Source organism: Prolixibacter denitrificans (assembly GCF_003014495.1).
GTDB classification, from domain to species: Bacteria; Bacteroidota; Bacteroidia; order Bacteroidales; family Prolixibacteraceae; genus Prolixibacter; species Prolixibacter denitrificans.
The window spans coordinates 1-57,671 of record NZ_PYGC01000005.1; the positions used below are offsets into that span (position 1 = coordinate 1).

Annotated in this window: 49 protein-coding genes and 1 other RNA gene; 31 read left to right on the top strand and 19 right to left on the bottom strand. The window is 46.2% G+C overall.

Annotation, left to right across the window (positions count from 1 at the left end):
* The first annotated feature begins 67 nt into the window (after nt 1–67).
* Together CLV93_RS10805 and wecB are read left to right on the top strand one after the other, a co-directional pair.
* Nucleotides 68–277 carry a hypothetical protein gene (locus tag CLV93_RS10805; RefSeq protein ID WP_106542222.1) on the top strand — a complete coding sequence of 70 codons (210 nt, stop codon included), beginning with the start codon at nt 68–70 and terminating at the stop codon, nt 275–277.
* Nucleotides 278–1,465: 1,188 nt separating this feature from the next.
* On the top strand, nt 1,466–2,662 hold the full coding sequence (wecB, locus tag CLV93_RS10815) for a non-hydrolyzing UDP-N-acetylglucosamine 2-epimerase (RefSeq protein ID WP_106542224.1): 1,197 nt from the start codon (nt 1,466–1,468) through the stop codon (nt 2,660–2,662).
* 1,265 nt (nt 2,663–3,927) lie between these two features.
* Here wecB and CLV93_RS10820 read toward each other — a convergent pair.
* Nucleotides 3,928–4,494 (bottom strand): hypothetical protein, encoded by a 567-nt coding sequence (locus CLV93_RS10820; protein WP_146142009.1) that lies wholly within the window; start codon nt 4,492–4,494, stop codon nt 3,928–3,930.
* Between the two features lie 2,069 nt (nt 4,495–6,563).
* Between CLV93_RS10820 and CLV93_RS10830 the strand changes: the two genes are divergently transcribed.
* The 8 genes from CLV93_RS10830 to CLV93_RS10865 all read left to right on the top strand — a co-directional run bounded on the left by CLV93_RS10830 (nt 6,564) and on the right by CLV93_RS10865 (nt 16,218).
* The gene (locus CLV93_RS10830) at nt 6,564–7,775 is read left to right on the top strand and encodes a glycosyltransferase family 4 protein (protein WP_106542227.1); all 1,212 of its coding nucleotides are present in this window, start codon (nt 6,564–6,566) and stop codon (nt 7,773–7,775) included.
* Nucleotides 7,776–9,270: 1,495 nt separating this feature from the next.
* Complete coding sequence (locus CLV93_RS10835) at nt 9,271–10,365, top strand: glycosyltransferase family 4 protein (RefSeq protein WP_106542228.1); 1,095 nt, start codon at nt 9,271–9,273, stop codon at nt 10,363–10,365.
* Between the two features lie 428 nt (nt 10,366–10,793).
* Entirely contained in the window at nt 10,794–11,879 is a 1,086-nt protein-coding gene (locus tag CLV93_RS10840) for a Smr/MutS family protein (RefSeq protein WP_106542229.1), read from the top strand.
* Nucleotides 11,880–12,022: 143 nt separating this feature from the next.
* Nucleotides 12,023–12,400 (top strand): four helix bundle protein, encoded by a 378-nt coding sequence (locus CLV93_RS10845; RefSeq protein WP_106542230.1) that lies wholly within the window; start codon nt 12,023–12,025, stop codon nt 12,398–12,400.
* A gap of 204 nt (nt 12,401–12,604) precedes the next feature.
* An RNA gene (rnpB, locus tag CLV93_RS10850) (RNase P RNA component class A) lies at nt 12,605–13,000 on the top strand.
* Between the two features lie 111 nt (nt 13,001–13,111).
* Complete coding sequence (locus tag CLV93_RS10855; protein ID WP_106542231.1) at nt 13,112–13,477, top strand: four helix bundle protein; 366 nt, start codon at nt 13,112–13,114, stop codon at nt 13,475–13,477.
* 59 nt (nt 13,478–13,536) lie between these two features.
* Complete coding sequence (locus tag CLV93_RS10860; RefSeq protein ID WP_106542232.1) at nt 13,537–14,949, top strand: capsule assembly Wzi family protein; 1,413 nt, start codon at nt 13,537–13,539, stop codon at nt 14,947–14,949.
* 39 nt (nt 14,950–14,988) lie between these two features.
* On the top strand, nt 14,989–16,218 hold the full coding sequence (locus CLV93_RS10865; RefSeq protein WP_106542233.1) for an S-adenosylmethionine:tRNA ribosyltransferase-isomerase: 1,230 nt from the start codon (nt 14,989–14,991) through the stop codon (nt 16,216–16,218).
* Between the two features lie 173 nt (nt 16,219–16,391).
* Here CLV93_RS10865 and CLV93_RS10870 read toward each other — a convergent pair whose 3' ends face one another.
* Entirely contained in the window at nt 16,392–18,083 is a 1,692-nt protein-coding gene (locus CLV93_RS10870) for an alanine/glycine:cation symporter family protein (RefSeq protein WP_106542234.1), read from the bottom strand.
* A gap of 295 nt (nt 18,084–18,378) precedes the next feature.
* Here CLV93_RS10870 and CLV93_RS10875 point away from each other — a divergent pair, with 295 nt between their 5' ends.
* The 3 genes from CLV93_RS10875 (at nt 18,379) to CLV93_RS10885 (ending at nt 20,399) form a co-directional block, all read left to right on the top strand.
* On the top strand, nt 18,379–18,639 hold the full coding sequence (locus tag CLV93_RS10875; protein WP_106542235.1) for a hypothetical protein: 261 nt from the start codon (nt 18,379–18,381) through the stop codon (nt 18,637–18,639).
* A gap of 12 nt (nt 18,640–18,651) precedes the next feature.
* Nucleotides 18,652–18,852 (top strand): PspC domain-containing protein, encoded by a 201-nt coding sequence (locus CLV93_RS10880; RefSeq protein WP_106542236.1) that lies wholly within the window; start codon nt 18,652–18,654, stop codon nt 18,850–18,852.
* A 380-nt stretch (nt 18,853–19,232) separates the two neighbouring features.
* Nucleotides 19,233–20,399 carry a hypothetical protein gene (locus tag CLV93_RS10885; RefSeq protein ID WP_106542237.1) on the top strand — a complete coding sequence of 389 codons (1,167 nt, stop codon included), beginning with the start codon at nt 19,233–19,235 and terminating at the stop codon, nt 20,397–20,399.
* Between the two features lie 120 nt (nt 20,400–20,519).
* Here CLV93_RS10885 and CLV93_RS10890 read toward each other — a convergent pair whose 3' ends face one another.
* Nucleotides 20,520–22,652 carry a Tex family protein gene (locus tag CLV93_RS10890; RefSeq protein WP_106542238.1) on the bottom strand — a complete coding sequence of 711 codons (2,133 nt, stop codon included), beginning with the start codon at nt 22,650–22,652 and terminating at the stop codon, nt 20,520–20,522.
* A 211-nt stretch (nt 22,653–22,863) separates the two neighbouring features.
* Here CLV93_RS10890 and CLV93_RS10895 point away from each other — a divergent pair, with 211 nt between their 5' ends.
* The 4 genes from CLV93_RS10895 to CLV93_RS10910 all read left to right on the top strand — a co-directional run bounded on the left by CLV93_RS10895 (nt 22,864) and on the right by CLV93_RS10910 (nt 25,997).
* The gene (locus CLV93_RS10895) at nt 22,864–23,829 is read left to right on the top strand and encodes a hypothetical protein (protein WP_106542239.1); all 966 of its coding nucleotides are present in this window, start codon (nt 22,864–22,866) and stop codon (nt 23,827–23,829) included.
* Between the two features lie 70 nt (nt 23,830–23,899).
* Entirely contained in the window at nt 23,900–24,946 is a 1,047-nt protein-coding gene (locus CLV93_RS10900) for a sensor histidine kinase (RefSeq protein WP_170108921.1), read from the top strand.
* Nucleotides 24,943–25,698 carry a LytR/AlgR family response regulator transcription factor gene (locus tag CLV93_RS10905; protein ID WP_106542241.1) on the top strand — a complete coding sequence of 252 codons (756 nt, stop codon included), beginning with the start codon at nt 24,943–24,945 and terminating at the stop codon, nt 25,696–25,698. Before CLV93_RS10900 ends, CLV93_RS10905 begins: the two co-directional genes overlap by 4 nt.
* A gap of 53 nt (nt 25,699–25,751) precedes the next feature.
* Entirely contained in the window at nt 25,752–25,997 is a 246-nt protein-coding gene (locus CLV93_RS10910) for a hypothetical protein (protein WP_106542242.1), read from the top strand.
* Between the two features lie 31 nt (nt 25,998–26,028).
* Here the strand turns inward: CLV93_RS10910 and CLV93_RS10915 are convergent, their stop codons facing one another.
* Nucleotides 26,029–26,805 (bottom strand): NUDIX hydrolase, encoded by a 777-nt coding sequence (locus CLV93_RS10915; protein WP_246187224.1) that lies wholly within the window; start codon nt 26,803–26,805, stop codon nt 26,029–26,031.
* Nucleotides 26,806–27,074: 269 nt separating this feature from the next.
* On the opposite strand from CLV93_RS10915, the gene CLV93_RS10920 reads away from it, so the two are divergent.
* A complete protein-coding gene (locus CLV93_RS10920) occupies nt 27,075–29,534 on the top strand; it encodes a glycoside hydrolase family 3 C-terminal domain-containing protein (protein ID WP_246187223.1) in 2,460 nt (819 codons plus the stop codon).
* 241 nt (nt 29,535–29,775) lie between these two features.
* Here the strand turns inward: CLV93_RS10920 and CLV93_RS10925 are convergent, their stop codons facing one another.
* The gene (locus CLV93_RS10925) at nt 29,776–30,717 is read right to left on the bottom strand and encodes an aldo/keto reductase (RefSeq protein WP_106542243.1); all 942 of its coding nucleotides are present in this window, start codon (nt 30,715–30,717) and stop codon (nt 29,776–29,778) included.
* A gap of 42 nt (nt 30,718–30,759) precedes the next feature.
* On the opposite strand from CLV93_RS10925, the gene CLV93_RS10930 reads away from it, so the two are divergent.
* The 6 genes from CLV93_RS10930 (at nt 30,760) to CLV93_RS10955 (ending at nt 35,060) form a co-directional block, all read left to right on the top strand.
* Complete coding sequence (locus CLV93_RS10930; RefSeq protein WP_106542244.1) at nt 30,760–31,035, top strand: hypothetical protein; 276 nt, start codon at nt 30,760–30,762, stop codon at nt 31,033–31,035.
* Between the two features lie 55 nt (nt 31,036–31,090).
* Nucleotides 31,091–32,056 carry a TolB family protein gene (locus CLV93_RS10935; RefSeq protein ID WP_106542245.1) on the top strand — a complete coding sequence of 322 codons (966 nt, stop codon included), beginning with the start codon at nt 31,091–31,093 and terminating at the stop codon, nt 32,054–32,056.
* Nucleotides 32,057–32,119: 63 nt separating this feature from the next.
* Nucleotides 32,120–32,818: an HAD family hydrolase gene (locus CLV93_RS10940; protein ID WP_106542246.1), complete on the top strand. Its 699-nt coding sequence runs from the start codon at nt 32,120–32,122 to the stop codon at nt 32,816–32,818.
* Nucleotides 32,811–33,437: a chloramphenicol acetyltransferase gene (locus tag CLV93_RS10945; protein ID WP_106542247.1), complete on the top strand. Its 627-nt coding sequence runs from the start codon at nt 32,811–32,813 to the stop codon at nt 33,435–33,437. The genes CLV93_RS10940 and CLV93_RS10945 overlap by 8 nt, the downstream gene beginning before the upstream one ends.
* Nucleotides 33,438–33,556: 119 nt before the next feature.
* On the top strand, nt 33,557–34,486 hold the full coding sequence (locus tag CLV93_RS10950) for an NAD-dependent epimerase/dehydratase family protein (RefSeq protein ID WP_106542473.1): 930 nt from the start codon (nt 33,557–33,559) through the stop codon (nt 34,484–34,486).
* Nucleotides 34,487–34,604: 118 nt separating this feature from the next.
* On the top strand, nt 34,605–35,060 hold the full coding sequence (locus tag CLV93_RS10955) for an RpiB/LacA/LacB family sugar-phosphate isomerase (RefSeq protein WP_106542248.1): 456 nt from the start codon (nt 34,605–34,607) through the stop codon (nt 35,058–35,060).
* 296 nt (nt 35,061–35,356) lie between these two features.
* Here the strand turns inward: CLV93_RS10955 and CLV93_RS10960 are convergent, their stop codons facing one another.
* From CLV93_RS10960 to CLV93_RS10975, 4 genes are all read right to left on the bottom strand, one after another.
* Nucleotides 35,357–35,842, bottom strand: a complete 486-nt coding sequence (locus CLV93_RS10960) for a hypothetical protein (protein WP_146142010.1) — start codon at nt 35,840–35,842, stop codon at nt 35,357–35,359.
* A gap of 180 nt (nt 35,843–36,022) precedes the next feature.
* Entirely contained in the window at nt 36,023–36,430 is a 408-nt protein-coding gene (locus CLV93_RS10965; protein ID WP_106542250.1) for a hypothetical protein, read from the bottom strand.
* A 6-nt stretch (nt 36,431–36,436) separates the two neighbouring features.
* Nucleotides 36,437–36,715, bottom strand: coding sequence for a hypothetical protein (locus CLV93_RS10970; RefSeq protein ID WP_106542251.1), 279 nt, complete (start codon nt 36,713–36,715; stop codon nt 36,437–36,439).
* 163 nt (nt 36,716–36,878) lie between these two features.
* A complete protein-coding gene (locus CLV93_RS10975; protein WP_146142011.1) occupies nt 36,879–37,490 on the bottom strand; it encodes a hypothetical protein in 612 nt (203 codons plus the stop codon).
* A gap of 928 nt (nt 37,491–38,418) precedes the next feature.
* On the opposite strand from CLV93_RS10975, the gene CLV93_RS10985 reads away from it, so the two are divergent.
* Both CLV93_RS10985 and CLV93_RS10990 read left to right on the top strand, forming a co-directional pair.
* Entirely contained in the window at nt 38,419–39,138 is a 720-nt protein-coding gene (locus CLV93_RS10985) for a DUF6261 family protein (protein ID WP_106542254.1), read from the top strand.
* A 1,020-nt stretch (nt 39,139–40,158) separates the two neighbouring features.
* Nucleotides 40,159–40,392 (top strand): 4a-hydroxytetrahydrobiopterin dehydratase, encoded by a 234-nt coding sequence (locus tag CLV93_RS10990; protein WP_106542255.1) that lies wholly within the window; start codon nt 40,159–40,161, stop codon nt 40,390–40,392.
* Here CLV93_RS10990 and CLV93_RS10995 read toward each other — a convergent pair.
* The 4 genes from CLV93_RS10995 to CLV93_RS11010 all read right to left on the bottom strand — a co-directional run bounded on the left by CLV93_RS10995 (nt 40,389) and on the right by CLV93_RS11010 (nt 46,249).
* Nucleotides 40,389–43,013, bottom strand: coding sequence for a phosphatidylglycerol lysyltransferase domain-containing protein (locus tag CLV93_RS10995; protein WP_106542256.1), 2,625 nt, complete (start codon nt 43,011–43,013; stop codon nt 40,389–40,391). The genes CLV93_RS10990 and CLV93_RS10995 overlap by 4 nt on opposite strands.
* 103 nt (nt 43,014–43,116) lie before the next feature.
* The gene (locus CLV93_RS11000) at nt 43,117–45,219 is read right to left on the bottom strand and encodes a copper-translocating P-type ATPase (RefSeq protein ID WP_106542257.1); all 2,103 of its coding nucleotides are present in this window, start codon (nt 45,217–45,219) and stop codon (nt 43,117–43,119) included.
* 157 nt (nt 45,220–45,376) lie between these two features.
* Nucleotides 45,377–45,982 (bottom strand): hypothetical protein, encoded by a 606-nt coding sequence (locus tag CLV93_RS11005; protein ID WP_106542258.1) that lies wholly within the window; start codon nt 45,980–45,982, stop codon nt 45,377–45,379.
* Nucleotides 45,983–46,036: 54 nt separating this feature from the next.
* Nucleotides 46,037–46,249 (bottom strand): hypothetical protein, encoded by a 213-nt coding sequence (locus tag CLV93_RS11010; RefSeq protein WP_106542259.1) that lies wholly within the window; start codon nt 46,247–46,249, stop codon nt 46,037–46,039.
* 318 nt (nt 46,250–46,567) lie between these two features.
* Between CLV93_RS11010 and CLV93_RS11015 the strand changes: the two genes are divergently transcribed.
* The 4 genes from CLV93_RS11015 to CLV93_RS11030 all read left to right on the top strand — a co-directional run bounded on the left by CLV93_RS11015 (nt 46,568) and on the right by CLV93_RS11030 (nt 48,992).
* Entirely contained in the window at nt 46,568–46,810 is a 243-nt protein-coding gene (locus CLV93_RS11015; protein WP_170108922.1) for a DUF2007-related protein, read from the top strand.
* Nucleotides 46,811–46,816: 6 nt separating this feature from the next.
* A complete protein-coding gene (locus CLV93_RS11020; RefSeq protein ID WP_106542261.1) occupies nt 46,817–47,203 on the top strand; it encodes a diacylglycerol kinase in 387 nt (128 codons plus the stop codon).
* 13 nt (nt 47,204–47,216) lie between these two features.
* Complete coding sequence (locus CLV93_RS11025; RefSeq protein ID WP_106542262.1) at nt 47,217–47,600, top strand: VOC family protein; 384 nt, start codon at nt 47,217–47,219, stop codon at nt 47,598–47,600.
* A gap of 138 nt (nt 47,601–47,738) precedes the next feature.
* Nucleotides 47,739–48,992, top strand: coding sequence for a DUF4153 domain-containing protein (locus CLV93_RS11030; RefSeq protein WP_106542263.1), 1,254 nt, complete (start codon nt 47,739–47,741; stop codon nt 48,990–48,992).
* On the opposite strand, the gene dinB is transcribed toward CLV93_RS11030, so the two are convergent.
* From dinB to CLV93_RS11060, 6 genes are all read right to left on the bottom strand, one after another.
* On the bottom strand, nt 48,989–50,062 hold the full coding sequence (gene dinB, locus CLV93_RS11035; RefSeq protein WP_106542264.1) for a DNA polymerase IV: 1,074 nt from the start codon (nt 50,060–50,062) through the stop codon (nt 48,989–48,991). The genes CLV93_RS11030 and dinB overlap by 4 nt on opposite strands.
* Nucleotides 50,063–50,141: 79 nt before the next feature.
* A complete protein-coding gene (locus CLV93_RS11040; protein ID WP_106542265.1) occupies nt 50,142–51,410 on the bottom strand; it encodes a DEAD/DEAH box helicase in 1,269 nt (422 codons plus the stop codon).
* A 100-nt stretch (nt 51,411–51,510) separates the two neighbouring features.
* Nucleotides 51,511–52,698, bottom strand: a complete 1,188-nt coding sequence (locus tag CLV93_RS11045) for a class I SAM-dependent rRNA methyltransferase (protein WP_106542266.1) — start codon at nt 52,696–52,698, stop codon at nt 51,511–51,513.
* Nucleotides 52,699–52,758: 60 nt separating this feature from the next.
* The gene (locus CLV93_RS11050; RefSeq protein WP_106542267.1) at nt 52,759–53,367 is read right to left on the bottom strand and encodes a 3'-5' exonuclease; all 609 of its coding nucleotides are present in this window, start codon (nt 53,365–53,367) and stop codon (nt 52,759–52,761) included.
* Nucleotides 53,368–53,381: 14 nt separating this feature from the next.
* Nucleotides 53,382–54,014 (bottom strand): DUF5063 domain-containing protein, encoded by a 633-nt coding sequence (locus CLV93_RS11055; RefSeq protein ID WP_106542268.1) that lies wholly within the window; start codon nt 54,012–54,014, stop codon nt 53,382–53,384.
* A gap of 86 nt (nt 54,015–54,100) precedes the next feature.
* The gene (locus CLV93_RS11060) at nt 54,101–56,008 is read right to left on the bottom strand and encodes a RecQ family ATP-dependent DNA helicase (protein ID WP_106542269.1); all 1,908 of its coding nucleotides are present in this window, start codon (nt 56,006–56,008) and stop codon (nt 54,101–54,103) included.
* Nucleotides 56,009–56,169: 161 nt separating this feature from the next.
* Between CLV93_RS11060 and guaB the strand changes: the two genes are divergently transcribed.
* Nucleotides 56,170–57,648: an IMP dehydrogenase gene (gene guaB / locus CLV93_RS11065; protein WP_106542270.1), complete on the top strand. Its 1,479-nt coding sequence runs from the start codon at nt 56,170–56,172 to the stop codon at nt 57,646–57,648.
* Nucleotides 57,649–57,671 lie beyond the last annotated feature (23 nt).

Consider the following 57,671-nt stretch of genomic DNA (forward strand, 5'->3'; position numbering starts at 1 on the left):
ACTTCGTTAACGACTTGTTTTATAAACCTCTCGCTATACATACTAAATCCTGCCATAAGTTTACTTTTTGTGTAAACCTATTTCAGGACAAGACAATGTTCTCCGCGCCAACCGCGAAAAAGAAGGCGGGGATGCCCAATACGCCACCAAAGAACGGAATACCAAAATGGACGAACTCTACGAAGCAGCCAACGAGATTACCCGGTTGGCCAAGCTCATCTTCGAAGACGACGAAGCACAGTACCTCGAGAAACTCGGTATCATCGCCCGTTCATAATTTGTCATAGGTACAAAAGTAAGGCCCAAAGCCTTCAACCTGCAAAGGGACTCCATCGCCAATCAATGACGGAGTCCCTTTTTTTTTGAACACTACTTCACCCCAACCCTGTCAGTGGTCTTGTACCCTGACAGTGGTTATTTCACCACAACCATCAAAAAAAACGCCCGAACCCCCATTCCAATCACCGGCCAAAGCCCATCTCTATGTTAGAGAGGGGTTGGGGTGAGTAGAAATCAACCGCCCACCCCATAAAAGTATCAATCGACAGCCGGTATTTCACCTTTTCCAAAGTTCAAAACTTTGGAAAAGGTTTATGCTCGATAAGCAACACAATACCAACGCCAACTGCGGAAATCACCCTGTCAGTGGTCCTGCACCCTGACAGTGGTTCTTTCAACGCAACCATCAAAAACGCCACGAACCCCCATTCCAATCACCGGCCCAAAGTCCCCCATTTTTCATTGCACATTGTTCATTACCCTTATCCCATAGCCCCTATACCATACACTATTTCAATTCGGCTTTTCAATTTTCATTCCTAATTGCACATTGTTCATTACCCTTTCTCCCACTCTCCGTTTCTCGCCTTCTCCCCATCACAGCGCCCATTCGTGGAAAAACCTCTGCGCTCTCAGCGAAAATCTCTGCGCCCTCTGCGTGGAATACGATTCTCACATTCACCTGTTCAAAGTCGGCATTGCGGCGCAGGAACGTTATCATTTCAAGTCTGGTCTGAATATGCGCCTCTTTTAAATACGTGGCATTCATTACCCAAGGCGTTGCCATTGGGCTGAAGTAATCCGGCCCTTCAGGCCTTCTTGTAAGCAACATCAAAGCGTCAATCCGTGGCATCCGTGAATCAAATCCGTGTCAATCCTCTTACAACAGCAACATCGAAGCGCCAATTCGCGTAATTGACTTCGTCGAACTTTGTTTCGCTCTAATTCGCGTAATCCGTGCTATCGTAATTGACTTCGTCGAACTTCGTTCCGCTCTAATTCGTGAAATTTTGCTACAGTGCAAATCCGTGTCAATCCGCTCGCAACAACAACCTCTACGCCCCAATTAGCGTCATTCACAATAATTCCTGCAATCAGTTTACTGATATTCGTTTTATTCCTTTTAAATTCGCGAAATCTCGAACCGGGTTAATCACTGAAATCAAAGAACGAAGCACATTTAGATATGAAAATTATATCGGTAGTGGGTGCCCGCCCCAATTTCATGAAAATAGCCCCTTTTATCAGGGCCATTGAGCAGCATAATCAAACTTGCGCCAACGAGGAAAAGTCTTACATCGAGCATCTGCTTGTACACACCGGGCAACACTACGATGTTCGCATGTCGGAATCATTTTTCCAGGCCCTGGGGATTCCCGCTCCGGATATTAACCTGGAAATAGGCTCCGGCTCACATGCCGAACAGGTGGGTAACACCATGATTACTTTTGAAAAGGTACTTACACAGGAAAAACCTGACTGGATCGTGGTGGTCGGTGATGTAAATGCCACCCTGGCCTGTTCCGTGACGGCAAAAAAACTGAGCATCAAAGTGTGTCACATCGAGGCTGGCCTTCGCAGCGGTGATGAGACCATGCCGGAAGAGATCAACCGGCTCGTGACCGACCGGCTCAGCGATCTGCTCCTGACACCCGATAAATTGTCCATGGAAAACCTTCGCAAAGAGGGTGTCCCGGAAGAAAAGATCCGGTTCGTCGGCAACATCATGATTGATACCCTCGAGCGTAACCGGAGTCAGTCAGCAGCACTGGATATCAACAGGATTATTCAATCCAACCGGCTAACTGATGCGCTGCCTCATAATGACAAGGAGGAAACCCCTGCAACATCACTGCTGGAATCCGGTTCCAATCCATATGCCATCCTCACCATGCACCGTCCTTCCAATGTCGATAAAAAGGAGATTCTTGCTCCCATCCTCAACTTCCTCACTGAAGAAGTAGCTGCCGACATGCCGGTCATCTGGCCTATCCATCCGCGTACACAGAAGATGTTGCAGCAGTTTGATTTATGGGATAAGGCAACCGCCTGTAAAAATCTCATCCTCCTCCACCCCATCGGTTACCACGAGATGCTGCGACTGAACATGTCGGCAACCATCATGCTCACCGACAGTGGCGGCCTGCAGGAAGAATGCTGTGTATTGGGAACCCCTTGCCTTACGCTCCGCTGGAACACGGAACGTCCGGTTACATTAAAAGAACATGGCGGCGCCAGCGTGCTGGTGGGAAATAACATCAATCGCATCCGCGAGGAATACCAAACGGCGTTAAGAGCAGGTCGTATTCCCCAACGTCCGGAGCTGTGGGATGGAAACACGGCAAATCGCTGTGTAGAGGCTATTGTGAACTATCCCGGCTAATACGACTGAAAAAACGCCGGCTGTGGAACTAGCCTGTCAGTGGTTATTTCACCAGAACCATCCAAAAAACGCCCGAACCCCCATTCCAATCACCGGCCAAAGCCCATCTCTATGTTAGAGAGAGGTTGGGGTCAGTAGAAATCAACCACCCAGCCCATAAAAGTATCAATCGACAGCCGGTATTTCACCTTTTCCAAAGTTCAAAACTTTGGAAAAGATTTGCGCTCAATAAGCAACACAATACCAACGCCAACTGCGGAAACCACCCTGTCATTGGTCGTGCGCCCTGACAATGGTCATTCCGGCCACCCATAAACCCTATACCATACACTATTTCAGTTCGGCTTTTCATTTTTCATTCCTAATTGCACATTGTTCATCACCCTTTCTCCCAATCTCCTTTTCTCGCCTTCTTTCCATCACAGCGCCCATCCATAGAAAAAACTCTGCATTCTCCGTGAAAATCTCTGCGCCCTTTGCCTGGCCCCCTCGCAATTCAAAATTTAAAATTCAGCATTTCTAATTCTCCCATCTCCCTTTTTCCCTTCTTACTTTTTACTTTAACCTTCGCCTGTGCCTGAGCCTTCTCCCTTTCACCTATTCAAAGTCGGCATTGCGGCGCAGGAACGTTATCACTTCAAGCCTGCCTGAATATGCGCCTCTTTTAAATGCTTCGCATTCGCCCCCGGGGTGGCGTCGTCCCTCCTTACCCCGGGCTTTGGACTTACGGCCCTTCAGGCCTTCTTGTAAGCAACATCAAAGCGTCAATCCGTGGCATCCGTGAGTCAAATCCGTGTCAATCCTCTTACAACAGCAACATCGAAGCACCAATTCGCGTAATCCGTGCTATCGTAATTAACTTCGTCGAACTTTGTTTCGCTATAATTCGCATAATCCGTACGACCCTTCCAATTCAAAATTCAGCATTTCTAATTCCCCCTTCACAGCGCCCATCCGTGGACAATCCTCTGCGCTCTTTGCGGAAATCTCTGCGCTCTCTGCGTGGAACCTTCCCAATTCAAAATTTAAAATTCAGCATTATTAATTCCCCCATTCTCCTCTTCTCCCAATCGCCCTCTTCCCCAGCCTCAGCGCCTCATCCGCCATACATTTATCACTTTTCTAACACAATCGTTGTATGGTGAAAAATTTTTCACGAACTTCAAACATTGGCAGACGGTCTTTCCAAATCTTGAAACGTACGGACAAAAAAAGGGAAGCAGCGGCAACTGCTCCCCTCGTAGTACACCTCAAAGAATAGTGATCTACAATGTAAATTCCTCTGAGGTTTCATTGCCCGGCAGGTCGGTAGCCCTCACGACAACGCGGCTACCGGTCAACTCACTCACCGAACCGGTGGTGGTATAGACCCAGTACCTGCCCGTTTCCAGGAAGACTGCATCACCATGTTCTGCTTCGGTGCCGTCGGGGTTGTAAATTTCCACATGAACCGTATTGACGCGAAAATCATCGGTTACATACATTGGGATTTCTTCCCCCGGCTGCCCCGAAAATCCATCCAACACCACCGAGTCAATCTTCGGTGCATGAAAGAAATCCGAAACAGCCACACTGCGCCCGCTCGACGTCCCCCTCGATTTAGCCACAGCTTCATAAGCTGCTTTCAATTCCGGGTTCGCCATCGCTCGACTGGCATAAAACGAAGCCAGCTTAAAACGCTCGCGATGTGCTGTTTGCTTCTCGGTGGCTACCCGGGGGGTGTCATCCGGTGCCGCCGATACAACGGTCTTTCCGTTTACAGTGCGGTAGACCAGCGTATCGCCAATCATACCGCGTAGCCCCTTGACGGCTACATTTTTAATTCGTGCCATGTTTAAATAATTTAAAATTAATACAATAACGTATCGATAATAAAATTAAGGATAAATGATCGTACGAAAATGGACAAATTAGCACCACAACTTAAAAGTTATCAACCATGACATGTTTACTGATTGATTAGCTGCACTTTGCATTTTTGATAACTGTTTAAAAGTTAGCATCTATTTTCTATGAATTAAAAAAATAAAAACAGTATTATCTATCACGAACACAGACAAAACAACACGCAACCATCTCATTTTCAGACATATTAATCAAACCCCACAGTATTCTCTTTCTAACCCGATCAGACCACGACAAAACCACACGAAATAAACATAACTATCAGACAAACACAATTAAAAACGCCTAAAAAGTGAACCACAATGAATTTTAAATCAAAATTTTACCAACAAATAACTGAGCAAGCAAAACAGATCGACTTTGTTAACTAATATAGCATTCTAAGAGTGTATTAACAGACAGAATCGCCTCAATAATTATCTTGCACCCTGGTTTTCTATTCCTTTTCTATATACCCTCTACAAATTCTTGTGCATTGTCACTTTGCTCTTCTCCATTTATCCATACCTTGCTTGCCATCACCTCCACAAATCTGTTTTTCACTTTCACCTTTCCCCTTCCTTCCCGGTCCGGCACTTTGAATCATCACTATTCTGATTTACATAATAGGTAGTTTTCTATAGGGCCTGTATATAAAAGTTCTATGAAACCTATATGGCGGCTGTAAGGTTTCTATACGGTCCCTGTATAGTGCCTCTATGGTGCCTGTATGAAATGCCGGACAAACAGGTTGTACTTCGCTGTTACGGTCGTTTCTGTTGTTAAGATTGTGCGGCTTCGATGAAGTTTCTCTCTTCGCATTTTTGTGAAAATCTTTGCGATCGCTGCGTGGAACCACGAAAGTTTCATGTATTAATTATTTTAAGAAGAAAGACGCCACGCCAGACTACTCACATCAACAGATTGTTCATTTTTCATTTCTCACTGTTCATTATTTCTTCTTCTCCTTCTCAGCCTGTGCCTGAGCCTATTTTAACCTTTCTCTGGTAATGCAAACAATCAACGCCGCAAGGCTCCTGTTAATCACCAGCCCAAAGTCCCCCATTTTTCATTGCACATTGTTCATTACCTTTATGCCCTATCCCATACACCATAAACCCTATACCATACACTATTTCGTTTCGGCTTTTCATTTTTCATTCCTAATTGCACATTGTTCATTACCCTTTCTCCCACTCTCCGTTTCTCGCCTTCTCCCCATCACAGCGCCCATCCGTGGAAAAACCTCTGCGCTCTCAGCGAAAATCTCTGCGCCCTCTGCGTGGAATAAGATTCTCACATTCACTTGTTCAAAGTCGGCATTGCGGCGCAGGAACGTTATCATTTCAAGTCTGGTCCGAATATGCGCCTCTTTTAAATGCGTGGCATTCATTACCCAAGCCTGTCCCGACGAACGTCGTGGGGCGTTGCCATTGGGCTGAAGTAATCCGGCCCTTCAGGCCTTCGTCCCGAAAACCTCGAAGCTCATCCGTGGCATCCGTGAATCAAATCCGTGTCAATCCTCTTACAACAGCAACATCGAAGCGCCAATTCGCGTAATCCGTACTATCGTAATTGACTTCGTCGAACTTCGTTTCGCTTGAATTCGAGAAATTTTACTACACCGTGGCATCATGAAAACAATCCGTGTTAATCCATCAACGAAAACAGCCCCGAAGCACCAATCATTTTCAATTCTCAACTATCGCCCGATATTTCGGGACTCAATTAGGCTCTGTGCACATCCGTGGATCAAATCCAGATGAATCATTTTTTCACTGTAGCCTCGAAGTAATTAGCGTAATTCGTGAGGGTTGACTGGGCTGGGGCAAAAAATTCGTGTAATTCGTATTTTCAGGCAACCTTTTCCAAACAAAGAGCATCATTTATGGAGATGCACACAATGAAAACCCAACTACTACGTTAAAGTTAAGTATGATTTAAAGTAGAAGTAATACGGGTTATAGCGCAGATTGCCTACATTTGTGCGTCTCTTAACCTCAAACTTATAAAAGACATGCCAGAAATTATTTATGTGATACTGAGTTTTGGACTTTCGCTACTGATTGCGGTCAGAAGCATCCCGACTATCATCAGTGTCGCCCACCAGAAACACCTGTTCGACGAACCGAACGGACGTTCAGCCGCCACACAGGTGGTACCTACCCTCGGAGGAATCGCCATCTTTTTAGGTTTTGCACTCAGCGTAACCATTGCCGGCAACGGCTTCGTGATGCCCGGTTTGAAATACATCCTGGCTGCGGTCACCATCATGTTCTTTGTGGGGCTGAAAGACGATATTCTGACTGTTTCTCCCTGGAAAAAACTGATAGCACAACTAGGCTCAGCCTTCATGCTAATTGTTTTGGCAGATATTCGTTTCACGAACCTCCACGGATTCATGGGAGTTCACGAAATAAGCTACCCGGTGAGTATGCTGCTTTCCGGTTTTGTGATGATTGTTTTCATCAACGCCTTTAACCTGATCGACGGCATCGATGGCCTCGCTTCCGGTATCAGCATTATCGCAGCCGGCGTGTTTGGCGTGTGGTTTTACCTGGCAGGACACATCGAGTATACCATTCTGGCCTTTTCACTCATTGGTGCGCTGAGCGGATTTTTCTACTTCAATGTCTACGGAAAAAAGAACAAAATATTCATGGGCGATACCGGCTCCCTTATTCTGGGAACCATCATGTCGGTACTCGTCATTCAGTTCAACGAGCTGAACATCATACAAACCCGTCCGTTTGCAATCGCATCGGCGCCGGCAGTATCGTTTGGCATTCTCATCTACCCGCTGTTCGATACCATCCGGGTATTTGCCATCCGGATGTACCAGGGACGGTCGCCATTTTCACCCGACAAGAACCACATCCACCACCGCCTGCTGGCTTTGGGGATGTCGCATAAGCAAGCCACCTTTACTTTATTGGCCGTTTCGGCACTTTATGTTGTTCCGGTGTTTTTGCTGCAGGGACTGGGCATCTGGGGACTGATGGCTGTCAACCTTGCATTTGCCATGGGCTCGGTAATGCTGCTGGGAAGGCACATCCAAATCAAACAACTGATTCGGAAAGACGATCCGTTCCAGCAGATTTTAATTCCCCGGCGCAACGAACGCCTAATCGACATGCCAGGATTGGAAAGGCAGGATAAAAAACCGGCGGCTGTACGTCGTGGCCTGGTGAGAGCACTCAGTCAGCTCGATAAAATCAGTTTCTGGTAAAAAAGGCTTCAGAGATATATACAGAGAAGCTCTCCCAATTCAAATGGAGAGCTTTTTTTATTAGCACGAATCAAAGCGGAACGAAGTTCAACGAAGGCAATTGGGTTTCGATATTATTCGAGTTCACGGCCTGAAAGGCTGGCTTAATTCAGCCCAATGGCAACGCCTTGGGGTAGTAAACACCAAGAGCATCCAAAGTGGCGCACCTTTCTACTCCTATTGAAAAACTGAATAACTTGCGCCGCAGATGCTGACATCGAATTGAAATAGTCATTAGGGGCGTACATCCGGCAACGGCGTATCGTGGTCTTGGCAGGCCGGAAGCGAAATCATCGGTCAACCATATTCAGGATCCACAATCTACGTCTCTCTTCTAATATCTGATGTCTTTTATCTTAACCACAGAAACTGCGCAGCCCAACCTAACCGGTAAAAGCTGATATAGGCACGACCAATCGCGTGCTCTTACTCCTCCCCGGGTGGGGAGGCTGGGTGGGGCAAAAAAAACAAGCCTGAAATTCTTATATGTTAACCATCACCGCTTCCCCCGATAGCTGTCGTGAGGTACGGTGCAACAACGCATCCGCTTTTCATGAGGCCGTAATGTGCGCCTTGGATTGTTGCCTACCATCCAACCCGGGCTTTCCCGGAACGCCACCCAGGATCAAATACCTGCATCGAAACGTCTTTTCTTAAAACTTAACACCTAACAATCAAAACTTTTTTCAACTTGAAACGATTATCTATCAATATTCCCGCGTGCGGCGCAACAACTTCTCTTCTCTAATTAACGTCGAATATGCGCCTCTGGCTCTCGATACAACCATTCCCGGAATTTCCCGGAACGCCACCCCAAGACCACATGCCTGCATCGAAACGCCTTCTCTTAAAACTTAACACCTAACACTTAAAACTTTTTTTAACCATAGGAAGGGGATAATACAAAGCCACGATATATCGTGGCCCTACCAGGCCGGTGCTGAATGGAACCAGGTGCTCATCCCTGTTCAACGATGCCTTTGTGAACATAGCGGTTTCTTTGTGTTCCTGGTGGTTACTCTCTTTTACCACGGAGCACACTAAGTTTTACACACAACGGACACAAAAATCCCCTTCATCAAAGTCAAACGACAAACCAAGGTTAAAGTTGACAGGGGTAAAGGTTGAGCGATGCCAAATCCCGGCCGTAGCGTCGGAGTCAAAGGTCTAATGTCTAAAATCTCTTATCTGGAGTCTTTTACTTAAAACTTAACACCTAAAACTTAACACGCTACTCTAACCACAGGAGCCACAAAGCCCAACCTGAAACCAGACTATCTAACATCAGAATCCAATTTGGAATAATTCCACCGACAATCATCTAAATATCAACACATGAAGCCCCAAAATATGCTGTAGAATTATTTTGTTTACAAAAATATTCATTTAACTTTGCACAGATTATATTAAGACAGACACCAACAGTTCTTATTGTAATAAACTTTAACCTCAAAAAATGAACACTCTGAAGGAAGTCATCTATTTGTTTGTCACCTTCATCATGGCCGCCGGATTAACCTATTTTTCCATCCCGACCTTAATCAAGGTAGCCAGATTGAAGCACCTCTACGACGAACCCAATCACCGTTCAGCCGCAACCACGATTGTTCCCACACTGGGGGGTGTAGCCATTTATGTCGGTTTTATCATTAGCATGATTATCGGCAGCAATGGTTTCATGTTTTCCGAAGTCAAGTACATCATCGCAGCGTTGACCATCATGCTGTTTGTTGGTTTGAAGGATGACATTGTTGAAATGGCGCCAAAGAAAAAACTATTAGGGCAGATTCTCGCCTCACTTATCGTCATCATCCTGGGGAACATCCGCTTCACCAGCCTTCACGGATTTCTCGGTATTTACGAAATCCCGTTCCTGGTTAGTGTACCGTTAACGTTGTTTGTGATGATCGTGCTGATTAACGCCCTCAACCTGATTGACGGCATCGATGGACTGGCATCGGGAATCACGATCCTGACCGCGGCGACCTTTGGCGGTTGGTTTTTTGCTACCGGACATTACGCTTACGCGATAACAGCGTTTGCACTGGCCGGTTCACTAACCTCGTTCTTCTGGTTCAACGTGTTCGGCAAAGAAAATAAGATATTTATGGGTGACACTGGCTCCCTCATTTTGGGAACCATCATGTCGGTACTGGTCATTCAATTCAACGAATTCAATATCGGCCTGAGTGGTATCCACGCCTTCAGAGGTGCACCGGCCATTTCCATCGGCATCATGATTATCCCGTTGATTGATACGCTGCGGGTATTCGTACTGCGCATTCTTCGTGGTACTTCGCCTTTCACGGCCGACCGGAACCACATCCACCACAAACTGCTCGACTTGGGAATGAGCCATCTGCAGGCAACCCTCACTATTCTGACGATTAACCTCGGCTTCATTGCCCTGAGCATATCACTGCAAAACGTCCCGGTAGGAAAAGCATTTATGATCATTGCACCGCTGGCCGTTTTAATGTCAAGTGTTCCATCATACCTGCTGCGCCGCAAAAAAATCCGCGAAACAGCATTACAGACTTATCCGGATTAAAAAAAATCAGACATTAGACGATAGAATAAAGATATTAGACAAAGAGCCGGGTGCGAAAAGCCCGGCTCATTTGTCGATATATAAATCTCACATTCAAGCCTTGAACATTACAACTACAGAAACTACAGGCAGTAACTTGAAACCTCTCCTACCTTCAAACCTCAAATCTGAAAACTTCCCCTTAAACTTAAAACTTCTTTCGCCTACTTGTCTTTCATCTAACGTCTAAAGTCTGGCGTCAGTCTCCTTTAAACTCTTCGAACGATATAAGCTACAGAAACGGCTAGGCCCAAACATGAAACCTGAAACCATCTTAAAACTCTTCTTACAACAGTAACAACAGAAACTCTCCTAACAACAGGAACCGTATAATATCTGCCATCTGCCGTCTTTTTCTTACCTTCGCAGGAATAAAAAAAGACAGCAACATGCAAATCAAAATAGGAGACCGCGTACGGTTTTTAAATGATGTAGGCGGCGGGAAAGTAACATCCATCATCAACCCGAATATGGTGAATGTGGAAACGGAAGACGGGTTTGAATTGCCTACCCTCGTGACCGAACTGGTTGTAGTGAGTGGCGGCGAAACCTACGGTATGCCCGATGAAGCTTCCGAAAAGAATACGGTAGCGAATGCCCCTACAACAACGAAAGCAGCTTCAGAAGACGAAGAGGAAGAAGCCGAGCCGGAATTTTATGGCTTTGCCGAAATCAACCAGGTGGAAGGAAACGACCAGCCACGATTCATTTTTGCCGTGGTTCCTGAAGATGCCAACAATGCGGTAGGTGCAGGAATTACCCTCTACCTAATCAACGATTGCAACTACTCCATTTTATACCAGTTTGCCTATCGTCGTGACAAGAACTACGAAACACGCGACAGCGGCACACTGGAACCCAATACCCGCATTCAGTTGGAGCAACTGACGCAGGCTGATTTAGGTGATCTCCCTGCTTTCTGTTTCCAGTTACTATATTTCCGGAAGCATTCCACTTCGATGGAAGCCCCGGTACAAAAGGAAATCACGCTCAACCCGGTCAAATTCTATAAACAAAACTCGTTTTCGAAAAACGACTACTTCCGGAAACCGGCCATGACCTTTTCCCTGGTGACCGATCCGCTGACAGCAGAATTGGAAAAACTGTCTGATAAAGAATTCAATAAAATGGTCAGGGAAAAAGAGAAGCCGTCCAAAAAGAAGATGAAACCGGTCACACTTCCCAACCAGGATTTAGTGGAAATCGATTTGCACATCCAGGAGTTGATGGACGACACCCGTGGCCTGTCCAATACCGACATGCTGAAGATTCAGATGGACACCTTCCGGGAAGAACTGGCCAAAGCCATCGAAATCGGAGTGAAAAAGATTGTCTTCATACATGGTGTAGGCAATGGTGTGCTGAAAAATGAGCTCCGTCGCGAATTACAACGCAAATACCGTAAATATTCCTTTCAGGATGCCTCTTTCCAGGAATACGGATTCGGTGCTACGATGGTGAATCTAAAACGATGATCTTGAGAGCGGAACTGAGAATGGGAGAAACGGTGAATTGGTGAAAAGGAGAGTGGGAGATTAGCGATAAGAAGACCAGGTGACTTGAAAACGGATTAATGGGCTATTTTTCTTAATTTCATTATGTCTTAAAAGTCGACCTCATGAAGAAAATGATTCGGACGCATAATGAGTTGGAAGTATATCAGATAGCATTTAAAACAGCCCAAAAGATTCACCAACTGACCATTCATTTTCCGATTGAGGAACGCTATTCGTTGACAGACCAGATCAGGAGAAGTTCAAGATCGGTTGCCGCAAATTTGGCCGAGGCTTACCGAAAAAGGCGTTATCCAAAGGCTTTTGTTTCAAAACTATCGGATGCAGAAGGAGAGGCTGCAGAAACGCAGGTCTGGCTTCAGTTTGCTCGTTCATTTGGCTATCTCTCACAAGATGAAGAACAGCACCTAAGTTCGTTATATGACCAAATCATTGGAAAAATTGTCACCATGATAAATGCTCCGGAGAAATGGTCGCTTTAATACCGATGAGAAATTCTCCCGGTTCCCCTCTCGCCACTTCCTTCAATCACCTCTTCTCTCCGTTTCTCCCACTCTCTTTTTCACCAATTCGCCTCACCGTTTCTCCCCTTCTCATCTTCTCCCCATCTCCGTTTCTCCCACTCACCCACTCTCCATTTCTCCCTCTCCCATACAGTTCTCGAAATAATTCAGTATTTTCGCCCCGTCGCAGACCGTTCTATCGCGTTCCTTACGGGGAATGAGGAAAGTCCGGGCAACACAGGGCACCATGCTTCCTAACGGGAAGGCGGGTGTAAGCCTGCAGCAGTGTAACAGAAAACAACCGCTGCTCCGGACCTCGGTCCGAAACAGTAAGGGTGAAAAGGCGGGGTAAGAGCCCACCGGTATCTGTGGCAACACAGGTAGCCGTACGCCTCATGGGTTGTAAGGCCAAATATATTGCGAGTCCGCAAGGACACAGTGCGGCCCGCGCTGGTTCCGGTTAGCCGGAAGTCGCAAGGGGTAGGCTGCTCGAGGCTGCCGGTGACGGTAGTCCCAGATAAATGATAGAAGCCTTGCTTCGGCAAGGTACAGAACCCGGCTTACAGGTCTGCGATTTTTTAGATAAACAGTTTTAAGATTTAAGTATTAAGTTTTAAGACAATTGAATGAGTTTTAATTTGCGCTGAAGACCAGTAGAATCTTCTGACAACTTTCTGAAAAACGAGAGAAATGTACCATTCATTTGAGAATCTGGAAGTATGGAAAAAAGCATATCGATTGATCATCCAAATCTATTCTGCCTTTTCCAGCACCAAAGAATACTTTATCAGAGACCAGATATTACGTTCATCCTTGTCTATCCCGAGCAACATTGCAGAAGGAGCTGAACGAAATTCGAAACAAGAGTTCATTCGGTTTTTACATATTGCGAAAGGTTCTTGTGGAGAATTGCGGACGCAGTTGATGATTGCCCGTGATTTAAAATTGATGGATAACGCAGAAGAGTTCATCAATCAAACAATTGAAATCTCATCTATGCTTCATGGCCTGATCAAAAAAATCGAAGCATCTCAAAACAAAACCTCAAAGCAATAATCGAGGCGCATTGCCCCTTCTCTTAAAACTTAAAACATAACACTTAACACTATTTTTTAATGAAATATTTCGCCACCATCATCCTCCTGAGCATCAGCTCGGTGTTATTTGCCCAGAAATCCGGATTCACTCCGGAGTTTAGCACTTCTTTCAGCAGTTATGCCTCTTCGGGTGATGACCTGCCCTTTTGGATGACGGCCAACCAAAACGGTATGTTCACCATGCAGAACAATACATACCAGTTGCTGCAGGCCGGACTGACAAGAAGTCTGGAGCGTGATTCAGCCAAAACCTGGGGATACATGTACGGAGCCAATTTCGTGTATGGTTATGCGGGCGCTTCCGATTTTCAGGTCAACCAATACTGGGCTGGATTACGTTACAAGTGGCTGGTGCTGCGTGCCGGAGCGAAACCGGAGCCGATTCAATATGCCGGCCTCTCCTCCACCAATGGCAACATGTACTGGTCCAATAATTCACGCCCGCTGCCGGGAGTTACCCTCTCGACCGATGGTTTCATTCCGTTTCTCTTTTGGAAGAACTGGTTCTCGTTTAAGGCCGAATACCAGGAAAATTTCCTTCGCGACAACCGCTATGTAATGGACAGCCATCTGCATCATAAGAGTCTTTATTTAAGGGCGCAGCTACCGAAAAACTGGAGCATTACAGCTGGATTGGATCACAACGTATTCTGGGGGGGGACTTCGCCTGACTATGGTAAACTACCCGGGATAAAAGATTATTTCCGTTACATATTGGGGATGGCAGGGAGTAAAACTGCGCTTCAAACCGATATTCTTAATGCCGAAGGCAACACGCTCGGAATGTACCTGTTGAAAGTAGGGAAAGCATACAATAACTTCTCGTTGACATTCTACTACAACCATCCGTTTGAAGATCGATCCGGCCTGGAAATGGCCAACCTGCGGGACGGTTTGTGGGGGCTGCATTATGCCAACGTAAACCGAAAAGCGTTCCTCACCGATGCAGTGGTCGAATACATGAATACCCGCAACCAGAGCGGCTCTTTCCATTTGGTTCCCGATCCCACTCCAACCGAGCCGACACGAAGGCATGGTAGGGGTAGAGACAATTATTTCAATAACAGTGTTTATCGCTCTGGTTATGTATATCAGAACCGCATGATGGGAACGCCGTTCTTCATTCCCAACATTAATAGCGAGGGAATCTCTACTGGTTTTCACAGCACGAGAATGTGGATGCAACATTTCGGCTTAAAAGGTAATCTGTGCACTCATTTGACGTGGAAAACCATGTTGTCCTGGTCACGCAACTTCGGCCAATATGGTGACCCGTATCCGTCGCCGTTGAATGAATTCTCATTTCTGGCGGAAAGCCGGTACCACAGCAGCAAATTACCATTCGATGTGAAGTTCGGTGTAGCCGGAGACTATGGCGACCGCTTTCAGAAACGTATCGGCGCTTATGCCGGGATTCACTACGCATTTTAATCACTGAGATATTCATCTAAATCAGGATTTTTCGTTTTCATGGTTCAGACAAAGAATCTTCAAAATATTTCCGTTCAGGAGTTCACATACGAGTTGCCCGATGAACGCATTGCCAAATATCCATTGGCAGAACGAGACCAGTCGCAACTTCTCATTTGGAACCGGGGAGCAATCTCCGATGATGCATTCAAAAATCTTTCCACGCATTTACCGGAAAGCTCGTTACTTGTATTCAACAACACAAGGGTCATTCGGGCACGGTTGCATTTTCGGAAACAAACCGGCGCCCGAATCGAGATATTTTGCTTAGAACCGACCACACCTGCTGATTATGCTCTTTCTTTCACACAAACGGAAAAATGCCGGTGGAAATGCATCGTGGGTAACCTGAAAAAGTGGAAAGGTGAAATCCTGGAACAAACACTGGAGCTTGACAATCAGCCAATAAAATTTCGTGCGGAAAGAATTGGCGAAGCAGGCAATGCGCAGGAGATTGAGTTTTCCTGGGATAACCCGGCTTTTACCTTCTCCGAACTGCTGGAAGCGACCGGAAACATTCCTATTCCTCCGTATCTACACCGCGAGTCGGAAGAAAGCGACCTGACACGCTATCAGACCGTTTATTCCCGTATTAAAGGCTCTGTTGCAGCGCCAACCGCCGGTTTGCATTTCACCGAAAGGGTATTTGACTCTTTACCTGAAAAAGGTATTGAACGGGCAGAGCTAACCCTGCATGTCGGTGCCGGTACCTTTCAGCCGGTGAAGTCCGACACAATTGGTGGCCATGAGATGCATACCGAACATATCCTGGTGGAGAAAACATTCATCGAGCAACTTCGTGATAAGCTGGATTCGGTGGTAGCCGTGGGAACGACTTCCATCCGCACACTGGAAAGTCTGTACTGGATTGGCAAAAAGCTGATGGAAAATCAGAACCTGAGTGAAAAGGAATTGCTGGTAGCCCAGTGGGAACCTTACCAGGAAGAGAATCATCTTCCCTCTCCAAAAGAAGCTTTGACAGCGGTGATTGATTACCTTTCCCGCAAAAACATGGACAAGCTGAATACAGCCACACAGATTATCATCCTGCCGGGATACGAGTTTCGCATCGTCAGGGGAATGATTACCAATTTCCACCAGCCGCAAAGTACCTTGCTGCTACTCATTTCAGCTTTTCTGGGCGACGACTGGAAGCGCGTCTACCAGCATGCCCTGGAAAACAATTACCGGTTCCTCAGTTACGGCGATTCGAATTTGTATATCAAATGAGTTTTAAGTCATAAGTTTTAAGTGTTAAGAACTTCTGCGCCGGAATAGAAGCAGAGCCTTTATTTCTCCTTTATTTCGAGGATTATGAGCGTAAAATATTATTGACTCCCATTGTATAGACGCGGCCAAAGCTCTTTCTTAAAACTTAACACTTGAATTCTTAAAACTTTCGTTTACCCTTTCGGGACCTTCTCTCCTGGGAAACGATCGGCATATTCCACCCAGAAGTTTTTGACCTCCGATTTCATCTCTTTCCGGAGCAATAAAATACCGATCAGGTTGGGAATGGTCATCATAGCGATGGTGATGCCGGAGAATGTCCAGACGATCGTCGTATCGACAAACGAAGCCAGGAAGAATCCGATAACGTAAATGATACGGTAATAAATTACGGTATGTACACCGAATAGATAGGTCATGGCCCGACCACCGTAATACGACCAGGAAATAGCTGTAGAAAACGCAAACAACAGCAAGCCTATCGAAACGATATAACTACCGTAACGACCAAACCAACTCTTAGTAAAGGCCACCGTCGTTAACGGTGCGCTATGTAATAATGACCTTCCCCTGAAATAATAATCACTCAATTCGGGGACTTTCCCGTCAGCTACTTCAACTTTTCCCGTATAGAGCTCATTATCCCGGGTGTATACTTTTACATGATCGGCAATCGAACGAGCATGGATAATGGTCAGGTTATTCTGAATAACGCCGTCTTTCACGGTTAAATCACCTGAGAAACGAGGAAATTCGGAATCATTTTCCCGTCCATTCAGGTCTTTTCTCAAATCTTTCAGTTCGGCTTTATTACTTTGATCTACCGGATGGGCCAGAATTTCCAAATCGGCAGCCTGAAAACGGTTTTCAAACTTTTTGTTCCACACTCCCGATGACAACAGCACCAGTCCGGTTAGCGAACAGATAATAATGGTGTCGATAAATGGCTCCAACAAAGCAACCAATCCTTCCGATACCGGCTCGTGTGCACGGGCAGCGGCGTGGGCAATCGGCGCCGATCCCTGACCGGCCTCGTTCGAAAATAGTCCCCGGTTCACACCCCGGTTAAAGGCAAATGAAAAACCAGCACCCAGGAATCCTCCGGCAGCTGCCGTCCCGGTGAAGACATCACGGAAGATGGAGATAAAAGACGGGATAATATTTTCGTAGTTATATAGAATAACAGCAAATGCGCCAACAAAATAGATAAGCGCCATGGCCGGCACCAGCTTGGACGTCACCTTGGCAATACGCTTAATTCCACCGATAATAACCAGTCCAAGTAAAACAGCCAGGATGGCCCCTGATAATATCTTATTGATGCCCCACGTAGCAAACAACGAGTTGGAGATGCTGTTGATCTGCGGTAGGCTTCCTGTTCCGAAAGAAGAAAGAATGGTGGCGATAGCGAAAATGACCGCCAGCCACCGCATATTCAGACGGTTTTTCATGTAAAACATTGGTCCACCGGCAATACTGCCATCCGATGCTTTTTCGCGGTATTTATGCGAAAGAGTTACCTCCACAAATTTGGTGGTCATACCCAACGCGGCCGTCACCAGCATCCAGAATAAAGCTGCCGGACCTCCCAGGTGAATAGCCAAAGCTACACCGGCAATGTTTCCTGTTCCTACGGTTCCCGAGAGTGCTGTCGTTAATGCCTGAAAATGGGACGTGTCCCCTTCATCGCCTTCCTTATCGAACTTACCTCGAACAATACGAAGAGAGTGTTTCAAATAACGGAATTGGGGAAATTTCAGGTAAATGGTAAAAAACAAGCCGGTTCCCAAAAGCAAAAAAACGAACCACTGCGAACCGCCTACATAACTGTCAATCAGCGAAAGAATCTCGTTCAGTTTTTCCATGAAACAGGTTTTAAGGTTAAGCGACAGCTTCCAAAAATAGGAATATTACAATGGAATCAAAGATTTGGTGGGGATTAATCCTTTCGGCGAGCCGCTCTTCCAAGTGATAACATCACAAAGCATCCGCCGGATAAAATCTATATTCTGACCTTGCCAATTAAATATTTCCGGGAAACCGGAATGATAATGAAGATTAACATTCGGGCATCAATTACTTTACAAAAATTCCTTACTTTTGGTAAGGATTCCGGCAGGTCCGGTTCATTTGAATTTTAATCAATCAAATTCAGATACTATGTTACCAAAGTTTCTTTTTGCTGATAACTCGCAAGAGTTACCTGATAACATCTTCATTGTTCACACCGAACAACCTCGTTTTATCGTTCAATGTGACATTGAAGGTTTCTGGACCAACCAGGAAGTTTATTGGCTCGACGATAAGCCGGAAAGCGATGAATTAATCTCCGAGCTGCTCGATCAGGCTGCCGATTTTATGGAGATGGAGCTGGAAAATCAGGAGCGCCTGTACGACGAAGAAGAAGATGATGAAGACTAAAATAAACTAATCATGCAAACCGGAGCACCTAAACGACTGATACGCTCGAGAACCGATCGAATGATTGCCGGTGTTTGCGGAGGGTTGGCTCTGTATTTTGATTTAGATGTCAGCCTTATTCGGATTCTGTTCGTGATATTAACACTTTTCACCGCAGGATTTCCCGGTATTCTGGTTTACATTATCATGTGGATAGTCGTACCCGAACAATAACCCTTTTCTCATCTGCATTTTCTTTTCACCTGATGAAGGTGCGGGCTTGGTGTGTCTTGTCCAAAAATACTCATGTTTCTATCAGAACTACTTCCTAATTTTCATTCGGAATACTACTAAAAAGCACATTGCCAACCTATTGACTTTCTCAAATAGATTCCTTAATTTTCATTAAGTAAACTAACCGGAATTTAGTTGTATTACTGAGCGCCTCCCCCTTCACGCCTGTATCAGTAATCATCACATCTATTCATTCTATTCGTATGATGGGGAGCGTTCACCCTTTACGGGAAAAGTATACGCCAGATTTCGTGCGTTCATCAGAAAACGAGCAACCAATCAAACCCAAATACAATTAACCAATCTTAAAACGTAACATTATGAAACGACTTTTTACTCTAATCTTTTCCCTGCTGATCTGTATGTCGCTTTCAGCCATTGCTGATGAAGGCGGCGGAAACAACGGCAACAACGGAAATAACTCCGGCCAGCAACAGGGTAACAACGGTAATAATGGCAATCAGGGAAACAACGGCAACAGTGGTAACCATGAAAATGGAGAAGAAGGCGAAGAAGATGAAGGTGATCACGAAGGTGGCTCCGGTGGTAATCACGAAGATGGCGATCACCAAGAAGGTGAAGAAGGCGGCGGTCAGGGAAACAATTCTGCTTACATCATGCAGATTGGCGGAAATAACCGTGCCTACATCAACCAGGAAAGCGTGCATAACGGAATAGCTTCCATCGTTGTCAACGGAGACAACAACAATGCCTATATCATGCAAAAGGGAAACGGAGGTATTTCCGGCTTTGGCTACGAAGTCGGTGATTTTGATGTTTGTTCCGGATTCTCTCCGATTCTGCCCCCCGATGAAGAGCAGCCATTATGGGATGTTTCTACTGCTTTTAGTAACATTGAACTTGTTTGCGGAGGTGAATTGGTTATTACAGATGCCGGTTTCTCCTTTCACACAGTTGCACCGGGTATTTATATCACCGGAGACAATAACAAAGCTTCCATTGAACAACGCGGTAAAACAGGTATCGCCGGAATCCGAATTACAGGCGACAAGAATGGCGCGAAAATCGATCAGTGTGGTAATTCCGGTCAGGCCTATATTGATATTACTTCAGCTAAACTAAGCGATGGAACAAAAGGACTAACGGCCGTAATCTCACAACAAGGCAAAACCAACTTTGCCTATAGTATCCTTAAGGGGGTTTCCAATGATCCGACCATTCATGCCGGTTCGAACATCACACAGCATGGAAATAGCAACAGCGCATTTCAATACTCCGAAGGCGATAACATTCGGTTGGGTGTCACTCAGGAAGGTGGATTTAACACAGCCCGGCAAATCAATGTAGGCGATCATACATTCATGGGCATTGCACAAAGTGGTAGCCAGAATATCGCTGTTGAGATGTCGACCGGAAACTATAACAACAGCTATATCCAGCAAGATGGCAGTCGGAACGAGGCGTTAATTCTTCAAGGTAATCCGGCAGTTACCGGCGTAACGGTTCCGACGATAACCATGAATTAATGCGACGCAAGCTTATAAGAAAAACAGTCTTGTGTATTTCAAATATCGTAATTTGGGTGAGAAAAGGCAGACTCTCGGGTCTGCCTCTTTTTTTTATACTTGCGAAAGAATGAACTTATCTCAGTTATCAGCTTGCTTCAAAGAAAGAGAAATTCGCTTTCGCGGAATATCGACCTCCAATACTTTTACCGTCACGTGTTGGTGCAATTTCACCACTTCGTTCGGATCGGAAATAAACCGGTCGGCCAGCTCACTGATGTGCACCAAGCCATCCTGTTTCACTCCCACATCGACAAAACAGCCGAATTTGGTGATGTTGGTAACAATTCCGGGCACGACCATTCCCGGCTGCAAATCGGTGATGGAGAAAATGCCCTCAGCAAATTCAAATACCTTGATTCCGGAACGCGGGTCACGTCCCGGTTTCGCTAATTCCGCGATAATATCGGTCAATGTCGGCACCCCAACCTCGTCATCCACATAGCGGTTCAAATCAAGCGACTTCCGCAACTCTTCACTGGCCACCAAATCGGTTACCTGCTTGCCCAAATCCTTCGCCATTTTCTGCACCAGCGAATAACGCTCAGGATGCACAGCCGAATTGTCCAACGGATTAGTTGCATCCGGAATGCGAAGAAAACCGGCACTCTGTTCGTATGCTTTGGGGCCCATCCGGGGAACTGTCTTCAACGCTTCACGCGAAGCAAAAGGGCCGTTTTCTTTTCGATAGTCAACAATATTCTGAGCCAGCGTAGCACCCAGACCGGAAACGTACGTTAGCAAATGTTTGCTCGCCGTATTCACATTCACTCCCACGAGGTTCACACACGATTCAACGACCGTGTCCAGACTTTTCTGCAATTGCTTTTGATCAACATCGTGCTGGTACTGCCCTACTCCGATGGATTTCGGTTCAATCTTCACCAGCTCAGCCAAAGGATCCATCAGGCGGCGACCGATAGAAACCGCACCGCGGACCGTGACATCGTATTGCGGAAACTCTTCACGCGCCACTTTCGATGCGGAATAAATGGAGGCTCCGTCTTCGCTCACCACAAACACCTGCAAATCGCGATCGTAATGGGTGTTCTTCACAAAATGCTCTGTCTCACGACTGGCAGTTCCATTTCCGATGGCAATCGCTTCAATCTTATAGGTACTAACCAATGCCGCCAGTTTCTTCTTCGACTGCTTCACTTCCGACTGCGGCGGATGCGGATAAATGGTTTCATTGTGCAACAGGTTACCCTGCGCATCCAGGCAAACCACCTTACAACCTGTCCGGTATCCCGGATCGACTGCCAAAACCCGCTTTTGTCCAAGTGGTGAAGACAGCAGTAACTGACGAAGGTTTTCAGCGAATACACCAATTGCTTCCGTATCGGCTCCCTCTTTCGAGGAGTTAAAAAATTCCGTTTCGATGGAGGGTGCCAGCAAACGTTTATAGCTATCCTTCACCGCAAGGGAAACCTGGTCAGCACTCGCATTACGGCCTTTTACAAAAAGTCGCTCCAAACGCTCCATTACGCGATCTTCGTCAGGAGAAATCGACAGTTTCAGGAAGCCCTCTTTCTCGCCACGACGCATCGCCAGCATCCGATGCGATGGACAACGCTTCAACGGCTCTTCCCACTCAAAATAGTCGCGGTATTTAATTCCATCCTCTTCCTTTCCTTTCACCAAACGGGAACGGATAATTCCATCGCGGGCGAAAATATTCCGGACAATGTTTCGGGCAGCCGTATTCTCATTGACCCATTCAGCAATAATATCACGAGCGCCGGCCAACGCATCCTCAACTGTTGGAACCTCATCCGACAGAAAACGTCCGGCACGCCCTTCCGGATCATTCTCAAACTGCTTCATCACAATTTTCGCCAGCGGTTCCAATCCTTTTTCCCGGGCAATGGTAGCTCGGGTGCGGCGTTTGGGTTTGTACGGAAGGTAAATGTCCTCCAACTCATTCGGATCGAGACATTGTTCTATTTTTTGCTGAAGCTCCGGAGTCAGCTGCTCCTGTTCTTCAATGGTCTTCAGAATTGTCGCTTTACGCTTTTCCAACTCCGTCAGCTTTTCCAGCTCCTCCTTGATGTTGCCAACGGCTACCTCATCCAGGCTACCGGTCGCTTCTTTCCGATAACGGGAAATAAACGGAACCGTAGCGCCTTCTTCCAGCAAAGAAATGGTATTCCGAACCTGACGTTCATTGATATTCAGCCTTTCGGCGATGATATGATTGAATTTTGCGTCCATTTAGATTGAATTAAGGAACCCAAATTTACTGAAAACAGCAGGGATTTCCGCACGATAGTTATCCACAATAATGGAGTTACGAGGCAAAAACAGATTCCGGTTCGAAGGGCAAAATCAACGATTCATGGACACGATTCTCCTACCCAAACTCTTTTTCTTTCTTCCCGCCTTATGTCACCGTTACTTTGGACTAAACCTTAAAAAATAAGCCATGAAAAAATCAAACACTTTTTATCACATCGTCGTCATTACACTGATGATAGCCTTCGGTTCAGGATTAAATGTGACAGCACAACCGTTGACCGAAAATCTGGCCGGGACATATGATCTGGCTGCTCCCCGCACCGCTAAAGTGCAGTATTTTCATATGGAAACCGAATTAATTAATCGTGCTCCCGACGGAGTGGAAACCGGAAGAGAGAAATACATTCTCGATTTGAAATGTGAGCCTTCCGGGTTAACCGGAAAAAATGGAGATACCTACACCTGCCTCCAGTTTGCTGTCAAAAAGGACAGCGGTAAAGTCGCAACTATCCCGGCACTCAAAAATTGGAGTTATGTTTTCACTGGCGGTCACGATGACAAAGGCCAGGTATTAGGCATCGAACATGCCAAATTTGAAAACCTAACCGACAGCAACGGACAACCGTTAGCAGCCAATCAATCGTACTTTGTATACAATACATTCATCGATTTTCATGCCTTTTGCGATGTTTTTGGCAGTCCAACCCAGGCTGGAAAAGGCATACAGGATCTCCATAAGATTGGAGACAGAATTATCCATGCCGCAGCCAACTCCGAAGCACCGGTCGACTTAGGAAGTAGTGTGGGCAAAGGCTCAACATTCACAAATGGAGAAATCACACTCAAATTCAAAGGTCTGTCAAGAGAAAACGATACACCTTTGGCTTTGGTCGGATTCGATTCAGGCGATAGCCACTTCGTTATGAACATGGAACCGGCTCCCGGGTTTACGGTAAAAACCCGCGGAAGTTCACATTATTGGGGCGATTTGTACGTCAACCTGAAAACCCACTGGATTAACCGTGTGGAAATGGAAGAAGTGGTGGCAGCGCAAACCAAACTTCCATCGCCCAACGCTCCGGTTTCTTCCGTTACCGTTCGTCATTCCGTTATCCGGAATATGGCTCAGCCCGAGATTCTCTCAATCAAATAATTTGTAACTTTTAGCCGGGTGGAAGATGCAGACTTATGCCTTTCATCCGGCTGACAAAACCAACAAAGCCATGAAAACAACGTATAGTGGAAATTTCTTCCGTCCCGATACAGCCAGATACCACATCGTCATGTTCGCGGTTTCTGCAGGCCTCATCCTAATAGTATCCCTGCTACAGCGCTCTCCGGTATTCACCGAAGGACATATTGCCGGCTTTATTCTGGTCATGTTACAGGTGGAACTCTTTACCTGGCTGGGAATTCAGTTTTTCCGCTCCCTTCCCGGGGAATCGGGTAAAGATGTAACCCGCAAAATACTGAAGCGTTTTATCTGGTTTTATTTAACCTGTTTCGTGGCTTCCGCCATCATTTTTACACTGGTAACCGGAGGTTTGTTTCTCTTGCACGGCGATTCCCTCAACGGCTTGTTCCCCCACCTGATTCATCGGGAACTGAAAGGATGGCTCATCGGAACCAACCTGGGACTGCTGGGTGGTACCCTGATTTTCTTTTACGTTCAGTGGAATGATGCTATGAAACGCGAACAGCAACTGAGAGAAGAGAATCTCATCTTTCAAAATCAGACGCTGAAGAACCAGGTCAATCCACATTTTCTTTTCAATAGTCTGAACACACTGTCTTCACTGGTCAATACCAATCCGGAGCTGGCCGAACAATTTACCGGTAAACTGGCACAGATCTATCGATACATACTGGAAAACAATGCGAAGGACAGCGTCATGTTAAATGACGAATTAAATTTCGTTCAGGACTATTTCTACCTGCATAAAATACGCGATGAAGACAAGATCAACCTGACAATTGATATTCCGGATACAAACGGCTACCAAATTCTGCCGGTTTCGCTGCAATTGCTCATCGAAAATGCGCTGAAACATAACATGGCGACACGGGAAAATCCGTTGGAAATAGAACTGCAAATAGAGGACAATTCAATCGTCGTTTCCAACAACCTGCAGCCTATGGCCACGCTTCCGCAATCGGTGGGAACCGGACTGAAAAACCTGGCTGAACGAATCAGGTTGTCCACAGGAAAAGAACTAATCGTTGAAAATAACCGGAAAACCTTTACTGTTAAGATACCTTTGCTATTATGAAAGTACTGCTTGTCGAAGATGAAAAGCCGGCAGCACAAAAGATGGCCCGGCTGCTAAAACAGACGGCTCCTGATGCCGACTTAGTAGCGACAACCGAAACCGTAGAAGATACGGTGAACTGGCTACAGGAAAACGGAGAACCCGATTTGATCCTGATGGACATTCATCTGGACGACGGATTATGCTTCGAAATTTTCGACACAGTGAAAGTAACTGCCCCGGTTATTTTCACCACTGCATATGATGAATATGCAGTACGGGCATTCAAAGTCAACAGCATCGATTACCTGCTGAAACCGGTTGGTGAAGAAGATTTACGAAAGGCCCTCGATAAATACCGTGCCATCCACGAAAAATACCATTATGGTCAGGCTGGTTACCGCCATTTGCTTCAGGAATTTTCGGCAGCTTACAAATCGCGTTTTCTGCTTAAAATCGGAAGTCGTTACAAATCGGTATCCGTTAACCAAATCAAGTATATCTTCAGCAGCGAAGGGAACGTTTTTCTACAAAATACCGATGGACAGGCATTCGCATTGGAATTTTCGCTCGACCATGTTCAAAAGCTACTCGACCCGGCCGATTTTTTCCGGATCAACCGCAATTGTCTCATACACATCGATGCTGTTGAAGAGATGGTTGCTTACTCTTCAAGCCGTTTGCAACTGCATGTTAAAGAAGAAAAACCGCAGGAAATGTTTGTGGTGAGCCGCGACCGCGTTCCCGAATTTAAACGTTGGATGGATCGGTAGACCGGAGAAATCTGATATCTTCGTGGCAATATACACCACAAAAAGTCATACTTATGAAAAATCCAATTGTATCCGTTGTTCTATTTGCCATCGTAGGCTTGATACTAGGCTACCTGATTTTTGGACGTATTTCAGGGGAATATGTCGACATCAGCACCATATTCCACGGTTCATCAGGTGCGCTGGAGTCATTTGGCCGCAAACTGGCCGGCATTACCAAAATGCGCCAGAACATCCTCATATCGGGTGGCGTTGGAGCCGTTGTCGGATACATCGTTTACCTGATTCGCAAGAAGTAAATTTGCTGACAGCCGTTGGCAAAAAATAAATTTACCAACCGCCCTGAAGTCCTTCCTTCAGGGCTTTTTGATATTGTTCCAGATTGAATTTGTACAAATACGGCGCTTTATGTGCACCACCTTTACGCCGCTCATCCAATCTGTCGAGGATGCCGTAAGCCAGCATTTTTCGCTGAAAGTTTCTCCGGTCGAGCGTTTTGCCCAGGATGGTTTCATACAACTTTTGTAGCTCCGGCATCGTAAATTTTTCCGGAAGAAGATTATATCCGATAGGCAGAAAATTCAATTGCCGCCGCATAGTTTCCAGGGCAGCACCAATAATTTTATTGTGGTCGAGTATCAATTCTCCGACGTTATCCAGGTCGAACCATTCACAAGCTTCACTGTCCCATCCTTCTGCAGGAATAGCCTTTTCATAGTCGACCAACGCATAAAACCCAACGGAAATAAATCGCTTTGTCAGCCAGTTATTCTCCTCAACCACGATTCCTTCACTACGCATCAGCTCTAAAAACTTCTCGGTATTGGAGCGATGAATGTCGCTAAACACATGAAACTGGCGCAGAAAGATATCATTCAGTCCCGTTCGTTCATTCAATACACGGTCGGCAGCTTCTTCCATGGTTTCTTCTTTTAAAACGAAACCTCCGGGCAATGCCCACCGATCGTCATGACGGATTTTCAACAGGAGAACTTTCAACTGGTTGGCATGAAATCCAAAAATGACACAATCGAGTGAAATATGCGCCATGAAGTGCTCATCTCCCCGATTGATAAACTCGTGCATCTCCTGTTTTTGCTCCATCATGAAAATTTTACTGCAAATAAAATCAATTTTTGTTTCAGTTTCGAATGAAATTAAATATCATTGTGTCAGAAAAACACATTGGTAAATGTAGACATTTTCTTAATCACGAAAAAGTCCGTATTTTAAACAAAGCTAACCAACAGATATACAACCAACCGGAAAGCTTTATCTCGAAATACAAATTTGGTGTTCTACTGAGAGATTGGTAAAAATAAAACGACCTGCAGAAGCTTGTTAAAAACAATAGAACCAGATTTAATTACGAACCTATGAAACAATTTCACAAACATTTGCTCCTGGGAGCATTATTCTTGATGTTCTCATCACACTGGGCAACAGCCCAGAAACCGAAGTTGGGTGAAGCCTCGATTTCGAAGGTAATTTCGGCCATGACACTGCAACAAAAAGCCGAATTAGTCATTGGTACCGGAATGCATTTCGAAATTCCCGATTCCATCAAAGACAAACTACCCGGAGGAGGCGCCAATTCACCTTTTTTCCAGGCTCCTGATACAACACTGGGAAAGGCCTACAATGAAATGCTGGAGAAACTGCAGAAGATAGTTCCCGGTGCTGCCGGACATACAGCCATGTTCCCCGAGTTCAATATTTCAACGATGGTATTGACCGACGGCCCTGCCGGGCTGCGCATTCAGCCAAAGCGAAAGGGAACCGATCAAACTTATTATTGTACCGCTTTCCCAATTGCAACATTACTGGCATCAACCTGGGATAAAGACCTGGTGACCAAAGTTGGTGAAGCCATGGGTAACGAGGTATTAGAATACGGTTCAGACGTGCTGTTGGCACCCGGAATGAACATTCAACGTAACCCGCTGTGTGGCCGCAACTTTGAATATTACTCGGAAGATCCGTTTGTGACCGGACAAATGGCAGCTGCTATGGTGAAGGGTATCCAGTCGGAAGGCGTGGGAACTTCCATCAAGCACTTTGTGGCCAACAACCAGGAAACCAACCGTCTTTCAGTAAATACTATTGTCAGCGAGCGGGCACTTCGCGAAATCTATCTCGAAGGATTCCGGATTGCCGTAGAAGAAGCCAATCCATGGACAGTGATGTCATCATACAACAAAGTGAACGGAACGTATACTTCCGAAAGTGGTGACCTGTTGACCAAAATCCTGCGTGACGATTGGGGATTCAAAGGTTATGTAATGACTGACTGGACCGGAGGAAGCGATGTGATTGCTCAAATGGAAGCTGGCAACGATTTGATTATGCCGGGAAATACCAAACAGATTCATGAAATTATCAACGCTGTAAAATCAGGAAAACTGGACGAAAAAATACTCGACAGGAACATTGCCCGCATCCTGAAAGTGTTGATGATGTCTCCCGATTACAAAGGATTTCATCATACCGACAAGCCCGACCTGAAAGCACACGCTGCCATCACCCGCCGGGCTGCTACCGACGGAATGGTACTGTTGAAAAACAATAATTCTGCACTTCCTTTTGCAGAGAACATTAAGGATGTAGCAGCTTTTGGAAACACATCCTATGAAATGATTACCGGTGGAACCGGAAGTGGCGATGTAAACGAAGCATATACCATTTCTCTGACCGATGGTCTGAAAAATGATGGTTACACAACCGATGCATCCCTGAAAGGTACTTACGAATCTTACATCAAGGACGAAAGAGCTCATCAGCCCAAACCGAAGAACATTCTGGCTGCCATGATGGGTGCCAGGATGCCGGTTACTGAAATGAATGTAACGCCGGAACTGGCAAAAGAGATGGCTGCCAAAACCGATGTGGCTTTGATTACCATTGGACGTAACTCAGGCGAAGGTGGTGACCGCGAAGCAGCTCCCGGCGATTTCGATCTGACGAAAACCGAAAAGGCGATGATTCAGAATGTAACCGATGCTTATCACGCAGCCGGTAAAAAGGCCATTGTCATTCTGAATATTGGTGGCGTAATCGAAACAGCCAGCTGGCGCGATATTCCGGATGCTATTCTGCTGGCATGGCAACCTGGTCAGGAGTCGGGTAACTCCATTGCCGACGTATTGAGCGGAAAAGCCAATCCGTCCGGAAAACTCGCTGTTACTTTCCCAATGAAGTATTCCGATGTTCCCTCATCTGACAATTTCCCCGGACATGCTGTGAAAACTGACAAGCCAATGGACGACAAAGCGGATGGCTCCGGTTTCTCTTTCATGCGCCGCGTGCCGTGGGAAGTAACGTACCACGATGGTATTTATGTAGGCTATCGTTACTACGATGCATTCAATGTAAAACCGGCTTATGAGTTCGGTTATGGATTATCGTACACAACGTTCGAATACAGCAACCTGAAACTGAGCTCTGACAAATTCGATGGCTCGCTGACCATTACCATGAATGTGAAAAATACCGGAAAAGTAGCCGGACAGGAAGCCGTTCAGCTTTATGTAAGTGCTCCGAAAGGTTCCATCAACAAGCCGGTTAAGGAATTGAAGGATTTTGGTAAAACGAAATCGCTGAAACCGGGCGAATCGCAGACACTCACCTTCAAACTCAGCCCAAGAAGCCTGGCATCATTCCACACCGATTCGTCGGAATGGATTGCCGATGCCGGAACGTATAAAGTAGAAGTTGGTGCTTCGTCGCGGGATATTCGTTTGAACGGAACCTTCGACCTTGACAAGGAACTGATGGTGAAAAAGGTGAACAAAGCATTAGCTCCGGCAGCACCTGTTAAGGAGATTCAACCCAAGTAAATTTTAGGTAAAGCGATTAGTAATAAAAAGGTGTTTCCCTGCGTATCTCTTGCCAGGGAATACCTTTTCTCCAAATGCTTAAAGAGAAGATTTTTGATTTTCATGGATTAACAAATACAAGGAAGAAGTTTTAGACAACTAGATTTTTTCACTTTTTGATTGACTGTTAATTTACATTTGAAGTGTAAAAAAAGCGCCTCTGAGCAGGGCGCTTTTTTCATTTGTATGATTATATGTGTTCTTAATCAAGATTCTCCCGGATGGCTTTGTTGATTTTCTGCAAATCATCTAAGGTCAGAGTGAAACTGCAGGCTTCTGCATTCTCACGAGCTTGCTTGTCACTCTTCGCTCCCACCAAAACCGAAGTAATTCCCAACTGACTAAATGTCCAGTTGATGGCCACCTGTGCAACGGTTTTATTATGCTCCCGGGCAACTGATTTCAATACCTTGATGACTTTTTGCACTTTCGACCATTCCGGTTCGTGGTAGTAGTTATAAAATTTGTCCCGGAAATCACCTTCTTTGAAAGTAGGAATCTCCTTAAACTTTCCGGTCAGTAGTCCACCAGCCAGTGTTCCGTACGAAATAATTCCCAATCCGTTTTCCTGGCAATAGGAAACCACATCTTTCTCGATGCTTCTCTCTAATATAGAGTACTGAGGCTGCAGGCTAACCAGCGGAGTAATTTTTCTGACCTCATCCATCTGCTCAGGCGTAAAGTTGGAAACACCCAAATAACGGAATTTACCCGCTTTCTTGATTTTCTCAATCGCCTCCAGCGTATCTTCAATCGGGGTATCGGGATCAGGCCAGTGAAGTTGGTACAAATCGATGTAGTCGGTATTCAGGCGACGAAGCGAATCGTCGATCTCTTTCATCACCGATTCCGGCTTCAGATTTTTGATGAAATCATCTTTTGTCCGAACGATTCCGCATTTGGTCGCCACAACCACCTGGTCGCGATAGCCTTTAATGGCTTTTCCAACCACTTCTTCTGCGTGACCGGCTCCATACGCGGGAGCTGTGTCAATCAAATTAATTCCCGCATCTATTCCGGCCCGAAGCGCATAAATCGATTCACTGTCATCGACATGGCCGAAAAAATCGTTTCCCATGGCCCATGTTCCCAGCCCAACGGCAGTAACACTCAAGTCCGTGTTATGGATTCTTCGTATGAACATAATAACATTTTAATTTTTTCCACTGCATCGTGCACACAAACAATGGATCAGCTTAATTTGCATGCGCTGCAACGTAATATGAAGTTTCAATTTAAGCTAAACTCAGAACGTATAACTAAAGTCAACGGTTCAGCCGCAATGGCAAAGAAGTCAGGACGAAGGTCCGGACAAAAGGAAATCAGGTTGTTGGTTGCACTTTTCACCCAAAAGGCGATTAAAGATAAAAAGTCGTGGCGTTCCTCCCAAAAGAATTCCGGTTCAAACCCGGAAAAATGGTTTTCGGAAGCGTTATCTTTATGGAAGCATAAAGTTAATTAACCTAAGGCCATTACAAAACGGTCTGTTGAATTCAAACCACTAAATAACTGAACCGATGAAAAAAATGCTTCTTCTCCTCGTCCTGTTGACTGGAATTAGTATCACGGGACACACGCAGGACTCATCGCAGGAAATCGTTCCTTTTATGCCGGAATTAATGAATCGTTTTCCCAATGTGCGCGATGTAGCCATATCTCCCGACGGCTCCGAAATCTATTTCTCTGTTTCTTCCTTCCGGAAAGAATTCTACGCCATCGTTGTCATTAAAAGAAATGGTGACGAGTGGAGCGAACCCGTCGTTGCTCCGTTCTCAGGTCAGTACAACGATTTGGAGCCAGCCATTTCACCCGATGGATTAAAGCTCTTTTTCGCCTCTCAACGCCCACTGAATGACACCATCAACGAGCCTAAGGACTGGGACATCTGGTACGTCGAACGAAAAAGTGCGGATGCTGAATGGTCGGCACCAATCAATCCGGGTGCGCCCCTCAATTCCGACGGAAACGAATTTTACCCTTCGGTAACGAACAAGGGCGATGTATATTTTACAACCACACCGAACGAAAATACCGACAAGGAAGATATTTTTGTCAGTCGTTACAGCAAGAAAGGCTTTTCCCAGCCCGTTGCACTTCCGGCCGAAGTAAACACTGATGGTTACGAATTCAACGCGTTCATCGCACCCGACGAATCCTACCTGATTTTTTCATCGTTCGGACGGAAAGATGGCAACGGCGGTGGTGATCTGTATATCGCTTTCCGCGGAAGCGATGGAAAATGGCAGACTGCACAAAACATGGGGCCAGAAATTAACAGCGAACAACTCGATTATTGTCCGTTTGTTGATGTTCCAACGCAAACCTTATACTTTACCAGTGAAAGCAGCAACGTCCGAAAATATTTCGACCGGCCGCAAACACTGGAAGCGCTTGAAGACGAGTTTTATCAGTTCGAAAACGGATTGAGCCGGATTTACCAAATGCCATTTTCGCCGGAAGATTACCAAACAAAAACCGAGTAAAAAAGGTATAAATTGAAAACCGCGGGACTGTTATTAAAATCCCGACAGGAATGAAACTTAGAAATGAAAAACATTAAAGTAATTGCCTTTGACGGCGACGACACCCTTTGGGTGAATGAACCGTATTACCAGGAAACAGAAACACAATTTTGCAACTTACTAACGGCTTACCTTCCCGAAGAGGAAATTCGAAAAGTCCTCTTCCAGACCGAAATAGAGAACCTCTCGCTTTATGGTTACGGAGCCAAAGGTTTTACCCTTTCGATGATGGAAACGGCTCTGAAAATATCGGAAAACCGATTGGAACCAGCCGTTCTGCAAGAAATCATCCGCTTGGGAAAAACACTGCTCGATAAGCCAATCGAACTGCTCGACGGCGTTCAGTCCGTTCTTGCCTCGCTTCAAAACCGATACGAACTCGTATTGGCCACCAAAGGCGATTTGCTCGACCAGGAACGAAAACTGTTCAAATCGGGTTTAAACCCGTTTTTTCACCACATCGAAATCATGAGCAATAAGAAAGAAGACGACTACGAAAAGTTGCTTCACCATCTCGATATAGAACCGGAAGAGTTTTTGATGGTAGGCAATTCGCTGCCTTCCGATATCATTCCGGTCGTCAAACTCGGCGGATTTGGAATCCACGTGCCTTATCACACGACCTGGCAACACGAGGAGGTTGCCAGGCACAACCTGGATACAAAATACTACCGTGAAATCGAAGAACTCAGTGAAATCCCGGAACTTTTAAGCCATGAATAAAATTGATCTTTCCACCTGGAACCGGCGCGAACATTTCGCCTTTTTCAGTCAGTTCGACGAGCCTTTTTTCAGCATCGTTAGCGAAGTAGATTGCACTGTTGCCTACCGGAAAGCGAAAGAGCACGGCATTCCATTTTTCATCTGGTATCTCTACCAATCGCTGCAAGCTGTCAACCTGACAGAGCCTTTCCGCTACCGGATTATCGATGATGAAGTGGTTGTTTTTGATGAAGTCCACGCCTCCTCAACCGTTGCCCGCGACGACCACACATTCGGCTTTACTTTCATGCCCTACCGGGAAGATATGAAAGCCTTCGTTGCTGAAGCCTTACCCGAAATCGAACGGGTTCAACAACTGGAAGGACTTTGCTTTGACGAGCAAACCAGTCGTACCGATGTCATTCACTATTCGTCGATACCATGGATCAACTTTACGGCATTAACCCACGCCCGTCACAATGCGCGAAAAGATTCTGTTCCGAAAATCTCATTCGGACAGTACCGCGAAAAAGAAGGAAAACTGATGATGCCGGTATCGATATCCGTACACCATGGACTCATGGACGGATATCACGTTGGACAGTTTTTGGCGAAATTTCAGGAACTACTTGAATCATAGGAGATGGAAAATTACATATTACAAGGTGATACTGAACAAAGATTTCATTTTTCGGTTTTAATCCGAAAGCATCGAATCCCGATGCAGAATGACAGTATGTAACCTATAAACGAATGACCATGCAAACCATTTTAGGCGCAGGAGGTGCCATTGGCATTGACCTCGCCAAAGAACTTCTGGCTTACACCGACAAAATCCGGTTGGTGAGCCGGAACCCGGTAAGAGTAAATGCCGGAGACGAGCTTTTCCCGGCCGATTTGACCAAAGCCGAAAGCATCGATGAAGCAGTAAAAGGTTCCGACGTTGTTTACCTCGTAGTTGGATTTCCGTACGACATCAAAGTATGGCGTAAAGTATGGCCGCAAGTAATGACCGACGTGATTGCCGCCTGCAAGAAACATAATGCCAAACTGGTTTTCTTCGACAATGTTTACATGTACGATCGGGATGCGATTGGATTCATGACCGAGGAAACACGCGTCCGCCCTACCAGTAAGAAAGGGGAGATTCGCCGCCAGATTGCCCAGCAATTACAAGATGAAATGGCTTCCGGTGAACTCACTGCCCTCATCGCACGTTCGGCCGATTTCCTTGGATTGACCAACAGTGTTCCCGTCGAGATGGTGTATAAAAACCTGGCCAAAGGCAAAAAGGCACAATGGCTGGCCGATGCCAACAAAGTGCATCAATATACATTCGTTCCCGATGCAGCCAAAGCGACCGCTATGCTGGGTAATGCCCCCGATGTATGGAACCAGGTGTGGCATTTGCCCACCGACCATTCACGGTTAACCGGAAAAGATTGGATCGGGCTTTTTGCCAAAGCGCTAAACACCGAGTCCAAGTTTACCGTCGTTCCCGGTTGGATGCTGGGAGTCATCGGACTTTTCATGCCCATCATGCGGGAGCTGAAAGAGATGAATTACCAGAATGATCGCGACTATGTTTTCGACAGTACAAAATTCGAGCAACGTTTCGGCTTTACGCCAACCAAACCGGAAGATGCCGTAAAATATGTGGTCGGGAAATTAAAAGAGGCGGAAAGCTGAGTTGGTATTTGAGGTATTGTTAACCTATCGTCATAAAGCCGGGCCGCTGACAAAACAATCGCCGCCACCTTGAAAAAATTCCTAAATTTGCTCAGCTAAAAATTAAAAACACACACAAATGATTTACCTGGCATCTGACCACGCAGGATTCGAGCTAAAAAAACAAATCGGCGAGTTCCTGAAAGAGATGAACCTTGATTTTGAAGATGTGGGTCCACACACCTATGACGCACAGGATGATTATCCCGATTTCATTATTCCGGCAGCCGAGAAAGTAGCCGAAAAACCATTGGAAAACAAAGGCATTGTGCTGGGTGGTTCCGGTCAGGGCGAAGCACTGGCGGCCAACAAAGTAAAAGGCGTACGGGCAGCGCTTTATTACGGCGGTTCAACCGACATCATCACCTTGTCGCGCGTGCACAACAACGCCAACGTACTCTCTCTGGGAGCCCGTTTTCTGACGATGGATGAAATCAAAGAAGTCATCAAACTCTGGCTGGCGACCGATTTCACGGAAGAAGAACGCCATGCAAGACGGTTGGACAAAATTCTCGACTACGAGATGAAGAAATAAGTCGGTTCAAAATATTTGGATAAAGGCTAAAAAGGCTTCCTGTTAACGGGAAGCTTTTTTTTCAGCAGGAAGGCGCAAAGCCATCCAGGAATAGGACAAAAGCAGTGTGCGTTTCGCGAAAAAAGAATGTAACTGAAACATTGTTCAACCGGGGAGCGATACCGGGTCGTTTCGACCGCCTAACGTTCCCGCGGTGGAGTGTCGTGCGGTTGACTGTCCCACGAATTGGAGACTGTCAAGCCGAAAACGACAGCATACGGAATAAGATTTTGCAAGTTAAAAAGAAACCGCATGCACTATGACCGTTTGTTGTGCTTTCGTGCTTTTTCAATTAATTTTATTTTTTCTCTAAATTCTTTGCTGTTGTGAGGCGGAGTGTCTTCATAGGTTATATAACCTTCGTCACTCTCGCAAAATTCTTTGATTTCCTTAAAAATCTTGTCTTCAATCTCCGTGTTGGGATATTTTGTCTCACAAAAAATTCCCATGATTACATAGCCATCATCTGTGAAGAAAATCTCAGCTCCCCTTAATTCTGATTTTATAGGGTTTGCCCAATATAGGCTGTGTTTAATTGATTTATTCTCAACTAAGAATTTTACAGCTTCATGAGCTGTTTTGAAATTCTCAACAGGGTTGTTCGCATATTGAGGAACTTCATATTCGTCTGCCGTCTCTCTTCTTTCCGGAACGAAATGGTCAAGGAATTCTTTAATAAAAGATTCAGTCCTTTTATCAGTTAATGCATAACAGTCCGCAAAATATCCTTCGTATTCGTCCATTAGTTTCTCTCTTCTTTTTGCATGAAGCATAACGGTTGGTACATGTTGTCGGGGCGGTTTTCGAAGAGCGTTCCTGTCCGAAGGACACGGAACTGCGATGCGAGCCCCGACCAATCGGGGCGCAGTTGGCGTACCACCGAACCCCGCCCTGCAATATGTACTGTGTTGTGGGTAGTTTTTTCATTTTAATAACCATTCAAGTCCGAAAATACCAGCGATTGTCAATATCAATAATAGAAAATTGAAGATATAATCCCCAAAATAGATTCCTCGACCATCTGTAATGTCAAAATTTGAAGCATATGTCGAAACTGGTTCTCTCCCTGTGTCTTTTTTGTAAAAATACCTCAATGTCTGGTAGATACTAAAGAATAAAAGAGGGCTAAACATAAATACGTAAAGTATTGTCTCAATTTTATACAAGACTCCTAAAAGTCCAAAAACTCCAATTATTGCAATTATGCTTGAAACAATAAATGAAAACTTAATCCCTTTAGTATCTCTAACAATTCGATAGTAAGCGAAAGGCGTTGAAATCAATACTACGCATATGCCTAAAACAATTATTATGAATATTGGTATTTTCATCAACTTTTAGTCTTTTAATTGATTAGGGTATTCTGAAAGATATAAGTCAAATCCTTTATCTGCCATCATTTTCATTAGTTTAGAATCAATTACAGCTCCACCTCCAGTAGAATTGGGTTGAATGTCAAATCCAATGTCAATCACATATTCATCTTTTTGCAGTAATTTTGTTTCGCTCTCTAACCATTTTCCAAGTTCTATAATTTGGTTAGGCAAATCCCAAACACCGTTGCAAATCCAAGCAATTTCTTCATTCGTTTTTTGTCTATAAATTTTTATCGGCATATTCTGTTTCGTGCTTTTTTAAAATTACCCACAACGGTTCCGGCTATGAGCAGTGCTGGATTTGAAAACTTTCACTGTGTAACTACCGGTTTGCTTTATTATTGATTTCATTTTGTATTTACTCTTTTCGCCCGCATTGCTTATGAGCCAGTGTTAGGGCAAGTTATTTATTTTTAATTATCTCTTTTAACCTTTCTCTAAGTTTAGGTAATTCCTTTTCGACCTGATTGTCATATATCTCATTCAATGCTTCAATCTCAGGTGTAATATATTCCCATGGCATTTTCATTGATTTAAAATTTTCAATTGTTTTTTGATGTTGAATACATTTTAAAACAATACCACGTATTTCATGAACTACTTTTACAACATCCGAATCAAATAATATTTCCTTTGAATCAAAATATAAGACGTACTCATTATACTTATCTATAATCTCATTTAAATAATCGGCAAAACTTTTAGGGTCGTTAAATTTTACAGGCCTAAAAGCGTCAGTTGCTAATTTCACTAGTCCATCAGTTAATTCAAAGATTCTGTGATGAGCAATAACTGTTTGTTCTGACTTATAATCACCTTTTGATTCATTGTCATATTGATTTGTAATAATTTGAATATTATTGTTTTGAGATTTTTTTAGATTAATATTGCCCAATCGAAATGATTTTACTCTTTCTTTTATCCTCTTAGAAAATACAATTGTCAAAGTTGCAGCAAGTAAGGTCGCAATTGAAGGAACAATCCAATTTAAATTATTCATGAGGTAAGTTTTCATAAGTCGTAGCGTTTTTTATAATTTGCCCTAACTAGTTTACATGTCTACTAAAACTACCATATATTTCCCGTACGGAAGTGCTATGTGTACCTTTTGTATTTTATATTTCCGGTTCAGATTGACAACGGCTACTTGTTTGTTCGATTCACATTTCGTAGGTCCCTTTGGTCTCTCAAGGTAAAAAAATCTCCCATAAACTCATTCTCAGTTTCTTCAGTGAGTCCTGTTTTTGGGGCTCCCAAATTTCCGTTCGCATACCAGATCCATACGTTCACATACCAGATCCGACCGTTCATCAAAAAAATCGGGCCTTTCGTCAATAAAATTGGGTAGGCTAAAATTTTCAAATTATATTCAATTCACGGTTTTCGACAGACAGATTTATTAGCAAAAATTTAGTGAGGAATGGAACGAGAGATGGAAAAACCGTCACCGCGTTCATTGATCAAATCAGCTTGTTATACTCACACACTACTGAACAATTCGCTGTGGCTGCCGATGGCATGTTAGCACGTTAACTGAGGAATCTGGCTTCAGCCAGGCTATTCGTTTTTGCTAAACGGAGCATCTGGCTCCAGCTAGCCTGTCCGTCCAAATTTTTTGGTGTGGCTGGCGCGAGCCAACCTGTTCATCAAAATTAATCGGAGTACCTGTCGCCGCCCAGCCTCTTCTTTTAAGATTTTCGGACTATCTGGCGCGGGCCAGGCGGTTCATTTGCGTCACGCGATGTAGCTGGCTCCAGCCAGGTTGTTTATCTGAATTAAACGAAGCGTCTGGCCTCAGCCAGGGAATTCATTTGAATCACACGGGGCGTCTGGGTAGCGCCATGCAGTTCAAAGCGGTTTGGCAGGGTACACCGGAAATTGATAGCTGTTACCGCCATACCAAATGAAGACTAATTAACAAACCACTAATAAAATCAATACTTATGGAAAGACCAGCGTTTTATCAACTCACCCAGGATGATGTTTATACATTTACCGATCGTTTTTTAGCATTGCAGAAGAATGCCACTTCAGAAACACTGGATTTATCACTCATTATTAGTCCGCTGGATAGCATCTTTCAACGGTACGAATTAGTTCTCCGCAAGGAGCGAAAGAGTCAATATACCGCGAAGTTAGCTGCAGCCGACGAGGTGCGCGACCGGGCCTACCTGGCGTTGCGCCATTACCTGGTGGCCTGCTCGTATGCCAGTTTGGAGGGGTATACTGCTGCCGCCGATACCCTACTGAGTATTTTCAAACGGCTGGGCTGGTCGATGCACAGTTTAGGATACCAGAACGAATCGTCGCGGATGGGAAACCTGATTGCCGAACTGCAGACGGACGAAAACGCCGCTCTGCTGAACACGGTCCAGGCAACGGCCTGGCTGGAGCGTATGATGACGGCAGCCGATGCATTTGAGGCAATGTTCCAGCAGAAACTGACCGCGGAGGCCGCCGATAATACCACTTCGGCGTACCGGTTGCGGAAGGTTCTGCAACAGCAAATCGAAATGAACTTGTCGTGGATGGAAGTGCAGCAGCAGTTCAACAAATCGGACGAACTGGCCACCCTCATCGAGCAAGTAAACGAGTTAACCGCAAATACCATGACCACCGCCCGGGCCAACACCACCCGGAAGTCTTCGGTGGAAGAAGAATAATTGTTTTATTGGTTATCATTTTTGTTACTCATGCTTGTAGTTACATTTTTGGTTTAGTCGCCGGGCAAATGTCCGGCGGCTTTTTTTATTCTCCCCTGTAAGTGGTTGGAAATCCCGACATTGGTTCGCTTTGGAGCAGATGCGTTGAATTGATTTTTATTGCCCCATCCGGGGAAGAGATGGGTCGCGAAGGATAGTGCATTGAATTAGCTTGCCAATGTTGCATTTAGCGGAAACCTGTCAGGTTTCGAAGACCTGACAGGTTTGTTCCGATGCGGATTATCCCTGTCGGTGGTTGGAAACCCCTACGGTGGTCTTCGACTGCAGCGATTCCAACGAGCCTGAAGGGCTCCAATTCCAGAGCTGACTGCGGTTTGCATCGAAAGGTCGCGAACTCATCCCGGAGGGATGGCATATTGTTAGAATGGCGGACAACGAACAAACATGCGACCCTGGCCAGGGTCGTACATCCTATTCGGCATTCCTGATTTCTAACAACATTTGAATCCTCCGGATTCGGTTTGTATGAAGGGGTTTGGGGTGCAGGTTAGAGAAGCGTTGGGATGAGTAGCTAAACCGGCATCAGGTTGCCCGTAGGGCATTTAGTATTGTAGATGATGCGATGTGATGGAAGGCCTGTACCCCGTAGGAGTTATACATTGACATTTATCTAATCGAAGGGAGAGGGTGCAAATCCAAACCACATAGTACACGAAGAAGCCAACCTTGCGTTTGTGTAAAGCTAACGGCCCTTTGTGGTAAAGTTTCGTGTCGACCGCCATGGAGCGGAGCATTTCAAAAAAGATAAATTTCATGTTAACCCGCCCTTACAGGGCGACGGTCATTTCGTGTGCTACTATCCCAAGGCGGTGCCATTGGGCTGAATTAAACTGTCCCTTCGGGACGGAATATCATGATCTGCAAAAGTCCCGTGAAGGACAATATGATGGTAGAAACGGGGTACACCGGAACATCAGGAAACAATCCGGCGGCCTGATTCGTTGGACAAATAAAAAGCTTATGAAGTGGGAAGAAAAAAACAATCAACTGGAAAAAGAATTCACCTTCAACAACTTTGTGGAAGCGGTCGATTTCGTTAACCGGGTAAAAGAACCGGCTGAAGCGATGCAGCACCACCCCGATATTTTTATTCACAGCTATAAAAAGGTCAAAATTACGCTGACCACGCACAGCGAAGGTCATGTGACGCTGAAAGACCACGAACTGGCCGGAAAAATCGACGAGCTTGCTTAAGGCTTGATGACTTTCCGCAGTACGCCCGGCAAACTGAACAGGTCGTAATCGTTGTTGTAGATGATGTACTTGTTGACCCAGCGGGGAGAAAATTTATCCTTGAAACTTTTCAGTCCTTTGTAGTGGGCAAACGAGCGAAGTTTTTCGTACGCAAAGCGGATAGACTTCTCGGGGAAGTTACGCCCTGCATCGATGCCCGCCATTGGGGCAAAGCCCATATTCACCGCTTTAAATCCTTCCTTTTTCAGGAAGAAAAACATCTCCACCATCAAAAACTCGATGGTGCCGTTGGGGGCATCTTTCGTTTTACGGATTAAATCGTAGGTGGCCTCGCCTTCCACATAATCAGGCATGATGTTGGCAAAAGCAATCACCTTCTCCTCCGGACTCTCGATCGTCAGAATGGTTTGCTGCTTCAACTCGTCAAAATCGAAAACGCCCTGCGAAAAGACCATTTCGCCATAACCGCGGTCGTCGAGCCATTCGTTCGATACCGCGTGGATTTTCTGTAGCGTTCCGTCCTTTACCGGGGGACGGTGCACCTTGAACGTGTAACCGGCATCGCGCAGCTTATTGTTCGAGTTTCGCAGCGACTTCTTCTCTTTCCCGTCCGTGTTGAAGGTATCCATCTCGAGAATCGCCTCCTGTCCGAAGTTCAGCGATTTCAGTCCCAGCGATTCATAAACCGGCACATTCTCTTCCGGCACCCGGTAATAAATGCTCTTCATCCCGTTGCCTTTGCAGAATTTTTCGAACTCAAGAATAACAACCGCCATCTCCTCATCGTTGGCGCTAACCGGATTTTCGAGTACAACAGCATAATTTCCAGCCACCCGGTACGAAACAAATCCTTCTACACCTTCAGCTATGTAGAGCAGCTTATCGGAATAGGTTTTGAAATAATCGAGCGGCGAACGCCCGTATTTATGCACTAGTTTCTTTGCTTTCTCCAGTTCCGTTTCATCAATTTCCACCTCAATCACGTAAGGGCGAATGAGTGAGTAGAGCAAAAATGCCATCGAAAGGAAGCCGGAAATATTGATCGAACGCAGGAAAGCTCTTGAATAAGCACTGGTAGGATGCAGTATATCGCTGCGATACAAAAAGAAGTTCTGAATCGTATATTTCACCGACTGGTAGAAACTGAAGTCGATATTGAAGCGGGTTTTATCGAGAAAATAGAACCCCACCACACCGTAAATCAATACCGCCAACATGGTAAGAAGCGATGCCGCCAAACCGATGCGTCCCAGCCGGGCGCTGTTCTGCACATAATATTGTCTGCGGGTTATCACCAATGCAATCAACAGAAAGAGCGAAAGCGTCGCCTCTTCGTAGTCGATGGCTTTGAACAGGTTTCCGAGGATGGACACAACGGTCAATCCCAGGGCCATATACCAGGCCGTTTTCGAACCCTTTAGCAGGAAAGCGGAAACCACCAGCAACAACAGCCCCACCGCGAACACCGCGTCATTGGAGATGTGCATAGCCGACAAGGGAAGGAAATTGTGCAGCATCTGGACCCGGCTGTGAATGGCCGGCGTCAAGGCTGAGATAATATTGACAATTCCGACCGCGAAGGTCAGGAAAACCGGTAGCACGCGCAATATCAGGTTATTTCTGACAAAGAGAAAACTAAAAGCGCCTGCCAGCAGCATTAACCAGAATTCGAAAAAGCGGTAGAGGAACGTGGCCGCAACAGCATCCGTCAGCGAGTAGCCATAGCGGACGAGAATAAAACTCAGGGAAAGCTCGATGGCGCCCAGTCCGCGCAGGAAAGGCGAGGCGATCAGGAACAACACCGAGATGATGTAGCCCATCACCGCTGCTTCGACCGAAATGGGCAATCCCAACGCCCACATCGCGATAAGCAAGTGAGCAATCCCGATAAATTCAATAACTACCGAGACGATAACCGTCGCCAGAAAGCCTTTCCGGTTAACGGCTACAGCCAGTATTTCATTGATCTGGGCTTCGAATGACGGACTCAGTTTGACAATCCACTGATACAGCTTCCCTCTCCGGACAATGGAGCGGAAAGCCCAGACAAATAACAGAATCAATAAGATGGAACCACCCAGGGCGTACACCTCGTCGGATGAAACGGTGTGTTGAACTGCCGAAATGAGGATGGCCGGAACCGCCACAATCACCACCGACAGAATACCCACAAAAGCGTAGATGGAAGAGGCAAAGTGAATCTGCGATTTGGTCACCTGCTGCTCTTCAATGTCGCGGGTGAAGAATGCCAGCGAAGAGATTCCGCCCGCCGGCAGGAAAACGCTCACAAAATTGCGTTTCAGAAACAAAATCATGGCGCTACGCAAAGTGATACGCTGATTCACACTGCGAAAACTGTAGAAATACATGAGTCCCTGCACGCCGATGTAAATAGCTGCCAGAACAACCCCTGCCAGCACCTTCATACGGGAAGCGTTTTCCAGCGTCTCACGGATTTGCACCAACTCCGACCGTTCGTGTTTCACGAAGTAAATGGCGAGGCCAATAAACAGAAAAGCCAGAATGGCCTGAAAGATAATACGGCGGTTTTCGCGAATGAGGGTAATCGTCATTTGCGGTAATTCGCGCCGCCAGCGAGCACTCTTCAAATTTATTTGCATTAGTGATTGTGATTATACCACCGTAAACAAAGTTAACAAAATGAAGTTTTGCTTTCACGACTTTTTATGAGCAGGTATGTTTACCGGCCGACCACTTTTCAAGCTATTCCTCCGTACCGGTTACCATTTTTCGCTTCAGCAGCTGAGCATTGATGGCTACGATGACGGTACTCAGACTCATGAAGACAGCACCCACAGCCGGGCTAATCAGGATTCCGGCACCATACAGCACACCGGCTGCCAGCGGGATAGCCACTACGTTGTAGGCAGTTGCCCAGATGAAGTTCTGAATCATCTTCTTATACGTTTCTTTACCGAAAAGAATCAACGCCGAAATGTCGAGCGGATTACTGTTGACCAGGATGATATCGGCAGTTTCGGCAGCGATGTCGGTTCCCGAACCTACGGCAATTCCCACATCAGCGGTCGCCAGTGCCGGTGCATCGTTGATACCGTCACCCGTCATGGCCACAAACTCGCCGCTTTTCTGGTATTCCTTCACTTTTTCCAGCTTCTGATCGGGCAGCACGCCAGCGAAATAATCGTCGAGGCCCAGCTCGTCCGCCACACTTTTGGCCACCTGTTCGTTGTCACCGGTCATCATTACCAGCTTTAATCCTGCTTTTTTGAGCTGCTTCACTGCCTCGTAGGATTCTTCCCGTATTTCGTCAGCCATGGCGATGAAACCGGCCAGCTCTTCGTCGACCAGTACGAACACAACCGTTTCCTGGTTATTTTTAAACGCCTCGTCCGGCAGTTCGATGTTTTGCTCCTTCACGTAATCCGGGCTTACCACCTTCACGTTCTTCCCGTCGACGGACGCCTGAATTCCTTTTCCCGTTAACGAATCGAACTCTTTCGCCCCGGGAACATCGACGCCTTCGTCTTTCACCTTCTGCATAATTCCGGCAGCCAACGGGTGTTCCGATTGCGCCTCGAGTGCACCTGCCAGTTTCAGCACTTCTTCGTCTGAAAATTTTTCCGCGAAAGCGCCATAACGGGTTACCCCGAAGTTCCCTTTTGTGAGCGTACCCGTTTTATCGAACGCCAACAGCGAAACTTTCCGGGCATTCTCGAAAGCCGTCCGGTTCCGGATGAGCAGTCCGCGCCGGGCCGACACAGCAGTAGAAATAGCCACGACCAACGGAACGGCCAGTCCCAATGCGTGCGGACAAGTAATCACCATCACGGTGGCCATCCGCTCCAGCGCGAAGACAAACGATTTTCCCAGAGCCAGCCAGGTCGCCAGTGTTCCGAACCCGATGGTCAGTGCAATCAGCGTCAGCCAGAAAGCAATCCGGTCGGCCAGGTGTTGCGTGCGCGACTTCTCAGCCTGCGCATCCCGCACCATGTTGATGACCTTGTTCAGATAGGCATCCTCGCCCACCTGTTTCACCGTCACTTCCAGTGAGCCATTTCCGTTGACCGTACCGCCAATCACCTCGTCGCCGGTCGATTTCTTCACCGGTTTCGATTCGCCGGTTACCATCGCTTCGTTCACGTTACTCTCGCCTTTGCTCACCTCGCCGTCCACGGGAATTTTCTCGCCCGGGCGTACCAGCACAACATCATCTTTATTAAGTTGGTCGACTTTTACATCTTCGGTTTCGCCATTCGACAAACGGTGCGCCTCCGAAGGCATCATCTCGACGAGCATCTGCAACGAGCGGGATGCTCCCACCACCGATTTCATCTCGATCCAGTGGCCCAGCAACATGATATCGATTAAGGTGGCCAGCTCCCAGAAAAAGGTCTGTCCTTTCACACCAAACGTAGTGGCTGAGCTGTATCCCCAGGCAACGGTTACCGCTACCGCGATAAGCGTCATCATGCCCGGCAACTTCTTTTTCAGCTCCGACACGAGGCCTTTCAGGAATGGCCAACCACCATAGAAATAGATGAAGGTGGACAGGACAAATAACAGGTAGTTGCTGAAGCCCAGGTTGAGCTGATAGCCCAACAGGTTTTGAATCATAGGCGACAGCACCAGAATCGGGATGGTCACAACCAACGAAATCCAGAACCTTCGCAGGAAATCGACAATCATGTGCGCGTGGTGCCCCGCATGATCGTGATGGGAATGGTGATGATTCCCGTGTTCCGAATTTTCGTGTTGATGGTGATGTTCCTGGTGTTGATGATGATGTTCTTCATGATGATGTTCACCATGCTGATGATCGGTATGATGTTCGTGTTGATGATCCATAGTTGCTTTTTTAGGTTAACAAAATCGATAACTGAACGAATGCACCGTCCGGAGGAGATTGATGACAACGCAAAAATTTTCGGAACGGGTGAAGCCGCAACACGACTTCACTCATTCCGAATAAGGGTATTTCTATTTAATAATACGCCTCAACTCATTAATTGTTCATCATTCCTCTTCTCATTCTGTTGTTGTACATGTTGCCATTCTGCATGGAATTCATCATCCAACCCTGAAATTCCTTCTGCTGTGAATCGTTCAGAACTGACTCCATCTGTTGCACTGTTTTATAGGCGTCTATTCCGATATTAATTCCTGCCTCGGTGCAACTTTGCAGCTGTTTACGCACTACTTCGGGTGAAGCGTTATTTTGCAGCAATGACTGCAGTTTCAGTTGACGTTTTTGTCGTAAAGCCTGCATGTCGACCTCTTTCTTCTGATAAGCCGTTTGCAGGTCAATCAGTTTCTCGGTCTGGTCGGAAGTAAGCGCCAATTGTGACTGCATATGAGGCAGCATGGCCACCACGCGTTCGTACCGCCACATGGGCAAAGTTCCGCCCATCATCATCATGTGAGAATAGTTACCATTCATCATGCCCTGGCCCATCATTCCGCCGGACATCATTCCGTAGTTTCCCTGCATCATCATGCCGGATTGGTTATGCATGTTACGCATGCTTCCCTGATTCATGTTTGATTGTGCTTCAGCTGTTAGCCCTGTTGCCAGGAGTACAGCGACAATCAGTACCGCAATTTTCTTCATCTTAAATTCTCCTCTAATTTTTTATTTCAACATCTGATTCTTTACATCGGGCCATCACCCGGAAACAGTTTGTGCCGATTTATTTTCGTTGCAATCGGTAATTTCTTTCACCTGGCAGGCTGCGCATCCTTCCGAGCTATCGTTGGGATCCATCGAGCAGGAATGGGCTTCGAATGTTGCTTTCGGATCGAAAAGCATTTTCACTCCCAACGCTAACATCACGATGGCTACCAGTACAATTGATATGAGAAATATTTTGAAAAACATGACTTCTGATTTTTATGATTCAACTTCGGTTATCTGTGTATTGTATACCATTGCTAGTTCCTGTTGTGTAGCTTTTGATCGATTTCCGTTTTCATCGGAACCTCCTTCCCTTTTGATTTCAAAGGTAAAACCAACCCACAAGCTAGCTGTTACACAATCTGTGATAAGATTTATACATTCTGCAGGTTATCCTGTTTTTTAGATTTTTTAACATGAAATCTTCTTATGAGGCTGTTGGTTGTCTTCAATTTCCTGTTGCTGGAATTGAGTTTTATGAATTAACTGCTAACTTTAGTCATCATCAAAGTATCCATGACCATGAATGATATAAAAGCCGTTGAAGTGTTTGCCGGAACCAGTTGGGAATCCGGTTTAGTGAAAAGCCTGCTGGAAAATGCGGAGATTGAAGTATTTGTTCAGGATGAAATACAGGGAAATTTAGTGCCCTGGTACACGAGTCCCGGAGGAACAAGTTCGATCCGACTGGTTGTTTCCAGCGAAAATGAAGAGAAAGCCCGTGAAGTAGTAAACCAGTACATGACCGATATAGCCCGCCGGTAGTTGTAAATGGAAGAATCAAACGATAACTTTTTTGTTCGAAGAAAACGAGCCTTTGGCCATGCCGGGAGAGGATTGCGTCTCCTCGCCGGGAAAGAGGTTCATTTCCGTATACATTTGGCTGCTTTTATGTTGGTACTGCTGGTCGGCTGGTGGACAGAAATCTCCCCTGCCGAATGGCTGAGCATTATCATCGTGAGCGGACTGGTGCTTGCGGCCGAGGCCTTTAACAGCGTACTGGAACGACTTTGCGACTTCGTATCGCCGGAGTATCATGCACGAATAAAAGATATCAAAGACATGTCGGCCGCAGCCGTTACCCTGGCAGCGATTGCGGCCTTTGTCACCGGATTGATCATTTTTATTCCCAAACTTATTTTCCCACTGTTTTCATAACTGAAAAGAATAGATGAAGATTGAACATATTGCTATCTGGACGCTCCATCTGGAAGAGATGAAAACGTTCTATGAGACTTATTTCTCGGCGAAAGCCGGAAACCAATACCACAACCCGAACAAACAGTTTCGATCGTATTTTCTTTCATTCGATGAAGGTCCGCGAATGGAGCTAATGCATCGACCGGGAATGAGTCAGAACTCAGGCAGCACCGACTTGACCGGCATCACACACCTGGCCTTTTCGGCAGGCAGCAGGGCAGCTGTTGACCAACTCACGGAAAAGTTGCGCCGCGAAGGATATGTTGTTGCAGGAGAACCCCGCGTAACCGGAGACGGTTACTACGAAAGCGTCATTCTCGATCCGGATGGAAATCATATCGAAATAACTGAATGATATACAAGCCGGATATTCATGTCTTCTTTTTTCGATACTTAGGTTGATTTGCCGTGCCGAATCGTGTAAATTTAGGATGCAGACACTCCAACCATATCTGAAACATTATTCTGTAACTAACCAGTAAACAATTATTTTGTGAAGAGTTCCATTTATAATAACCTGAATGATCCTGAAAAGCTGGAAGAGCTTTACCAGTCCAATCCCAAGCGGTTTGCAGAAGCCTTCCGGGAACTATCTCCTTACCTCACCGACAAGCCGGGCGTTGACTTTTGGATGGCCCGCCTTGATTACCAGAAAACGGAAACACCGGCCGAAAAGGAACGGTACCGAAATAGTCTTTGGTTGCTGGTTCTTTGCAGTGTTTTTGCCATTTTCCTCATCCGGCTTCCCGATATCGCCGGATGGAAGGCCGAGGAGTTTTATCCACCCAATGCGCCGTTTATCGTCTTTGCAGCGATGACTATTTACATTTTCTTCGACCGGAAAAGATGGAGCAAAAGCCGCTTTGGCCAGGTTATCGTCTTGCTGATTGTCCCCGCGATCTACATCAATCTGCTGCCGGGCTATTTCAACAACGACATTAGCACGTTAATCTACATCCATTCCCCGGTGCTTCTTTGGGGAATCTTTGGCTGGGTTTATATTAATTTCAACCGGAGGGATTTATCACGTCGCGCTGTTTTCATCCGTGCCAACGGCGATATCATCATACTGACGGGCTTGTTCCTGATTGCCGGCGGCATCATGACCGGGTTAACACTAGGCCTCTTCGACGTCATCCACGTCAACATTGAGAAATTTTACCTTTATAATATTGTTCCGGCCGGATTGGTTTCCGCTCCCGTAGTCAGTTTATGGGTTATCCGACACCACCCGACCATCACGAATAAACTCGCTCCGGTCATTGCACGGATTTTCACGCCATTGGTTTTTCTCTCGCTGCTCGCCTACCTCATTGCGCTTCCCTGGGCCGGACCGAATTTATTCAGCGACCGTGAATTTTTGTTGCTCTTTAACCTGATGTTGCTCGCCGTTGCGGCCATCATCGCCTTTTCGATATCGGAAACCAAGCAGAAAGCCAGCCGCTTCAACCTGGCCATGTTGTTTGGACTGACCATTATGGCCGGCATTGCGAACCTGATGGCTTTAGTTGCCATTGTGCACCGCATCAGCGAATATGGGATTACGCCCAACCGCTTTTCGGTTATCGCCATCAATATCCTGCTGTTTGTCCATTTGATATTTATCGGAAGGCGATTGGGACAGGTCATTTTTCAGGGCAAAAAAGTTCAGGTTGTGGAAAAAGCGATCACCTCTTATTTGCCGGTCTATCTACTGTGGGCAGGATTCGTCGTTTTCTTCTTCCCGATTATTTTCGGTGCTTATTAAAATTCCAGCGTAAGCTGAACAGGAATTCCTTCGCCCGGAAGGGTAAGATTGGAAAGCGTCAATCCCAGAAGGCGTACTCCTTTTTGGGCCGCTTCGTAATATGGCAACAAATCAACGCCGGTGCGGTAAAGCTGTTCCATGCCAATAACGTTTCCCGTGAAGGTGTGGCTCCTGGTAATCTGCTCGAAGTCGGCATATTTCACTTTGAGCGTGATGGTTTTTCCCATGGCCTGCTTCTTTTTCACCCGGTTCCAGACGATTTCGGCAATGATTTCCAGTTCGTGTTGCAACTCTTTCGCATCATACAAATCACGATCAAAGGTCCTCTCACCGCCAATGGATTTTCGTTCCCGATTTGGGTTTACCGGACGATTGTCAATTCCGCGGGCAATATCGTAGTAATAGCTTCCGGCTTTGCCAAACGAACGAATAAGTTCGGCCCGATCGAATTTCTTCAGGTCGCGCCCAAAATGAATGCCCATTTCATGTAAGCGGCCTGCCGTCACTTTTCCAACTCCGAAAAATTTATCGATTTCCAGTTTCTCCACAAATGCTTCCGCATCCTCTGGCGGAATGACAAACAAACCATCTGGTTTCCGGTAGTCGGAAGCAATCTTAGCCAGGAATTTGTTGCAGGAAACGCCCGCCGAAGCAGTCAGGTTCACTTCTTCTTTAATTCGCTGCTTGATTTCACGGGCAATCAGCGTTGCCGAAGGTTTTCCTTTTTTGTGAAAAGTGACATCCAGAAAAGCCTCGTCCAGCGAAAGGGGCTCGACCAAATCAGTGTATTCATGAAAAATGGACTGGATTTGTTCCGACACTTTGCGATAAGTATCGAAGTGTGGCTTAATGAAGATGAGATCGGGACATTTTCGGGCTGCCGTTACGGAAGGCATGGCTGAGCGAACACCAAACTTACGCGCTTCGTAGCTGGCTGCAGCCACTACCCCCCGCTGACGACTTCCGCCAACAGCAACAGGTTTTCCACGCAATTCGGGATTGTCGCGCTGCTCCACCGACGCGTAGAATGCGTCCATGTCGATATGGATAATCTTCCTGACCGGTTCCATAACAGGATTTCCTTCGTACAAATGTAACAGGGAAATCCGAAATGTGGAGACAAATACCGGTCAGTCGATGTTGCCCGATTTATTTCTTAGGAGATGACTGGCCAGGTTTCCGTCCTTGTCCTCCGGAACGTTTGCCTCCTCCCTTTCCACCTTTGTGGTAAGGTTTCCTTTGTCCACGGCCTCTTCCCTTAAATTCCCTGGGATTATATTCAGGCGATTCACCCAGTTCAGCAGGAACCGGTACTTTGGTCACTTCCCGTTCAATCAGGTTTTCAATTTTTTTGAAGTCGTGCTGGTCCCTATCGGTGATAAAGGTAATTGCCACACCGGAGCGCTGCGCGCGGGCTGTACGGCCAATGCGGTGCACATAATCCTCGGCATCGTTTGGCACATCGAAGTTCAACACAAGGTCGATGCCTTCGATATCGATTCCACGCGAAAGAATATCGGTAGCCACCAGAATCTGCGTTTTCTTATTCCGGAAGTTGCGCAAAACTTCTTCTCTTTCGCCCTGATCCAAATCGGAGCTGATACCGTCGGTACGGAATTTCATCTTCTTCAGCTCCCTCACAATCTGTGTTACATTCGCCTTCCGGGAAGTAAAAATGATGATGCTTTCGAAATCCTCTTTGTCCTTCAACAGACTGCTGACCAAATGCAATTTCTGAGGCTCATAAGTCATGTAAGCCACCTGCAGAATGTTCTCAGCCGGTTTGGAAATGGCAATATTGACTTCCTCCGGCTCGCGAAGGATGCTGTTAGCTAATTTGCGGATTTTGGGTGGCATAGTAGCCGAGAAAAGCAAGGTTTGTCTTTCTACCGGCAACTCGCGCACGATTCGCATAATATCGTCAAAGAAGCCCATGTCGAGCATCCGGTCGGCTTCATCCAGAATCAGGTGACGAACCGTCGAGAAATCGCCGTAACGCAGATTCATGTGCGCCAGCAACCGGCCAGGTGTTGCCACAATAATGTCGGCACCTTTTCGCAACGCAACCCGCTGCCGTTCGAAAGCGTTTGCTTCACCGCCACCATAAACAGCAATCGATGAAACCGGGCAGAAATAAGAAAAGCCTTCGATTTGCTGATCGATTTGTAACACCAGTTCCCGGGTGGGAGCGATGATGAGTGTATCGATTCCTTTGCTGCCTTCGCGGGAAACGCGGTTAAGCACCGGCAACAGATAAGCTGCAGTCTTTCCGGTTCCGGTCTGGGCGCAGGCAATCAGGTCCTTTTCCTGAAAAATAACCGGCATGGCTAACTCCTGCACGGGCGTGCAATCCTCAAATCCCATGGATTCGAGTCCGTCCATTACTTCCGGTTCAAAATTAAATTCGGTGAATTTCAATGTTATTGGGTTTACTGTTTTTTACTTATTTAAACTGAGTTGGGTATCCGTTTCCGGAGAATCTACTCCGGTGTTTTTCATTTTCCTGCTAAGCTATAAACTATTCGACATAAAGCACTAATCCCTTCAAATATTCTCCTTCCGGATGATAAATATCGATTGGATGATCAGCTGGTTGCGTCAGTTGATGCAGGATGCGCACCTTCCGTTTCGCGATAGCAGCGCCTGAAAAAACCGCCTGCCGGAACTGGTCCTTGCTCACCGCTTGCGAGCAGGAGAAGGTGAAGACAATTCCGCCGGAACGAATCTGCGAAAAAGCCCGCGCATTCAGTTTCTTGTATCCTTGCAAAGCTTGTCGCACCACACGTTGATGCTTCGCAAAAGCGGGCGGGTCAAGTACAATCAGGTCGTACTTGTCTTTGATGTCTCGCATGAAATCAAATGCGTCGGCTGTAAAAGCCTCGTGCCTTTTGTCGCCCGGAAAATTCAGTTCCACATTCCGGTTGGTCAATTCAATGGCTTTCGCTGAAGCATCGACTGAATGGACGAGTCGCGCACCACCATTCATGGCATAAAACGAAAAGCCTCCGGAATAGCAGAACATATTCAGTACATCGCGATCTTTGGCGTAATCGGCCAACAGTTTCCGGTTTTCTCTTTGGTCGACAAAGAATCCGGTTTTCTGTCCGGTTTCCCAGTCCACTTCGAATTTATTGCCATACTCCATCACTTCCCGGGTGAGCGATTCGCCCCACAGGTAACCATCTTCCGGTTCTACATCCGCTTTGTAGGGAAGCGTTTTCGCACTTTTATCATAAATAGCTGTTACCCGATCGCCCAGAACGTTCCGGATGGCTTCCGCAATCAACGAACGGTTGAGCCACATGCCCACCGAGTGCGCCTGGTAAACCACCGTGCCATTGTAATAGTCGACGATGAGTCCCGGCATACCGTCGCCTTCGCCATGAATGAGCCTGAATACATTGGTATCGTCCCGTTCCGTTAATCCGATCTCCTGACGGAGTTTCCATGCCGATGCAATTTTTTCAGTCCAGAAAGCCAAATCAGGAACTTCCTCCTCGAAAGAGAAAACCCGCACCATGATGGAACCAATCTGGTAGTGTCCAAATCCAAGAAAACGACGCTCGTGATTGTAAACAGCCACCACATCGCCCTCTTCCACCGGACCTTTTACTTTTTGAATAGCACCTGAAAAAATCCACGGATGAAACCGAAGCAACGATTCATCCTTACCCTTTTTCAGAATGATTTTTGAAAAACCTTGCATTTGCTTTATTGATGGTTAATTAACGATACCGGGAATGAATAAGGTATCGTCCTGTCGGGATCAGATAGCCATCTGACCTTCCATTTCGAGCAGGCGAACATATATTTCATACGAAACCCAGGCATCGGTTGCCGCATAAATTTGCTGTGGCACCGTTAAAACCGGAGCTTCCCAGTTAGTCAAACGCTGTGATTTAGAAATACGGAATCCCAATACAATACCAGCCAGTTTCTTCAGGCTGAAGTTCTCGATGCCGAAATCCTTGACGTATTCCTGCAATTCGACAAATCCTCCCGGGCGAAAATGGTTGACATTCTTCAAAATCTTAATATCATCACGAATGGCCGCTCCACTTTTTACAATCTTCGGATTAGCCAGAATATCGGCCAGCCTTTCCGGCAAACCGATTTTATTAATCCGGAATAAAAATGCTTTGTCAGAAGTAGAAAGCTGAAGAAGAGCCACCGGATTGGTTTGCCCTTTTTTGAAGGAAGGACGCGTTTCTGTGTCAAAACCGAGGATGAGCTGCTGCTCCAGATAACGAGCCGCTTCATCCACCTGTTCCAGTGTTTCGACAAGCTGAATCTCTCCCTCAAAATGACTCAAAGGCAATTCATTCAGTTCATCTTTCGAAATACACTTATGTAAAACAGTTGTTTCTTCCTTCATAATTAAAAATCTTCCTACTCCCCTCTGAAATTCTTGAATTGCTGTTTCAGAATCCAGTCGGGACTATCAATTTGTTCCTTGTCATCTTTCTTTTCAGCCTCTTTCTTCTTTGCATCTTCCGACAGATCCACATCCCCAAAAGTGAGATTGTGCAATGCCCGAAGACCGTTAACAAGCTGCTGGCCCCAATACTCCGCAAAATTGTTACGGCACTCTAATAACGCGTCGTTCATCACTTCAACGGTGCCAATGCGATAAGAGAGAATGAAATCCTTCAAATCCTGGTAAATGTCGGCCATATTTTCCGCCAGACTTCCTTCAACAGGACCTTCGCTGTATTGAATCAACGGATCGAAAACCTCCAGATAGCCGTCGTGTTCGGCAAGCTTCACCTGCAATTTCCGATGCAGGTAGTTGTAGTCTTCCTCTGCAACAAACTTTTCCGGCTCATCCTCCAGCATTTCCTCGACTTCCGGAAGCAGAGAAGCTTTCAGGTATAACAACGGAAAAATCTTCTGCATTTTATGCACGAAATCCTTCCTGTTAAGATCGTCCATCGTTTCCAGCGTGGCACAATACTCATTGGCCACTGTCACGAACTCGATAACGTTGACTGAATAGACAATATGTGACGTTTCCCCTTCCATTAGCTGATGAGAGATATTTTTTCTAAATCAGCCACAAAGGTAATATAAAAAAGCGAGAGACCTCAGGAGTTTGCCTTAAGCTTCAGTCAGGATTCTCTACAATGTAAACGTCCGTCGGAACCATTTATTATGCTTCCATTATCGAGCATCCAGCGTGTTACGCCCAACACCTGTTTCTCCTTTCCATCTACTTCGCGCACCAACTCTTGAATAGCCAGCGGCTGTTCAAGTAGCAATTCGTTTACCTTCCGGGAAATATGTTCGAACTCCGAGCGGGTTACGCCCGCCTTATGTTCCCGCCGGCAAACATCGCATTCGCCGCATGGTTGCCCATCGGATTGCCCGAAATAATTGAGCAAAACCACGCTCCGGCATTGCTCTTCCTGAGCAGCATAATCAATGACGGCATCCACCCGTTCGAGAAACCGCTGTTTGCGAATGGCATAATTCTCCGGACTGATTTTGATGCGTTTTTCTTCGATGCGCTCTTTCGTGAAAATGACCAGCGCACTTTTTCGACGCGGAATGTAGTGAACCACTTTCAATGTATTCAGCCGGCTCAGGTATTCCTTCACCACATCGACCGTGGTTTTGGCCCGTTGCGCCAGAATTTGCTCATTTACTACCGTGAATTCGCTGAAAACACCTGTATACGAGCGGAGCAGCAACTTGATAAACGCATCGAACGAAGCATTGGCGACCTGAAACTTGTATAATTCATCGCGGGTTACCCGGAAAAAAATACGCGACGAATGTTCCAGTTCATCGGTGAATTCGATGTACCCCTCGCGCTGCAATATTTTCAGACAATGAAAAACCGCCAATGGCTGGAGGTTGAAATTACGCGAAAAGTCAGCCAGGTTAAAATCGAACACGCGTCCTTTTCCCGTCCCAACAGCTACACTAAAATAATTTCCCAGCGCCTTGTACACACGGCGAATCATGTCCATTTCCGGGAAACTGTCAGTCACTTGCTTGTGCAATCGCCGTTTGTCGGTTGCATTGAACAGTAAAACAGCCGCTGCCTTTTTTCCGTCACGACCGGCCCGGCCCGCCTCCTGAAAATAAGCCTCCAGCGAATCGGGCAAATCGACGTGAATCACAAAACGAACATCCGGCTTATCGATGCCCATCCCAAATGCATTGGTCGCTACAATGACCCGCGACTTACCATTCATCCATTCATCCTGCTTTCGTGCGCGAATCTCCGGTGCCAGTCCAGCATGATAAAAATCGGCGGAGACACGCTCTCTTCTCAGCAATTCGGTAATCTCCCGGGTTTTCTTCCTACTGCGAACGTAAACCACACCGCTGCCTTTCGCTTTTTTCACCGATTCGACCAGATAGCCCAGCTTGTCTTCCTTTTGCCGGACCATGTAAACCAGGTTTTCACGGTAGAAACTCTTTTGCAGGACATTCTTCTCGCGGAACTTCAGCTTATCCTGAATATCATCGACTACATCGGGAGTAGCCGTCGCTGTCAGCGCCAATATTGGAACCTCCGGGAAATGCTCACGCAAAGAAGCGATGTTCAGATAGGAAGGACGAAAATCATACCCCCACTGCGAGATACAATGCGCTTCATCCACCGTAATCAGATTCAGGTTCATCCGGTGCAGGTATTCCTGAAACGATGAGCTAACCAACCGTTCGGGCGAGACGTATAGGAATTTGTAATCGCCGTAAACCGCGTTCTTCAGAGTTACATCGATCTCTATCGAAGTCATTCCCGAGTAAACGGCCAATGCTTTGATACGGCGCTTTTTCAGATTCTCCACCTGGTCCTTCATGAGCGCAATTAATGGCGTTACCACCAGGCACAAGCCTTCGTTTGCCATTGAGAAAACCTGGAACGTAATGGACTTTCCTCCTCCGGTAGGCATCAATCCCAACGTATCATTCCCCGAGGCAACCGAATGGATGATCTCCTCCTGCAACGGTCGGAAATCATCGTAGCCCCAGTATTTCTTTAATATTTCGTGAAAATCGCTCATATGATCAGTTGCACAAATTTAGGAAATACCCTCATCAAAAACAGAGCAATTCATTTTCTTTCATATCACTGTTGATTTCTAGTCTAAACCTACATATCAGATGAAGTACATTTCACACATTTTTCTTATTTTAGCCCATCATTCACCTAAAAGCTTTACCCATGTCGTTTCTGTCCGATAAAGTTGTTCATGAAGGCCTCACCTTTGATGATGTGCTCCTCGTACCTGCCTACTCAGAAGTGCTTCCCAGAGACGTGGATATCTCTTCCAATTTTACCCGAAACATTCGATTAAATACACCAATCGTGTCGGCCGCTATGGACACCGTGACGGATTCAAAACTGGCTATCGCGATTGCCCGCGAGGGAGGAATCGGGGTCATTCACAAAAATATGAGCATCGAAGCGCAGGCAAAGCAGGTGACGATTGTGAAACGGGCAGAAAACGGGATGATTTACGATCCTATTACCATCTCGAAAGAGAAGAAAGTAGGTGATGCCCTTTCCATCATGGAGACATTCAAGATTGGAGGAATTCCTGTGGTAGATGCTGCCGGTTTGCTAGTAGGGATTGTGACCAACCGCGACCTCCGGTTTGAACGCGATTTACAGCGCCCCATAGCGGAAGTGATGACAGTGGAAAATCTGATTACCACTGATATATCGACCAACCTGGAAAAGGCTGCCGATATTTTGCAACAATACAAAATCGAAAAACTGCCCGTTGTCGATAAGCACAACAAACTCATTGGACTTGTCACCTACAAGGATATTACCAAAGCGAAAGACAAGCCACGGGCTTGTAAAGATGAGAAGGGCCGCCTGCGCGTAGCCGCTGCGGTTGGTGTAGCACGTGATACTATTGAACGGATTGACGCGCTGGTGGAAGCGCAGGTAGATGCCATTGTGATTGATACCGCACATGGTCATTCGCGTGGTGTGCTGGAAATGCTAAAAAAGGCCAAAAATAAATATCCCGAAAAGGAATTCGTAGTAGGGAACATTGGGACCGCCGAAGCCGCCTCAGAGCTTGTTTTCGCCGGTGCGGATGCCGTTAAAGTTGGTATCGGGCCGGGTTCTATTTGTACCACCCGCATCGTGGCCGGCGTGGGTATACCGCAGCTTTCTGCTATTTACAGTGTGGCCAAAGCCATTAAAAACAGTGGCGTTCCGATTATTGCCGACGGCGGTTTGCGTTATTCCGGCGATATCGTGAAAGCACTGGCTGCCGGTGCACACAGTGTGATGGCCGGTTCTTTGTTTGCCGGTGTGGAAGAATCACCCGGCGAAACCATTATTTACCAGGGACGGAAGTTTAAATCCTACCGGGGAATGGGCTCCATCGAAGCCATGCAGGAAGGCTCTAAAGACCGCTATTTCCAGGATGTGGAAGACGACATTAAAAAACTGGTCCCGGAAGGCATTGTTGCCCGTGTCCCATACAAAGGCACCTTGTACGAAGTACTTTTTCAGATGATTGGCGGCTTGCGGGCCGGAATGGGATACTGCGGCGCGCATAATATTCACAAGTTGCACGAAGCAAAATTCACCCGAATCACGAATGCGGGCGTTACCGAAAGTCATCCACACGATGTTTCCATTACCCGCGAAGCACCTAATTATTCAAGGGATAACAACTAATTTCATTTTCGACAACACAAAAA

Excerpts from the sequence above, each read along its gene's own strand:
- wecB (WP_106542224.1), top strand. The coding sequence starts at position 1,466 with ATGAAAATTATATCGGTAGTGGGTGCCCGCCCCAATTTCATGAAAATA.
- CLV93_RS10820 (WP_146142009.1), bottom strand. The coding sequence starts at position 4,494 with ATGGCACGAATTAAAAATGTAGCCGTCAAGGGGCTACGCGGTATGATT.
- CLV93_RS10830 (WP_106542227.1), top strand. The coding sequence starts at position 6,564 with ATGCCAGAAATTATTTATGTGATACTGAGTTTTGGACTTTCGCTACTG.
- CLV93_RS10835 (WP_106542228.1), top strand. The coding sequence starts at position 9,271 with ATGAACACTCTGAAGGAAGTCATCTATTTGTTTGTCACCTTCATCATG.
- CLV93_RS10840 (WP_106542229.1), top strand. The coding sequence starts at position 10,794 with ATGCAAATCAAAATAGGAGACCGCGTACGGTTTTTAAATGATGTAGGC.
- CLV93_RS10845 (WP_106542230.1), top strand. The coding sequence starts at position 12,023 with ATGAAGAAAATGATTCGGACGCATAATGAGTTGGAAGTATATCAGATA.
- CLV93_RS10855 (WP_106542231.1), top strand. The coding sequence starts at position 13,112 with ATGTACCATTCATTTGAGAATCTGGAAGTATGGAAAAAAGCATATCGA.
- CLV93_RS10860 (WP_106542232.1), top strand. The coding sequence starts at position 13,537 with ATGAAATATTTCGCCACCATCATCCTCCTGAGCATCAGCTCGGTGTTA.
- CLV93_RS10865 (WP_106542233.1), top strand. The coding sequence starts at position 14,989 with ATGGTTCAGACAAAGAATCTTCAAAATATTTCCGTTCAGGAGTTCACA.
- CLV93_RS10870 (WP_106542234.1), bottom strand. The coding sequence starts at position 18,083 with ATGGAAAAACTGAACGAGATTCTTTCGCTGATTGACAGTTATGTAGGC.
- CLV93_RS10875 (WP_106542235.1), top strand. The coding sequence starts at position 18,379 with ATGTTACCAAAGTTTCTTTTTGCTGATAACTCGCAAGAGTTACCTGAT.
- CLV93_RS10880 (WP_106542236.1), top strand. The coding sequence starts at position 18,652 with ATGCAAACCGGAGCACCTAAACGACTGATACGCTCGAGAACCGATCGA.
- CLV93_RS10885 (WP_106542237.1), top strand. The coding sequence starts at position 19,233 with ATGAAACGACTTTTTACTCTAATCTTTTCCCTGCTGATCTGTATGTCG.
- CLV93_RS10890 (WP_106542238.1), bottom strand. The coding sequence starts at position 22,652 with ATGGACGCAAAATTCAATCATATCATCGCCGAAAGGCTGAATATCAAT.
- CLV93_RS10895 (WP_106542239.1), top strand. The coding sequence starts at position 22,864 with ATGAAAAAATCAAACACTTTTTATCACATCGTCGTCATTACACTGATG.
- CLV93_RS10900 (WP_170108921.1), top strand. The coding sequence starts at position 23,900 with ATGAAAACAACGTATAGTGGAAATTTCTTCCGTCCCGATACAGCCAGA.
- CLV93_RS10905 (WP_106542241.1), top strand. The coding sequence starts at position 24,943 with ATGAAAGTACTGCTTGTCGAAGATGAAAAGCCGGCAGCACAAAAGATG.
- CLV93_RS10910 (WP_106542242.1), top strand. The coding sequence starts at position 25,752 with ATGAAAAATCCAATTGTATCCGTTGTTCTATTTGCCATCGTAGGCTTG.
- CLV93_RS10915 (WP_246187224.1), bottom strand. The coding sequence starts at position 26,805 with ATGATGGAGCAAAAACAGGAGATGCACGAGTTTATCAATCGGGGAGAT.
- CLV93_RS10920 (WP_246187223.1), top strand. The coding sequence starts at position 27,075 with ATGAAACAATTTCACAAACATTTGCTCCTGGGAGCATTATTCTTGATG.
- CLV93_RS10925 (WP_106542243.1), bottom strand. The coding sequence starts at position 30,717 with ATGTTCATACGAAGAATCCATAACACGGACTTGAGTGTTACTGCCGTT.
- CLV93_RS10930 (WP_106542244.1), top strand. The coding sequence starts at position 30,760 with ATGGATCAGCTTAATTTGCATGCGCTGCAACGTAATATGAAGTTTCAA.
- CLV93_RS10935 (WP_106542245.1), top strand. The coding sequence starts at position 31,091 with ATGAAAAAAATGCTTCTTCTCCTCGTCCTGTTGACTGGAATTAGTATC.
- CLV93_RS10940 (WP_106542246.1), top strand. The coding sequence starts at position 32,120 with ATGAAAAACATTAAAGTAATTGCCTTTGACGGCGACGACACCCTTTGG.
- CLV93_RS10945 (WP_106542247.1), top strand. The coding sequence starts at position 32,811 with ATGAATAAAATTGATCTTTCCACCTGGAACCGGCGCGAACATTTCGCC.
- CLV93_RS10950 (WP_106542473.1), top strand. The coding sequence starts at position 33,557 with ATGCAAACCATTTTAGGCGCAGGAGGTGCCATTGGCATTGACCTCGCC.
- CLV93_RS10955 (WP_106542248.1), top strand. The coding sequence starts at position 34,605 with ATGATTTACCTGGCATCTGACCACGCAGGATTCGAGCTAAAAAAACAA.
- CLV93_RS10960 (WP_146142010.1), bottom strand. The coding sequence starts at position 35,842 with ATGGACGAATACGAAGGATATTTTGCGGACTGTTATGCATTAACTGAT.
- CLV93_RS10965 (WP_106542250.1), bottom strand. The coding sequence starts at position 36,430 with ATGAAAATACCAATATTCATAATAATTGTTTTAGGCATATGCGTAGTA.
- CLV93_RS10970 (WP_106542251.1), bottom strand. The coding sequence starts at position 36,715 with ATGCCGATAAAAATTTATAGACAAAAAACGAATGAAGAAATTGCTTGG.
- CLV93_RS10975 (WP_146142011.1), bottom strand. The coding sequence starts at position 37,490 with ATGAAAACTTACCTCATGAATAATTTAAATTGGATTGTTCCTTCAATT.
- CLV93_RS10985 (WP_106542254.1), top strand. The coding sequence starts at position 38,419 with ATGGAAAGACCAGCGTTTTATCAACTCACCCAGGATGATGTTTATACA.
- CLV93_RS10990 (WP_106542255.1), top strand. The coding sequence starts at position 40,159 with ATGAAGTGGGAAGAAAAAAACAATCAACTGGAAAAAGAATTCACCTTC.
- CLV93_RS10995 (WP_106542256.1), bottom strand. The coding sequence starts at position 43,013 with ATGCAAATAAATTTGAAGAGTGCTCGCTGGCGGCGCGAATTACCGCAA.
- CLV93_RS11000 (WP_106542257.1), bottom strand. The coding sequence starts at position 45,219 with ATGGATCATCAACACGAACATCATACCGATCATCAGCATGGTGAACAT.
- CLV93_RS11005 (WP_106542258.1), bottom strand. The coding sequence starts at position 45,982 with ATGAAGAAAATTGCGGTACTGATTGTCGCTGTACTCCTGGCAACAGGG.
- CLV93_RS11010 (WP_106542259.1), bottom strand. The coding sequence starts at position 46,249 with ATGTTTTTCAAAATATTTCTCATATCAATTGTACTGGTAGCCATCGTG.
- CLV93_RS11015 (WP_170108922.1), top strand. The coding sequence starts at position 46,568 with ATGAATGATATAAAAGCCGTTGAAGTGTTTGCCGGAACCAGTTGGGAA.
- CLV93_RS11020 (WP_106542261.1), top strand. The coding sequence starts at position 46,817 with ATGGAAGAATCAAACGATAACTTTTTTGTTCGAAGAAAACGAGCCTTT.
- CLV93_RS11025 (WP_106542262.1), top strand. The coding sequence starts at position 47,217 with ATGAAGATTGAACATATTGCTATCTGGACGCTCCATCTGGAAGAGATG.
- dinB (WP_106542264.1), bottom strand. The coding sequence starts at position 50,062 with ATGGAACCGGTCAGGAAGATTATCCATATCGACATGGACGCATTCTAC.
- CLV93_RS11045 (WP_106542266.1), bottom strand. The coding sequence starts at position 52,698 with ATGCAAGGTTTTTCAAAAATCATTCTGAAAAAGGGTAAGGATGAATCG.
- CLV93_RS11050 (WP_106542267.1), bottom strand. The coding sequence starts at position 53,367 with ATGAAGGAAGAAACAACTGTTTTACATAAGTGTATTTCGAAAGATGAA.
- CLV93_RS11055 (WP_106542268.1), bottom strand. The coding sequence starts at position 54,014 with ATGGAAGGGGAAACGTCACATATTGTCTATTCAGTCAACGTTATCGAG.
- CLV93_RS11060 (WP_106542269.1), bottom strand. The coding sequence starts at position 56,008 with ATGAGCGATTTTCACGAAATATTAAAGAAATACTGGGGCTACGATGAT.
- guaB (WP_106542270.1), top strand. The coding sequence starts at position 56,170 with ATGTCGTTTCTGTCCGATAAAGTTGTTCATGAAGGCCTCACCTTTGAT.